This is a genomic window from Flavobacterium difficile (genome assembly GCF_011392115.1).
In the GTDB taxonomy this organism is placed as follows: domain Bacteria; phylum Bacteroidota; class Bacteroidia; order Flavobacteriales; family Flavobacteriaceae; genus Flavobacterium; species Flavobacterium difficile.
This window is the reverse complement of record NZ_JAAJBT010000002.1, coordinates 519042-576712: the sequence shown is the minus strand read 5'-3', so window position 1 is coordinate 576712 and position 57671 is coordinate 519042. Positions and strand designations below refer to the sequence as shown.

Sequence of the window (57671 nt, the reverse complement as noted above, 5' to 3'; positions counted from 1 at the left end):
CATATACTTTTGGACCAAGCAAGCAGATTCGCATTCTAATTATTCGCACAAGAAAGTAAATGAATTGAAATTAAAATACCCAGATATTCAATTTATTGCAATAAACATTAACAATACTCATGAAGATTGGTTGAAAGAAATCAAAGCAAATAATTTTAACAATTCCATTGAATTACGAGCCTCTAATTTTGAAGAACTTAAAAGCAAATGGGTAATTAACAAAGTGTACCGAACCATGATAATCAATAAAAACGGTACGATTAAAGATGCATTTGTGAGTTTATTCGATGCAAATTTTGAAACTTATTTGAATTAACTCTTTAAAAAGTGCTATTCTTTAGAAAATCAAGACAATAAAACAGTATAAAAAAAAGGCGTTCAAATGATTAGAACGCCTTTCTTTTTTTGGGTTTAGAATAAAGATTATTTATTTCCTTTTTCGTAATCTGCTACAAACTGAGCAATTCCAATATCTGTTAATGGATGTTTTAATAAACCTGTAATTGAAGACAACGGGCCTGTCATAACATCTGCTCCAATTTTAGCACAATTAACAACATGCATAGTATGACGAACTGAAGCAGCTAAAATTTGAGTTTCAAAACCATAGTTATCATAAATTTGACGAATTTCTTCAATCAAATTTAACCCATCTGTTGAAATATCATCTAAGCGACCTAAAAATGGTGAACAATAAGTTGCTCCTGCTTTTGCTGCTAATAAAGCTTGTCCTGCTGAAAAAATTAAAGTTACGTTTGTTTTAATTTCTCTATCAGAAAAATACTTACATGCTTTAATTCCTTCTTTAGTCATTGGTAATTTCACTACAATTTGCTCATGTAAATCGGCTAGCTCCTCACCTTCTTTTATCATGCCTTCAAAATCTAAGGCATTGACTTCTGCACTTACATCACCATCTACTAAATTACAAATGTCTACGTAATGTTTTAAGATGTTATTTTTTCCTGTAATTCCTTCTTTAGCCATTAAAGACGGATTAGTAGTAACACCATCTAATATTCCTAAAGCTTGAGCTTCAGCGATGTCTTTTAAATTTGCTGTATCAATAAAAAATTTCATGGTCTCTATATTTAATTAAGTTGTATTTAAATTCTGATGCAAAATTACGATTTAAAACTTCAATATCAAGTCTCAATTATAATTTATAATGATTCATTAACATTTTCTCATACGTTTTATCTGGAAGAATTCTTTTTAAAACGATTGAAAATTTCTGCATAAAAGCCCCAACTTTATAATGAATTTTAGGATTTTTAGTTGCAATAATCTTATGAATCGCAACAGCCATTTCTATGGGATTACTTCCACCAGAAACGTGTTCATTCATCATATCTAATTGGTTTTGATAAACTTTTTCGTAAGCCGAACCTTTAATCACTGGCGCATGAAACCTTCTAGAAGCAATATCTGTGGCAAAATCGCCTGGAGCAACATTCGTAATTTGAACGCCGAAAGCTTTAGTTTCCATTCGTAACGATTCAGTAATCAATTCTAACGCACCTTTTGAGGAAGAATAAACACTTCTAAACGGCAATCCCATATAACCTGCAATGGAAGTAATATTTATGATTAATCCACTTTTTTGAAGACGCATTTGAGGTAAAACTGCTTTCATGGTTTCTATCGGACCGAACACGTTGGTTTCAAAATTGTTTTTAATTTCTTCTAACGGAATTTCTTCTAATGGTCCGGTTATTCCTACTCCAGCATTATTGATTAAAACATCAATTTTACCTTCTAATTCAATAATTTTTGAAACACAAGCTTTGATGGAATCGGGATTTCTAACATCCAAATCGACTAAATTTATATTTGAGTTTGAGATAGCTGAGGCATTTCTACTCGTTCCATACACTACAAATCCTTTTTCTAATAAGAATTCGCCTATGGCTTTTCCAATTCCGGATGAACCACCAGTGATAAGTATGACTTTTTTCATATATTACAAGGTATAAACAGTATGTACAAATGCTAAAAACATGATAAAAATTAGCATTATTAAATTAAAGAAATAAAAGAAACAAAGTTTCAAAATAGTTTTGAAACGAGATTCTTGATAAAACTTTCTATATGATTTATAGAATATGATTTGTAAAAGTATAAAAATTACAACATCATACCATTCGGTAAATTCATAACCAAAAAAACCAACTAAAACAGAAAGTAATGTCGTAACAGAGAGTAATAACAGAAAGGTTGAGAAAAAATGAAACGTAAAAATACCATGATCAAAAAACCACCATTTCTTTTTATTATGTGTTAGCCATAATCCAAAAGCAAAAAAGGGCATAAAAAAGAAAATCCATTTTGGAATATTAGCAATAGCTTTATTAAACATCATCTTATTAAGTTGACGAATGGTATATTGCTGATTCAACTTAGTCATTTTATCATTGATATTGACATCAATCCATGATTTTTCAGTTGATTTACTTGCTGAGCTATCTCCAATAAATCTTGTTTTATCATTAAAGACATTTTTTTTATCAAAAAACTCATCATTCAATTCATTTGGTTTAATCATTTCTTTTTCAATATCATGAAAAACAAAGGCATTAAAAACAAAAAAGGCAAAAAAGTTAATAAAAATAAAAAGTTTAACTGGCGCCATAAATTGTTTTCTTTTTCCACTAAGATAAACAAGAGACAAGGTTGCTGGAGTATACAACAAATACTTTATAGCTTTCCAAAAACTATTATCATAATGCACTAAATCTTCTAAAAAGTGAGTAAATAAGTAATGAAATGATTTTTTAGTTTCTGTATTTTCTTGTCCGCATGACGGGCAAAAACGTACTTTTACTTCATCTCCACAGTTTTGGCAAGTGGTATCTTCTCTTAATTTTCCGTGACTCATACTTTTTTTTTAGCGATGTAAAACTAAATAAAAAAAACCGATTCAAGAAATTAGAATCGGTTGGTATAAAATTTATTTATTTTAAAAAGATTATAAAACTTTACTTTGACAAATAAAGTCCGTTTTGGGTAATTCTGTTTTGGCAATCGCATTGAAACCACCTTCAATTTCAGAAAAATTTCTGTAACCTCTAGCTTGTAAAATAGATGCTGCAATCATACTGCGATACCCACCAGCACAATGCATAAAGAAGTGTTCATTTGGATTGATATCCTTAACCCAATCATTTATATATGCAAGAGGTTTACTGTAAGCATCTTCAATATGTTCCGCTTGATATTCAGTTTCTTTTCTGATGTCTATGACTTTGCTTTCGCCAATTTTAACTTCTTTTTCAAACTGTGCTGCAGAAATTCTATTTACAGTATCAATTTCAAAACCAGCAGCTTTCCATGCTTCAAAACCACCTTTTAAATACCCTAAAATATGGTCAAAACCTACACGAGACAATCTGGTTACGGTTTCTTCTTCTTTACCTAAATCTGTCACTAAAACAATCGGTTGATTTACGTTTGCGATAAGTGCGCCAACCCAAGGTGCGAAATCTCCATTGATTCCAATATTTATAGATTGAGGAACAAATCCTTTGGCAAAATCAGCGTTATTTCTTGTATCTAAAATTAAAGCACCTGCATCTTCTGTAAGTACTTCGAATTCTTGAACACTAATTTCTCGCAAACCATTATTTAATATAGAAGAAAAACTTGGAATCCCTTTTTTATTCATCGCTACATTCATTCCAAAATAAGCAGGCGGTGGCAATAATCCGTCAGTAACTTCTGCAATAAACTCACTTTCTGTCATATCGGCACGCAAAGCGTAGTTTTTTTCTTTTTGCTCGCCAATGGTAGAAACTGTTTCTTTACTCATGTTTTTGCCACAAGCAGAACCTGCTCCGTGCGCCGGATATACTATTACATCATCTGCTAAAATCATGACTTTATTTCGTAACGAATGAAATAAAATTCCAGCCAATTCTTCTTGAGTCATTGATGCGGATTTCTGAGCTAAATCTGGTCGACCCACATCTCCAATGAATAAGGTATCACCAGAAAATAAAGCATGATCTTTCCCGTTTTCATCAATCAACAAGTAACACGTACTTTCCATAGTATGACCAGGCGTGTGCAGCACTTTTATTTTGATATTTCCGACTTCAAAAACTTGTTCATCTTTGGCTGAAATGATATCGAACTCGGGCTGTGCATTTGGACCATAAACAATTTTTGCTCCTGTTTGCTTACTTAAATCTAAGTGTCCGGAAACAAAATCGGCATGAAAATGCGTTTCAAAAATATATTTAAGTTGTACCTGATCTGAATTCAATCTTGCGATATATGGAGATGTTTCTCTTAAAGGATCGATAATAGCCGCTTCACCATTTGAAGTGATATAATACGCACCTTGAGCCAAACATCCTGTATAAATTTGTTCTATATTCATTTTGTTGTCAATTATAATAGTGTACAAATTTAGGGGTATTTTTCAAATAAAATTGTGATAAATAGCATAAGATTATTTTTTCTCAAAAAATTCATCATCACTATGGAAAAAAGCGGTCAACCAAATTACTCTAGATAAACGCATAATCCAAGGTTGAAGGATAATTAAGAAGAAAATATTAATCGGCAACCACCAAAATATTTCTTTGTTTTGTAGAGTATAGCCAGTTGCCAAAACCCATATAGCAAAAGTAATTAGAGAAAAACCTACTGTTAATCCATAACTTACATATCCAGTTCCTTGAAAAAATCCTGGCTCAATTTCTGTTCTTTGTCCGCAAACGCTACAACGTTCTACCATTTTATTTCCGTTCGGGAAGTTGAACCATCTATTTATAAATAAGTTGCCTTCGTGACAACGTGGACATTTGAATGAAAATAAATTTTTAAAGAATGTAAACATATTTAATTTTCTTTCAAAGATACTATTCATAGCAATAAAGGAAAGTTACATTTGTTACAATGGATGGATAACATACTAAAAAAAACTAATGTTCGGGTTTAATTTGCGGAGAATTGAAAAGTTAAACTAAGAACAATCAAACTACATATCTTACATTATTTTGTAAAAATTGGCTAGTGAAAGCGTGTTCGATGCTAATCCTTTTTACAGTAAATTAACAGCATCAATGGAACGATAGACGAAACGTGATCGGACTAAAACCACTTTTATTTTAAATGGTTTACTAAAAGATTGAGTGTGCTCAAATCCCACTCCATAAGCAATTTCACTTACTGTTAAATTTGTAGTAGTCAGCAACTCTTTGGCTTTTTACAATATTTTATTGTGAATAGGTTTTGAGTATTTTGTGCACCAGTTACGAAAAGGACTTTGATTGCTAATGCGCTATTCATTTGTAGTTCTGTATTTGTGAAATACAAAGATGCAATTGATGCCATTAGCAATCAGAATATATGGAGCAACTGCAAAGATTTTAATACCTTAAACTAAATGTTATTGGAATAGCTTTTAGGTTAATTATCTTTTTTTATTTTATCCAAAACTTACTTTACGTATTTTTTTATCATATATTTTGTAATGGGTTTTAAGGGTTTGCCTGTTTCAGGATCAAAGCCATAGGAATTATAAAACGTTACTTTATTTTTATGCTTGCAATACCAAACAACTGGTTTTCCATTTCTAAAAAATACGGTTTGATTGTTTACTTCAATTTTTTTTAAGTTGATTAAGCTTTCATCAACAGGAAGTATGGGATAAGTTCTTAACAGTGCTTTTTGATCACAATCCACATATTCATAATGATTTATTTGCCATTGCATACATTCTTTGTTCTTAAAAAGCGTATTTTTTGTGGTATACCCTATAGAAGTAATTCCAATTAATCCCATTAAACCAAATGCAACTTTCTTTTTGAAATTACTTTTTATAGGATTACCATTAAAATTAGTGGCATACTCAGCCAAAGCTGATATATTTTCTTGGAATCCCATTTCCTGAGGAGCATTTGAAATCTCATTTGTTACTACTTCTGTTTTTTGGAATGCATGGTAGGGTCTTGGTTTAAAATCAATTAAAACTGCTGCTAATTCTACTCTGAGACTAATTTCAGAATCTCTTTTTTCTTTAAGAAAAGAAATGATAGTTCTAAACTTATCAGTATTACAATTCTCTATTGATTTTTTTAAAGATTCACCATTTTTAGTTTCGAAAAAATTTCGAAATACTGCTTCATCTTTTGGTGTTAAACCATTATCCAACAGAAGAGAACAATAGTTTCTTAATTGTGCGGGTGATGGATGTAATAATATGCCAGTTATATCCTCATTTTTTTTTATCTCATAATGTGATTGAATGGCATTTTTATAATCATTAAAAGTAATTTTTTCCATAAATGTAAAATTAAATATAGGAAGGCTTCGGAAATATCGGAAATATCGGAAATATCGGAATTCCTTATAAACACTTACACAAAAACGCAATTCCTTTGCTTCAGAATCAGTTCTTGTTTTAACTAGCTATCAAAACAAATGTACAAAACTGATTTAAAAAAGTGCAGCTATACAAAACTGAATTTTTATTCGGGAAGTATAATTTGAAAGTTTTGTTTTAGCGCACTTACACTTCCCAAACAAAAGAGTACTCAAAATTATTGTTGCGTTTGCAACACAACTAATGCGTTCGGAAAAGTTCCGAACAGCCAAACTTATATCAATTTTTAAAGATTAATTATCATGAAAAGATATTTTTATATTGCAAGTATTGTTGGATTGGTTACATCATGTACAAATGACAATACAGAGGGATTTTTACCTAAAAACAAAGAAGACATCACATTGGAACAAGCTACAATGCAAAGAGATTCTACCGCATTAGAAACGGGTGGCCAAGGAGGATCAACTCCAATTAAACCACCTAAACCACAATGATTATTATTACAATTTTATTTTAATATCTAAAATAGATTACTTAATTTCGGGGAATGATACTAAAAAAAGTACTTTTCCCGATTTTATTTTTTATGCTGTTTTCTTCCTGTAATTCTGATATTTTATCCAAAAAAAAATATGAAGAATATACCAATAAAGGAAATGATTTTTTTCAAAAAAGTCAATATGATTCGGCTTATGTTTATTTTGACAAATCGAAATCTTATGCTTCTAAAGTTAATAAGGAAAATACTATTGTATATCCTATTTTAATGATTTCGGAAATACAAAGATTAAAAAATGATTATTACGGATGTGAAGAAAGTTTAACAGAAGTAGTAAAATACGTAGATAATAAAACTGATATCAGTTATTTAACATTTATGTACAATAATTTTGCTTTGTCATATTCTGAATTGGCCGACTATAAAGAAGCCTTGAAATATTATAACTTAAGTTTAAAAATTGCTGCAACACAAAGAGAAAAATTAATAATTCAAAATAACATTGCCTACAATTATTTAAAACAAAACCAATTTAAGGAAGCCAAAAATATATTAGAAGCAATTAAAAAAAATGATTCTCTGCAAAAAGAACCTATTGAATACGCAAGAGTGGTAGACAATCTAGGTTATGCTAAATTTAAGCTAAACGATAAAAACTGTATAGATGATTTAATTGAAGCGAAACAAATTAGAGAGAAATATCTTGATGAAATTGGCCTCACTGCTACTTCAATGCATTTAGCGGAATATTACAACACAACAAACCTCAATTTAGCTAAAACTTATGCAAATAAAGCATTAAAATACGCCTCAAAAGTCAAAAATCCAGATGATAAATTAGAGGCATTACAATATCTCACAAAAGTTACTTCTGGTAAGGAATCTAAAACATATGCTATAAAATCTTTCGTTTTAAACGACAGTATCAAAACTGTAAGACAAAAGGCAAAAAATCAATTTGCAAAAATAAAATACGACTCTAAAAAAGCTATTGAAGAAAGTCTTAAACAAAAACAGCTCAAAGAATATTTTATTTTGGGAATAATTATTTTGACAATCTTTGGGCTCTATTTTTATTTTCAAATAAAAAAGAAAAATAAAAGAAAGATAAAAGAAACGGCTTATTTAACAGAAACTCGTATTGCTAAAAAATTACATGATGAATTAGCTAACGATGTACATAACGCAATTGCCTTTGCTGAAACTCAGGATTTAGAGAATCCAATAAATAAAGAAACATTATTAGATAATTTAGATACCATTTATCGCAGAACAAGAAACATTTCTAGCGAAAATAAAGATATTGATACAGGTGAAAATTATCTAGAAAAATTAAAAGCTATGATGGCTTCATATGGTTCTAATGAGATCAATGTAATCTTAAATAGTGTTTCATTTGACGATAAAAAAGTAAGTAAAGAAATTAAAATTGCAATTTACAGAGTATTGCAAGAGTTAATGGTTAATATGAAAAAACATAGTTATTGTTCGATAGTAAGTATTGGTTTCAAATCGAATAAGAAATCAATAGAAATTAATTATTCCGACAATGGAGTGGGTTGTTCTAATTTGTTAAATTTAAAAAATGGTCTTCAAAATGTGGAAACCCGTATTTTTTCTATCAATGGAACCATTAATTTTGACACTGAACCTAAAAAAGGATTCAAAGTTAAAATTGAGATACCTAAATAAGATACTATATGTTTAAAAAAGTTTTAATTGCAGAAGATTTTGATAGTATTAACATTGCCGTAAAACAAACCCTAGAACAACTTGGCGTGAAAGAAATTCATTATGCTAAATATTGTGATGACGCACTTTTAAAGTATAAAAAAGCCTGTCAAGACAAGGAACCATTTGATTTACTAATTAGCGATTTATCTTTTGTGGCTGATTATCGAAAAGTGGAAATTCCTTCAGGAGAAAAACTTATTGAAGCCATTAAAAAATTAAGTTCTAATATTAAAGTAATTGTGTATTCAGTTGAAGACAAACCTTACACAATCAAATTGTTATTTAAAGAACAAAATATTGATGCTTTTGTGCACAAAGGTAGAAATAGTATCAGCCAACTCAAAACAGCGATTGAAAGTTTATTGTATGATAAAAAATTCATTTCTCCAGATTTAGCGCATCTTTTACAAAGTAAAGCATCAAATGAAATTGACAATTATGATGTTGAATTATTAACTCATTTAGCAAGCGGTGTTTCTTTGGAAGAAATGGAACCGCTTTTTAAAAAACTAAATATCACTCCAAATAGCAAAAGCACTATTGAAAAAAGAGTAGCTAGACTTAAAGATTACTTCAAAGCGAATAATAATATTCATTTAATTGCAATTACTAAAGATTTAGGCATCATCTAAAACATGCTTATAATTTAAAACCTATTTAATTAACTTCCCACACGGATAGTATCAATTCGTAAGATTTACAGTAATGGCAAGTTTGTTTATTTAGCGAAAAAAGGCATATTAAAATAATAGTACTAAACCTGTTTTATTAATAGTGTCATAGCCATACTTTTTCAATCCTTTATTAAAATTGCTTAGGGGAAAAACTATTTGGAATTGTTTTGGATATTTTCAAAATTGTCGTGATGCATATTAACGGAATCAAAATATTTAAAGTAACCGTTTATGAAACTAAAATTATAATTTAAAACTATGTGGTCAACTAGATTAAGCGTGCTATTATTTCTAATAACGGGTACTATTTTTTCCCAGGTCAAACTACTTTCTTGGAATATAGAAAACCTTGGAAAATCAAAATCTGATGCAAACATTACTTTTATGGCAAACACCATAAAAGAGTATGATATTATTGCCCTTCAAGAAGTTGTAGCGGGTGATGGTGGTGCACAAGCTGTGGCAAAATTAGCAGAGGAACTAAACAGAAAAGGATCTAAATGGGATTATACAATTAGTGACCCCACAAGTAGTAGTGCCTATAAAACAGAGCGCTATGCTTTTTTATGGAAAACTAGTAAAGTCAAAAAAATTGGTGAGGCCTGGTTAGAAAAAAAATACAATATAGAAATGGATCGAGAACCTTACTATTGCACATTTGACTATAAGGGTAAACAATTTACTCTTGCTAATTTCCATGCCATAACCAAAAGCAAACAGCCCGAAACAGAAATAAAATATTTTAAGTTTTTACCTGATCAATATCCCAAATTAAACTTACTTTTTGTAGGCGATTTCAATTGCCCGCAATCGCATACCGTTTTCAATCCATTGAAGAAAATGGGATATAAAAGTGTCTTTATCAATCAAAAAACATCCTTAAAAAAAGAATGTATTGAAAACGAGTGTTTGGCTTCTGAATTTGATAACATTTGGTATAATGCAGCAAAAATTAGTGTGACCAATTCTAAAGTGCTTCACTTCTACACTACTTTTAAAAGTTTAAAAGAAGCCAGAGAGATTTCGGATCATATACCAATTACAACTGAAATTTTTTGCCAATAAAAGTTTTGAAAACTTTACAACTAATAGGTTAATCTTAATTAATAAAACAAAAAAAGTTATGATTTCTCAAAGAATTAAACATTATAATTCCATTGCGAAATTAAACCTAATTGTAATGTTTTATAATTTGAGGATGTTTGGTATTAATTATAACTATTTAAAAAATTGAGAATCCATTGCTTTTATCTGAAGGTTTAAATTCTGCTAACGTATCAATTTTAGCTTAGAATTAACATGCTTGTTAGGTTTTGAATTAAAGCTCATGAATGTTTTTTAATATAAATTAGCTTAGCTTAATAATAGTTTGTGATCTGAGAAAAAGATTTTTCATTTAAAAAATAAAAATTTCTTGAGAAATAAACTTGAATTTACTACAAAATTCGCAATCTTGCCAAACGCCTGTTGTGCGACGGTTTTATTTTAATATTGAGTAAATTGCGAAAAAAAATATCAAAATTATAATTATTACACAGCCATTTTTTTTCTTTTTGTCTGAAGTTTTTATCTTCTCATGATATTCAATTGCATTAGGTTCTGTTAAGAAATATCCTCTCCATGCATTATCGGGAATTGACACTACAAACTTTTCTTTGCAAGTGTTACATTTATAATACATTCTGAAATCAATTAGCCCACTTTCAAACTCGTTTTTAGATTCCAATATTTTAATTTTTTCAGACTTGCATTTTAAGTCTAAAACTTCCTCAAACTTTTCAAATTCCGTTAGAGAAGCAAAACCATAATATTGTTTATCAAAACAATCTCTACACATTTTATTCTTTCGTTTAGTATTTTGTAAGTGATTTTCCGTCTCGTTTTTCAACTTGTGGCTAACGTTCCGGCGCTTGGCGAGGTTTCGAGCTTCGGAACCGATTATTTTCTATCAAAGATAAAATTTCTTGAGATATAAAGGTGTTTTTACTACAAAATTCACAGTCTTGCCAAACGCCTGTTAGCAGTAGTTTTTTATTTTAATACGGTTTAAATTTTCTGTTTTTCGGATATCCGTGATAATAATTTACTTCGATTATAAATGCTTTCGCTCCATTCCATTTTTTAAAATTCTGCAAATTTAAAGAGTTCAATATTTTGTTACTTTCAGTTAATACTATAGAATCCATTTTAGTCAAATTCTGATAATATTTGGTGTCATTCAAATTTTCAGGAATATTATCGAAGAATAATGTATAAATTAATTGTTTGTTTTTTTTTGTTTGTTTGACAATTTTGTCAGAATAGATACTATAATAAACAGAATTATCTATCGTTGCTAATAGTCTTTCTTTGTATTTGTTATTTTTCAAGTCTTTCTCAATATAATATTTAGTAATACCAAATTCCGTTTTCCTTTTTTCAATTAACCCTTTATTAGTTGAACAGGAAATTGATAATATAATTAAGAAAATAGTTGATATGTAGATTTGTTTACTCATTTTAAATTACTGCTAACTTGTGTATGTGCGAAATACACAAATTACACATACAAAATTCAAATATAATAATTTGGTATAAACAACTCAAATTAATGGCATGAAACCATAAATATTTGTAACTAAGTATTACATTTTTAAATTTTATATGCTAACCTAAAGTATTTATAGTTTTACAAATTTCTTGAATGGTTTATTTAGTACTATTATTAAAAACAAAAAATCAAAACTGTATTTATAAATAATGTTTAACAATTGAAAATTGAATTTAATATTGAAAAAATAGTAACTATAAAAAAACTGTTGTAGTTGGTGGTATTTTATTTCATTGTAATTAAAGTGGGTAAACTTTCTATTTTAATTGAAGTCAAACAATTATATATTTTTGCTTCACTCTCAGTTAAGCCTTCTTTGAAATAAGTTAATTTTTGATCAATTTCATAACTTATTTTAACTTCAAATTCAGATGCATCACAAGCTAATATATCGTGAATACTCCAATATCTTATTTTAACTATTTCTTTAGATTTAGATTTTAATTTTAGTAAATCATCATTCACATATTCGAAAATTTTAAATCTATTTGTAGAATAATCAAAATACACAGCCTCATCACATTTCAACAGATCAAAATAATAATGCATAAATTTTTGGCGATAATCATTTGCTGGTTTAAGCATAATAACATCATTTTCAGATTCATTAATGATTTCCAAATAAAGAGTTATAATGCCAGAATCATCTCTTTCTGTTTTTTCTTTTAGGATATTGAAATATACGTTCTGTCCAAAAGAAACTTGAGAAAATAGAAAAAATAAAATTAGTATTTTTTTCATATTTTATTGTTTGTTATATGATACTTGATTAAATGTCCATAAATAAACTGATTATTTCTTATCAAAGATAATAGTACTAGCGAAACATAAACGTGTTTTTACTACAAAATTCGCAATAGCGCAAAACGTGTGTTGGCCGAAGTTATTTTATTAGGTTTCCATTTTCGTCCCATTGAGTGAAAGTGTTTTTTATTTCATTTTCATAATTAATAGTTCCAGTCAAAACGACCACTTCTTATTTCTACAGTTTCTCCTGCTGTATTGACAGCATCAAACCAGAAAGTTCCTGAAATAATAGAATTTGATATATCTAATCGAGTGATTTTTAGTTCACCTGTTTTTATAGTATTTGTATAAAAATTATTTGATAAAATTGAAGAAATATAATATTGCCCCCCCCCCGAGAAATCACCATCTTCAATTATATTTTTATTTAATAGGTATATTTGACCTTCTTCTAAATTTATTCTACTTGTTTGTATTACAACTGCCTTGACCCCTGTTCCTCTTAAATCTGCAAAATTCATTGTGAAAAAATATTCACCATTATACAATTGATAAAAGCAGTTTACAGCAGGGTTTATACCTTCTTGATGTGGTAAAAATACTTTTCCGTTCACTAAACAACCTACGGTATTAGCTCCTGTTTGGGTTTCAGGTGGTAGTTGGTCGTTAGATGAAGATGGATTGTCGTCTTTGTTGCAACAAGATAAAGTAAGGGTTAATGCTAATAGTATAAGTATTTTTTTCATACTTTGTTGTTTTAAAATGATTTCAAATAAAGTAATCTATTGTTATGACAATGTTATTTCTGCGCAATTTTGGCAGTGTTGCCACTAACGTTCTGCGGCTTGGCGCAGTAGCGGATGCTTGAAACGTTTTTTTCTTGCTAGGATAAGATTTTCCAGCGGAAAATCGAACGTTGTTCCTAAGGACAAAAGTAGCTATTGAGTCAAACCGCTTTTAGCAGATGTCGGCTAAACAATAAATATCTCGATTATATTTCTGCTTTAATTTTATATTTAACATTATCAGTGGAAACATAATCTTTTTCGATATACCATGTAATCATTTCTTTAAAAGTAAGATCGTCTCGTTCAGGATAATTATTAAAATTTGGCTTTTCTATTTTAACTGAATTGAATGTAATAAGTTCAATTGTTTTTAATGGAATCCAAATGGACAATGTGAGCAAAGTAGATAATGACGAACTCATATTAAATAACTCTCCTTCAGACAAAAAATGTTTAATGTAATCAAAGTTTTTATTTTCTAACTCAAACTTTTTTACAAACTTTTCAAGCATTTCTGCATTATCATCACCAGCAAGTCCAAGGTCTTTTTCAATTTTTGTGTCAAGTGATTTTACTTTATCCCATGACTCAGTTTCTAAAAAAGTTTTAACAGTAATGTAAGCATGTCGTAATTTCGAGAATTCTATTTCTTTAACTTCCATATTTCTTGTTTGTAAACGTCTGAGCCTATTGCTGCAACGTTCGTTCCGCGGCTTGGCGCAGTAGCTACTGCGTAAAACGATTATTTCTTGCTAATATAAGATTTTCCAGCGGAAAATCGAACGTTCTATTAAGGATAAAATAGCTATTGTGCCAAACCGCTGTTAGCAGTAGGTTTTTTAATATTATATTCAAATCCAGCATTTGTTATTTTTGTCGAATCTGTAATTTCTTCTGAAGGATTTACAATTATATTGTCTTTGTGAATTGGGTCAAATTTTGCGTAATAGAAATGGTTAATTTTTAAACTGTCAATCATATTAGTTTCTTTGTTTGAATTAAACATTGAGTAACTTATTCCAGAGCCACAAGTTTCAAAGTATTTGCCTTGATAATAAAATCCAAAATAGAATGCTGTAGTTTTTACAGATTTATCCTTTCTAACAAATTTTGCGACTATTTCGGTTTTGCTTTTCTCAATATCTTTTTCAATTACATAACTACGAATGAATATAAAGCAAAGAAATGAAACAAAGATTATTCCGTAATAATGTCCGAATTTAAGTTTTCCAATTTTGGTCATTTATTCTAGTTTTGTCTGAAACTTACTGCCAACGTTCCGGCGCTTGGCGAGGTTGCGAACTTCGGAACCGATTATTTTCTATCAAAGATAAAATTTATTGCGAAAAATGAACGTGAATTTACTACAAAATTCGCAATCTTGACAAACGCCTGTTAGCTGCTGGCTTTTTAGTTTATTCATTCGGTTCATATGCATATTTTTTTAATCTCTCCAATTCAGCATTAACTTTTATTGACCATTTTTTTTGCTGAACTTCATTAAAATATACAGAATTATCATATTTGTCTTGATAGATTTCACATTCATCTCCAAGTCGATAATAAATTTCATCATATTTATTTGTATCAACACATTTTTTAAAGTTTAGGCTATCAAATGCTTTTCTAATTTTCCTCGCGTAAATTTCTGCAATGTCAAAATGTAATTGTTCATGATCTAATGTTTTTTTTTCATTTGTAATAGTCCAAGATTTACTTTTGATAAAATAGCAAGAAAGTTGATATTTTGGAATATCGTTTTCAAAATACGCATCAGTAACTTCAATTTTATAACTCGTTATCGCCTCAACATTTATCATACTTGTATCAGCAATTCCCTTAAAATCATCCCAAACTAATTTTCTTTCACTTTTCCACAATATTTGATCATCATCATTACATTTAACTTTTTCAAAACTAAAAATAGAGTAAATAAATATAATAAAGGTTGATAGTTTTAATAATTGCATTTATATAAAATTTATTGTGTTTTACGCAAAGTTTTTCAGCTTGCAGCTAACGTTCCGGCGCTTGGCGAGGTTGCGAACTTCGGAACCGGGTATTTTCTATCAAAGATAAAATTTCTTGCGAAACGTAAACGTGTTTTTACTACAAAATTCGCAATCTTGACAAACGCTGTTAGCAGTAGCTTTATTTTTTTTCAATTTTAACTAATCCTTGTCTTGTGGCTAAATATAAGTTTCCATTGTCATCCATAGTCATCGTAGAAATATAAGAAGTAGGAATTTCTGAATTTTCATTATGATAATTTTCCCAACCATCTTTAAGGTCATATCGTATTAAACCAGCTCTGTCAGTAGAAATCCAAAGAACTTTCTCCTTTTTATCATAAACAACACAATTGGTATGATTAAATGGCATTCCAGAATTTTCAGTTGTAAATTGTTTAAAAGTTCCGTCTGCATAGCCAATTGCAATTCCTTCATTATTATTTACTTTTCCTTTTTCTTTTCTATCAAATTCATAAAGAGAAAAATAAAGATTCCCATTTTCATCTTCATCCATAGAAGTAATACATTTGCCTTTTAAAACAGTTTGAGTATGTTCAAAATTTGTCGCCTTTCCATTTTCATCTATCATTACAGTTCCGCTGAAAGTTCCTATCCAAATTCTGTTCTTCGAATCTCTTTTAGCAAAAGTTACTCGGTTTGAAGGAAATTCTTTTACTTTATTTTTATTAATATTTGACCATTTTCCCTCTTTATAAATTGTTAATCCTTCATCGGAACAAAAAAATACTTCGCCTGTTTTTATATTATTTACTATTTCATACACGCCATCTATACCTATCTCATTTGCATCGTATTTGGTCCATTTGGAATTGTCAAAACTATAGATATTTTTTTTTCCATAAACCCATTTGACATTATTATTATCTGATGCAATCGCATAATACGAAAAGAAATTTCCTTTATCAGTAATATTTTGCTCCGCATTTTTAAAAATTTTACCGTCAAAAGTCACCAAACCTTCATCGATTGTTAACCAAATTAATCCATTTTTGTCAATTGCAATGTGATCATTCATATTATTTGGAAGATTTGAGTTTTTAGTATTCCAAACAGTTATTTTATATGTATTTAGATTTTCATTTTTATAAAGATAGGTTTTATTGAATATTTCAGGACTGTTAGGTTTATCAAATGATCTCTTAAAAGCAGTCATATCCACACGTTCAATATTTCCAATTATTTTGTTCTCATTTATTGAAAAAATCATATTGATTGATGATTTTTCCTCCTTTTTACCTCCAGTAATGGCTGGGGTCCATTTTCTAAAATTGTTCAGCGCTTCTATAATTTGTAACGAAATTGGATTTTTAGATTGGTCTGTATGACTCAATACACAAGCTCGTCCTTTTGAATCAACAAGTATCTGAAACTTAACTGAACCTTTAATACCTTGTAGGTTTAATTCTTGGTTTAGTTTTTCTTGTAGTTTCAAAAACTCCTTTTCGTCATATCCTGCTTTGACATCACCACAGTCAAGACAAAATTTATCAGTTTTACAGTTATCTAATTTAATTGGAAATAAATTTTGAGCATTGGCTTGAAATGTCAAACTAGTTAAAATTATAAAAATTATTTTTTTCATTCGGGTTTTATTGTTTTAGTGTTTTTTTTTGTTTTAGTGTTTTTTTTAATAGGGTTGGTACTTATTCATGTGTGTATTGTAAAAACAAACACAAGTTAAAATTAGTAATATATAATTGTATGCATCAAATTAATGTCATAGAATATTTAAAAAAAGGTATGAAAAAGTTTCATTTGATTGTTATTACTTCATTTATTCTAGTTCTATAAGAAAGTGAAAGTTAGTATTAACGTATTTTCCATTGGCGACTTATTGATTGATTAGCAAACTTAATTTCATTGGCATCATAACTTATATTCATTTTATGAACTACACTCGTTAATAGTTAGTTAAAGACCAAAAAAAGGCGATTGCACTTTAAAGTTTTTTATTAATAGCAATGTTTCCGATGAAATAGTTTTCCAAACAGAAAGATACCAAATTATTTTGTTGTGGATGATTTTGAAAAAAGTACTAATCAATTAGATCCTGATCGTATAAAAAGTCAAAAATTAATTTATCCACTTCTGAAATTTTATCTTTATCAGCATAGCGCAACCACTCAAAACATTCAATTTCTGAAGATGCTTTTAAAACGCCTGTATAAGCTCCGGTATAACAGGTCATGCGAACCACCGTACCTTCTTCATGACCATCGGCTTGCGCTTCAAAAATACCTACAAAATTTAGGGTACTTTGAATCAAATACACATCAAGTTCCTCAGCAATTTCTCGAAGCAAAGTATCGGCATCAGATTCCTCCTGTTCGCGTTTGCCACCAGGAATATAAAATACTTTTTTACCATAACTCTTTGTAGAAAGTAAGGTTTTATTTTTAATAGCAATCCAAGCAATTTTATCAATAATTTTCATATTCTTTTACTATGTTTGATAGTTGGAATGTTTTGAAATAGCCACGCTGTAAAGAAAACAAAGCGCTACAATTATTATAATTAAATAGCGACACACCTTTTCCAAAACACTTTTATTTTGAACTAAGTATTACTTTAACTTCACTAAAGGATGATTCAAACCGTTAACATCATTCTTAATTACTTGATACTTTTTTATATGTTCAAACAATTGCGACAAGTTTTTAAACCCAAACGTTCTAGAATCAAAACTTGGATCTATTTGTCTTAAAATAATACCGACTTTGGCAATGTGGGTGCCGTCTTCTTCATTGGAAGCTAAATTGAAAGCTTTGTCTATTTTGATTAAATCTTCTCGGTCGATTTTTAGTTTTGCATGACCAGCCTTACTTTTTTCAGTTTTTAAAGATGGAACACGTTTCTTATTTGTTTTGGATTGGGTTACCACTTCCTGTGCTTCTTCTACTTCTTGCTCTACTGCCATTAGGTTTTCAGTTTGTGTAAATATTTCACAAGAATTTTTAAAAGCTACAGGAGTAGTACTGCGTCCTATTCCCATCACAAACAAACCTTGTTCGCGAATTCGTTTGGCTAAACCAGTAAAATCACTATCACTAGAAACGATACAAAAACCATCAATAGCATCAGAATGAAGAATGTCCATAGCATCAATAATCATGGCGCCATCCGTGGCGTTTTTACCCGAAGTATAAGCGAAATTCTGCATGGCATTTATAGAATTTTCATTTAAAATAGGTTTCCAACTGTTCATGCCAGAACGCGTCCAATCTCCATAAATTCTTCGAATTGTGGCTTTGCCATACTTACTCACTTCTGCAATAATTTCCTGAATTAGAGAAGCTTGCGCATTGTCTCCGTCTATCAATAAGGCTATTTTCATTTCTTTTTTTTTAGGATTCGAATCTATTCTTTTAATTAACCTTTTCTCCTACCACCTGCTACAATTTATGAAGAAAACTTCTCGCTACACTTTTGCTTCCATGGTAGGATAGAAATTGAAAAAAAGTTTTATTGGTTGCATGAAAACCACGCTCTTTTTAGAAATAAGTGACTTTAATTTCAAATGCACCACTAATATAGGATTTATTAGGGATGTACCAGCTATTAAGTTATCTTTTTAATGGAAATGCAACCACATTTTTCAATTATAATATTCTGTTAGATACGGCAGTTGTTGTGAGATACTACAAACAATTACTATTATCGAAAACAGAATCCGAAATGCAATCTTAACTTGGTATTCAAATTAATAGTTTTTTTTGGGTGTTTTATGAGTGTTTATAACGATTTGACAATCTATACCATCTGAAATCTCAAAACACACGAAACACTTTTTACTATGACAATTTTTACAAAGTAACTAATACGGCTAATCAACCCGAGTGCAAATTTAAATCAAGAGTATCCTAAGACATTTCTGCTGGGCTAATCAACAACTACCTCAACATTAGCAAGTGCTTTTCGGTATTTATTTCAAATAAAATTTGCTCGTTTCCTGCAATGATAGTTGTCGGTTATAGTATTTTCCTAGTGCAAGGGATGTAAGAAATCTCTTAGGGGTTGAGTTTGAATGAAAGGATTGGCATTCCCTTTACACAAGTTGCTATATGTAGGGTGTTGGGTATACTTCACCACAAACACTTCTTCTCTATTGTGTACAAAACTCACCAAATCAATCTGATTGCCTTTTACTACACCAACATAATCAATAGTATGAAGGGTTTCATAGTACTTTATTGCTGTTGATATTGCGCTAGTAGCTGCCTTTTCTGCTTCATTATACCATTCATAAATGATAAGTGGAGCATTAGTAGCATCCAATACTAAAATATCAATTTTATTTTGTTGGTTTGGCAAGGGAACCTCCACTAACAACTGCTGTTCTGGTACCTTTTGTTCTTCAATCAAATAAGTTAAAAAAGCTTGTCGCCTTGTTTCCTCAGGTGTCACGTTTAGTAATATTTTTCTAACCTTACAAAGGTATTTTTGTGCGCCTTGGGCCTGCCAAACTATTTTTGGCAAATATTTGTCCAAATTGAATTCAATCATTTCTTATGCTATGCTTTTCAGTGGTTGGTAGCTTCTTAAATCGGATTTTTAAACCGGTTTTAGCTTGCTTCAAATCGATTTTTGACTATGAGTACTTCACTATTCTTATGTGAAACAAGCTGTTTTCAAAAATAAGAGTATAAAAAAAAATAATTTTACGGATTTCCCGTAACGTTGATTGAAAATTTATTCGTAAGGGTTACTGCTCTATCATTGCCCAAAAAGTGGAAGTCATTAAGTAGCTTGCTAATTTTCATGAGGAAGTGAACAACAATTCTTGCAGTTGTACTGAGAGGGTATAATTTAAAACAGCTTTAAATCTTGTAAGTGTAGTGAAAAATCACAAATAATAGTCTAATTCTTGTTGTAGTGCTTTAGATATAATCCAATACTGATTTTGTTAAATAAAGTGGTATTTTGTAATACAACACATCCATTTTATTCTATAGTATTTTTATTTATTTCTTAAAATAACTACAGGATTAAATGTGCATTTCCAATTTCGACTTTTAACTTTTCATCCACCTTAACTTGCGCAGCAAAAGTGAACCAATTGTTGACGGTTTCATTAATTTCGTCAATGATTCGATTTGCTTTTTTGATGTTCATGGATTTCGCCACTGCCATAAGATCATCTCTTGTGATATGGGTTCTTTTACCGTTAATGCTTAAATTGTGTTGGCTGACCCAATTGCTATCGGGACGATAAGCAAAACAAACATCGTAAGCCGGAGTCAATTCCCATTCTAAATCTTTTTTTAGTCGAAAAGCAAAGTTTTTGGTATGGTCATCACAATTTCTTGCGATTACATTGAATACCATTCTTCTAAACATTTGCACTGCTTGCGGATAGGGTAATCGCAACATACGCATGGTTTGAAATAATTGCTCGTAACTAAAACTTGTAATTTGATTAAAATCATAGTGCTGCATCGCACACAATGTTTGGACATGGTATTTTTGGTCCCCTCCTTCTCTATCAAAACGTTTCGTCATAAAATGAGCCCTTCCGTTTTCTTCCAACAAACTGGATTCCATCATATCGATTTGGCAGGCTTTAGCCATCAAATAATACGCCATTTCTACTCTACCGAAACCGCTGCTTTCTCCAAATTGTACATCGCTTATGGAATCTAATTTTAGTAACCAATGTTCAAAACCTTTAGGTGCTAACGTTTGACCTGATTTCACTTGCCCCGTTTTTTCATTATAAGCTATAATAGCTTTTGGCCTTGCCCCACCTGCAGAAGTTCCAATCTTAAGGATATCCAACATGGCTTGTTGCTCGTCTTTGGCTAAATTCGTTTCAAATGCTTCTCTTTTAGTTAGCATTTTTTGTGACATTTGAATTAATTCAGCGACTTCAATATCAAAGGCTCTTTTATTTACTTTTAACATTGAGGGTTCAAATTCAAGTGCTCCCATTCCTCGCGATCCAATGAAACATAACATTTCAACCGGATTCATACTGTTTTCAGGACGACCGTTTTGTGCCAACCAAGTATTGATCAATTGGTTACCATAATCGTCTGGTAAAACATCTGCTAACAATCCTGGTAAGCCTTTGAAAGTTTTTGTGTTTCGTAGTTCTGGAAAAGAGAAAATTCTATTTAACCCATTTAAAATTGGCATTTTTAAAGGTGCCAAATCTATTTTCTGAGCTATGAATTTAGGGTCATATTCGAAACTTGCTGTACCTGAGTTGACATCCCAAGCCACTGCCCCTACTGTTTCTCCCCAAATTTTCACAAATGCAGTTGTTATCATTACCAATCGGATTTTTTCGGACGGTTGTTATCTGTGTTTCGAGCTCTTTTTCGCTTTTGCTGCTCCAACTTAGCCAATTGTAACGGACTTACTTGTTCTTGTATGTTGAAGCTATCCATCACATGTAGCAAGTGTAACACTCTCAGTACTTGCAATAAAGATTGCAAGTTGATTTTCCCACCATTTTCTATTTGGGTCACTGTAGAACGATTGATACCAGCTGCTGTAGCTAGTTGCTGCTGAGTTTTATTTTGCGCTAAACGATGGTGTTTTACGAAAGCTCCAATCGTTTCTATCAGCGCGTTATCATTCATTTCTAACCAGTTTTTGCTTGAAATATCCATCATAAACCACATTAAAAGCACATAATGCTTGTTATTTACAACAAAAATATAAAAATAAAATGATATAATTTTGTTTTTAAGGTAGTAGTTTTTTTAACATAAAGATTTTTCAAACATAAACCTAAAGAATTTGAAATGGTACCTCATAAAAAAACGCATTGGATTGGAAGGATATTCTCTCTAAATCCAAAACATTACAGTGCTAAAGGCAGGTGTTTTTTTTTACAAGTTGAACAATAACTTCCTTCTTCATTATAATATAAATCAAAATTATTTATAGCACTATCATTCTTGTTTTCAACCCTTAAAAGCTTTTCTGACGCCTATGTAGCCTTTTCTTTAAACACCAATAAATTAATACCATCCTTAACATCCGGATAGATATCAATATAAACCGTTTGTAGATCAACCGGAACTGCTAATAGAAAAGAAGCGGCATGTTGACTTAGACATATTTTACAGATTTCCGTATACAACCCCGATTAAGTAAAATTTCTTTTATAATATACTACTTGAATTTATGGTTACAAATTGTTTTAAATTATCAAACAAATAGTAAATAATTAAAATAAAATTATAGGGGAGCTAATAGCTGTTGAAACTAGTTAAAACAAAAGAAATATGTAACACTCAATTTTTAAACTACTATACCAAATAGTTGACTCTTTAGTTAGTTTAATTTTTTCATAAGTTCCTCAAGCAAATCTTCATAATTATCTGTTTTTTTAATTCTTGAAAACAACCAGGAAAGTATTTGTATTTCTCCCTCCCATTTCTCACAAAAGCCACGTAAAATTAATTTGAATTTTTCAAATTCAAATAAACTTTTAAATGCATAACGACCACAATCCACTTCAATATCTTCATAGTTTGAATACTGTGAAAAATGTTCCGTTGCTTCGATACCACCATCATTAAAAATAGGAGAATCTCCACAAAAATCTTCAATAGATTTATTATCAACTACACCATTATGATACCCAAAAGCATAAAGCTTTTCTAAAATCCAGAATTGTTGCGTTAATTGGGCGTTGTTTATATTATACTCTTGAATGGGAATTATTCCTTTTAAATAATCTAAAAAAACATTTCTTATTTTAATACCCAAATTTTCCATCTTTTCAATAACCTCTTCATTTTGAATTGTGGCATTTTTTTCAATAAAACTACTCAGAATTAGATAATTCGATAATTCAATTTTACCATAATCGTCTTTGGTTATATCACAGTCAATTTTTGTATGATGATGTCTTTTAAAATAAGGTTCGGGTTCAATTATACCCTCACGCCATCTATTTCCAGAATCTGCAAAATAAATTATTCGACACTTTCCAATACGTTCATGTTTTTTAATAGCATTCAAGTCTTCAAAAAAAGAATCTCCCAAATAACTTTTATAAGAAATCTGTTTCCTATTATGTTTCAATTTATCGGCATAATTATACTCCTTATAATTTTTGTATTCCCATTTTGGTAGTTTATAAAGATTAAACGTGGTATCGTATTTAAAATCTAAAAGTTCATTTAATTCAAAATAGGATACAACATTACAAAGACTTACTTCTTCTACTAGATGATTATAATTTTTAAATACAAAATTAGAAACGTCATTTGGCAAACCTTTCCATTTTGGAAAAAGTACTGCTTCCTGTTGGTTTTCTACATCTAGAAAAAAGAAAAACAAGCTTTCCCTATCCATTTCAGTAAAAAACTGACCAAAATGTAAGTCTTCAGGTTGCTGATTGGGATTATTAACATGTTCCCATTTTCCGATTTCTTCATCAAAAACCTCCAAAAAGCAGTAATAAACTATCATATCAATTAACTTCTTTTATGCCAAGATCTTCCCTTATTATTTGAATAGTACAACCCTTTTGATGTCGTAACAAGTAATTCTTTTCCATTGTGAATTAAATCTTGCATGGTTCCCATCATGGAAGATGCACTGCTTCTATTATACCAGCTTCTAACATTATTGTTTGAATATTCAATACAGTTTTTTGAAGTGTTGATGCGAATTAACTCTTCTTCTAATTGGATCATTTGTCCCATAATTTTATGTTTTTAATTGTTATAAGACAAAATTACTTAGAGCATCAGACAAAGTACGGCAGTTGAAATTTAAGAGTTATTAATTTCAGTTAAATTTATTTTACTTTTGAAACCAGAAGCGATTAGGGTAATTCCAATAGCATTTTCTAAATTATTATCTTCTGTTACATTCAAAATTATATTTGGTTGATTGGTTGATTCTTGTTGGACATAATCACTGATTACACTTATTTCATCTAAAGTCATTTCTTCCAAACCAATACTGATTAACACTACTATATGTTCACTATTTGTAATTGTAGCACCTTTGTGTAAAGGGGAAAGCAAAGCCTTTTTTATAGCTTTTTCAGCTCTATTATTTCCTGATACAACAGATGAACCAATGAAAATGTTATCATTATTACTTATTATATTTTTAAAATCTATATTTAGAGTTTCTGAAAGAATAAGTCCCATAATTTTGTTTTTAAGTTTATATCACACAAAATTACTTGGAGCATCAGACAAAGGGCGGCGTTATAAATTTATTGCATAAAAAAACGACACTTAAAAAAGTGCCATTAAGATAATATTTAAAGCTCAAAAGTTATTGGCGAATTCGTTAAACCATACTTTTCATTAAGTACAGAAGCATTTATAAACTTTGTTTTCGATAAAGTGGTTTGTCCATAACCTTCGTGTATATGTCCACATATATGAACTTTTGGTTGTACACTTTCAATAGTATGTAATAAATCTTCACATCCAACATTTTCTCCACGTGTGGTTTTATCTAGTTGACCATATGCGGGACCATGAGTAATTAAAATATCTGTGTCTGAAGGTATCAGTTCTCAATGTTTAGAAATGGATTCACTTCTATCACTATTAAATGCTAAATCAAAAAAATTAGGTGTTATTGGAGAACCCCATATTTTAATATGTTCTACTTCTACTCCACTGTTATATAAATAAATAATGGTTTCTGGAATGATCTTTTGAATGTCTTTTTCTAAAGTTGCTTCAAAAAAGAAATCGTGGTTACCTGCAATGAAAAATTTGTACTTGAAATCTAAGTCTTTAAACCAATTCAGAAAATCTAAAATTTCACTTTCTTTACCACGTTGACTTATATCACCCGCATGAATGATGACATCACCTATTGGTAAAGTCAAGTTTTTATGTTGTTCGTGGGTGTCAGAAATGATTATGAATTTCATAGATTGTTGTAATGATCATTAAGGATTAAAATCATTTCTTCTTGATGGTGTTTAATTTCTTCAGAATTCCAAGAATCTTTGGAGTAAATTTTAGCTAGTTTTAAAGAATCAAAAGTTGATTTGTTATAAAAATCAATTCTCTTCTTGTTTACATCTTGATTACTATAAGAAGAATTTTGACTTACCGAAAGCAAAGCTAGATTTCCAAAAGAATCCAAATAATTCATATTCAATAGTTTACTTTTATTTTCTTCATTTTGGGGAAAAACATGTTCAATAGAATTTTTTGAAGTAATTCGATATTTTTTGAACATTGGATCATTTTTATCCCAATTTTTCCAAAGTAAATATTCTAATTTATAAAACCAGTAATGATCAAAACTAGTGCCTCTACTTATATTTAAATCTGAAGCTATTTTTTCAAAATTTGGCATCAAAAATTGATTATTTAAAATATTCCAAGTCATTTCTTTTTTGTTACCTGGAATCATAATATTGTCTATTTTTTCTAATTCTTTTAAAATAGAAACATCTGTTACTGTATGATTTTCAATTAAAAAACTTAAAAAAGGTGTTAACCAAAATTGAGTAGGCATATTATTAAAATACAAAACCGATTGTAACATTTGAATGCTTGAAAATTCTTTTTCGCTTCTTGAAAAATATGATTTATCGTTATTTTTAGAAGTATTGATATATGATAAAAGTAGTTTTTCATCTTCATCTGTACTTTCATCTTCGTCTTTTAACCATTTTACAATGTGTTTGTCAAAATTGTATCTGATTTGCCAGAGTAATTCAAAGAAATCTTTAACATTTTTACTGGTTACTTCTACATTTTCATTTTTAAAAACTTGCTTCTCGTGGTCAAAAATTTCTAATAATTTCTTACTATCCATAGAAATAATATCATTATTTGAATGAATTTGTTTTTTGAAAATTCGCAAAGCGTGTAACAAAAACAAATTAAATGTGATAATAGAACGACATTCGGTATTACTATTAGATTTGTTTTTTGTTTTTATTTCTACGCTTGTATCAAGTTCTATTATTTCTGAAATAGTAATAGCTTTTTCAATATTTAATTCTTCGAAATCCGAATTGTAATTGAATTTTTCTGCATTATATTTTTTAAAATCAATTTCAGTCACTTTGCTGGTGTCATATGGAAATGAAATTTTAACATTACTTTCAAAATAATTATTCATGTTTTCGCAAGCTTCCCAAATTTTTGCATAAATAATTCTTTTATCTTTTTCGATTATTTTATCTAATAGTCTAGCTTTAAGAATATCTGATTGTTGCAATTGTATACCGCTAGTTCCAAGTGCAACAAACAAGGCGTTTAAATCAGTATTTTCAGGTGCTTCATTAAAAACAAACATCACTTTTTCATAGATATAATCTCCAAAAGCTTCCAAGTTTATTTTATTTTGGCTTGCTGTACTTGAATTTAATATCCCTTTAATTGTCTCAATACCAGCAGCAATGTTTTTTAAAAATTCAAGTTTTTCAACATTTTCAAATCTTCTATGTGCTGAACCATCTAATTGCCCTTTTAGATATTCGTAAACTTCTTTTCTAATATCAAAATCAAAGCGAATGTCTTTGTTTTTTTCAATTCTTAAGTATTCGGTTAATTTCGTTTTAACATTTAATAATTCAAAACATAAAGAAATTAGCCAAAATGTTGTAAAACGTTGTTGTCCATCTATTACTTCATATTGATTGGGTTTGTTTTCATTATTTGATTTTATGGCATAAGTATTTCCAACAAAATATTCAGTTGTGTTAACTTCAAAATTATGTTTTAAATCTTCTAACAATTTTTTTATTTCTGTATCATCCCAAACATAAGGACGTTGATAAACAGGTATTAAAAATTCAAAGTTTTTTTCTACTATTGATTGTATATTGATTGTATTTGTTATAAAGTTCATCTAGTTATTTTTTTAGATAGTTTTTGATAGCGATTATTAAATCTTGGTCGTAATTTTCTTTAGAAATGGTTGTTTCAGCATTATTTTTAAAAAACAAATGGATTCTTTCATGAAAGCGTTGTTTTACTCCTGAAATTTCTTTAGTACTTATTTTCACTTCATAAGTTTTTAAGAAAATTAATATTTCTTCATAAGTATAAGCATTAAGTATCCGTTCAAAAATTAAGGTTTCTGTTATATAATTTCTAACGGTTGCTTCATAAACTCTTGAAAGGTCATTTAATCGTAAACTATAAATAAATCTAAAAAGATAAAGCGAAAATTCTAATACATTTTTCCTGCCAAATCTGTCCACAAAGCACAGTAAAGCTAGTTGATAAAAATATCTTAAATCTACTGTACCATCAATAACATCAATAATTTCATTATTAAAATATGAATATTTATTTTTAATTAATTCATCTGTTTCAAACAAAAAATTATAATCATCAGTAAAATTCAACAAGTAATTTATATAATTAACACCTTGATTTAATGGTTGTCTAATAGCATATTTATCTGCGGTTATTGTATGTGTATTTTCTTCAATCTCTACAAAAGAATAACCAATATCTCTATTGCTTTTTTTAGTTTTATCAGCAAAATCATCAGTTAAAACGTTTTTCCATTTGTTATCATCAGTAAATTTATCAGGAACAAATTTAGATTTATTTAAATAATCCATTCGTCTAATTTTACTCAACATTCTGTTTACCGTTTCGAGGTTTTTTTGTTTTTTTTCCCATTTTAAAGCATATGAATTTCTTTCATCATTTTCAGAAATACTTCTTAAATGATGAGCTTTTAAAATATCGGTCCCACCCAATCTTTTTCCACCTGTATTTAAGGTTTCAAAAAAATTGTATGCCATATCTTCACTTTTTGTTATAACAATTGTTACATTTATTTTATCAAAATCTATTAAATTTAATTCTTCTTTATTACTTTTAAAAAAGTTATAATTTTCCTTAATATGATTTAAAGTAATTGGGTGATTATATTTAATATTATATTTTGAATTTTCATTATTTAAAATACTCAAAATTTGCATTGTGGTTATGCGTTGTTGTCCGTCAATAATATTGTGTTTTTCACCATCGAAATGCAGTACAATACTTCCTAAATAAAAATTTGGCTTATAATCAATTCTTTTTTTATGTTCTAAAAATTGAAATAATAATTTATTTATTTCTCTTTCTGTCCATACATATGGTCTTTGATATTCCGGAATGGCTAATTGATAATTATTTAACAAATTTTCTAGTGTTATGCTATCTACTTTAACTGCATTCATAATTAATGTTTTATAATTATTTTTTATCTATTATTTAAAAATCTCAAATACAACTCCGCGCAAGCTCTTGCATCGCTCAAAGCATCATGATGATTTAGTGGAATGTTATGTTCTTGGCACAAATTAGCCAAATTTGATTTATATATTTTATACGTGCAAAATTTATTGTACTCAGGAGTTGGCATATTATAATATTCTAGTGTCTTACTCAAAACTGGAAAATCAAAACCAAAACCATTATGAGCAATTACATTTTGGTTTTTAATAAAGGGTTCTATCTGATGCCAAACTTGTTTAAAAGTTGGAGATTGACGTGTATCTTTTGCTGAAATACCGTGAATAGTTGTAAAATTGGACCAATAATAGTTATCAGGCGGTTGCACTAAAATATCTAGTTCTTTAGTAATTATACCATTTTCAACTCTAACAAGTCCAACTTGACAAATACTCCAACGGTAGCCTTGAGCAGTTTCGAAATCTATGGCTGTAAAAGTATTCATCTTATTTATATAGTTTTAACATATTTGTTACTCTGTCTTTGATGGTGTTGCGTAATACTTCTGGTTCGATAACTTTTACTTCGGCACCAAATCGCATTAACTCCATAGTAAAATCGTTGGTAGTATGAAGTAGCAATTGAATTACCAATTTTTCTTGGGTATCAGTAATTATTTTTTGTGAACTATGCAAAGGAAATGATTTGATATAGTTTCCTTGTTGCCAAGAAAATTCCAATATTACCTTTTGTTCGGGTGCATAGGTTTCAACCCCAAAAGCATGTTTGTAGGCTTTTTCAACTTCGAAAACAACCGGTTTAAATTTGGTGTCTGAAATTCTTAAATCTGAAATTCTATCGAAACCAAAATTCTTTATACTACCATCTTTGTTATCTTGACCAATTAAATACCAACGGTGTTGAGCTTCTTTTATAGCAATGGGTTTAACTATTCTCTGGGTAATTTCCATGTCCCAAAATTTGGTATGTGTAAATGTTATTTGGAAGTTGTTTTGAATCGCGTACAGCATTCCACTTATTAAGTTGGTTCCAGATGCTTTTCGACTTTCCAAATAAATACTAGTGCTAATTTTATTTCCTTCTTTTAGTGCTTCATGGATAGAAAAAGCTTCCACCATTCTTGAAACAGAAGGATCTTCTATTTCCTCATCGATGTAATATACTTTATCTTTACGATTGTATTGAATCAATATTCCGAACAAATCGAAAATGTCATTTTTATCTCTATCGAACGTACGAATAGAAAACTCGAACTTATCATCTAAATCGTCATTTTCTAATCTTTTTATTACATATTTATGCAACTCCTGAAAGTTACTTGGTACCGACTTTAATCGGTCAATGATGTATAAGTATCGCTTATAGAATCCAACTTTTGCCATAAATAAATTATTTATATTTTGCTAAAGTAGTGTTTTGCTCTGACAAAATGCGGCAGATAAAATCAAGACCATTAATAAAGTAATTATCTTAAATTAGTTTAATAATTTTGATGGTCCAACAACTGAATAAATATAACAAACTCTTCTTTCCGGATCGTTATTTGTTGATGCGGAAATACCTGGTGGCAATTTTTCACCATAACCTTTTGCATTTATTTTCTTGAAGACAATGTTTGGTCTTTTGTTTTCAACTAGTTCAAAAAATTTATTTTCTAATTGTTTTTTCACTTCCAAAGCTCTATCTTTTGATAGTGATAAATTCAATTTAGAACCTCCAACTGCATCAGCATAACCAACTATATCGATAACTACTACAAATACATCATTTTCAAGAACACGTTCGTTACAGGTATTCAAATAGTTTTTCCATCCATTAACTTCGGTCTCAATAGAACTTGCAATTTCGTCTAATTCTTCTTTACCTCGTTTTGTTAAATTTGACTTCCCAGAATTAAATGAAACATCACCAAAAATTTTATTAGTTTTAATTAACAATCTATTTGCGCCATCAATCAATTTACATTTCAAATCATTAAATTTAATAGGTATTTCTAACATTTTTTTATGTGCATCAGTATCTGTGTCACTAATGTTATTTAATCTGCTAATTCTTCTTCAATTTCTTCATCCTTTTTACCTGGAAATATTATTGACAAAATTACTGAAATTAAAAGTACTCCACCAATTATCATTAATGAAACAACGGATTCGATATGATAGAATGGTGCTATTATCATTTTAAATCCAATGAAGGATAAAATTACAGCTAATCCGTATGGTAGTTTATTGAACAAATGGATGAAATTATCTAATAAGAAAAATAAGGCTCTTAATCCTAAAATTGCAAAAATATTTGAAGTATATAAAATGAAAGGGTCATTTGAAATTGCAAAAATTGCAGGAATAGAGTCTACTGCAAAAAGTAAATCTGTAAATTCGATAACCGCAACCACAACCAATAATGGAGTCGCTAATTTTTTACCATTTTCATAAGTAAAAAATTTATCTCCATCATATTTGTCACTTACGCTAAAAATACTTCTGATTAATTTAGCTCCTCTTGTATCATTATAGTCTTCATCTTCATCTTCATCACCTGCTGACCATGATTTAATACCTGCATAAACAAGGAATAAACCAAATAATGTCATAATAATATTGATGTTATACTTAAACCCCTCCACTCCTATATAACTTAAAATTTTATTTAAGTAGGTTAATTCAATAAGGAAAGCTCCAGAGAAAATAAATATAGCTCTTAATACTAATGCTCCTATAATTCCCCAAAATAAAACCTTGTGTTTGTTTTTATTAGCAACATCGAAGAATTTGAAAACTAAGATAAAAACGAACAAATTATCTACCGATAACGCTTTTTCAATCCAATAAGCTGATTGAAACTCATAGAATTTAGATGCACCTGCATAGTTAAATACTAAACCACTAAACCCCATAGCTAAGGAAATCCAAACTAAAGACCATGTAATTGCTTCTTTATTTGAAACTTCATGACTCTTTTTGTTAAAGATTCCTAAATCTAATAAAAGCATGAATAAAACTGCAACTCCAAAGGTTACTATTAACCAAGGATGTTCTGCGAAAATAGGATGATTGTCCATTTTAAATATAATTAAGAGTTATTGAATTTTTTATTTATTTGCTAAAGTAATTAACATTACTCTACCGCCTTCTTCTTTAGAAAGCAATATTTGTTTTCCATCTGCTAATTCCAACATTCCACCAATTGGAATGTCAATGTTTTCTGTTTTGTCCACTAAAGACGTTAATTTTTGATTTACAAAAACCCATTTGTTATTGTGAAAAGTGAAATAGCCAACAGGTACTTTTTGAGCAGCTGTTAATCTTTCATTTCTAATGATATTTTTATTTACATGCCATTGGAACAAGTATTGGTTGTTATAGACCATTAAACGATGGTTTTCAGGTTTCCAAACGCCCTCTTTAAATTGCGAATAGAAGTCCAAAACAGGTAATGTTCCTTGATGCTTTGTACCACAAAATGGGCATTTAGGGGTATTCGTATTATCAAAAACATACCATTTTTGTTCACAAGAACTATTGCCACATGTTTGTACAAGGTCGGAAGTCTTAAGCAATGCTGTTTCCCATTCCTCTGCAGTTGGTCTAGCCATAGGGTTATGCAAACCATCTATAAATGCTTTATCAAAAAGTGGTTTCAAATAGGGTCCAGTAATTGTATATGGCAATTTATCTATATCTGACCAATACTGATCCCATTTAGAAACCTGATTCATTTTTGGTCGATTACTCTTGTCTCTAGGATGTTCAATAAACAAAGCCTTTTCTCCCATAGATAATAAGTCATCTTTTTCTGTGTCTAAATCGTGAACTTTACCTCCTTTTAATGGATGTCTATGAAGTAAAAACATGTAAATTAATACAGGTAGAGCATGTAAATCCGTTCTAATATTGGGTAATTTTCTATTAGGATCAGTAATACTCAAATGTTTAGTTGCCAAAACTTCAGGCGCAATAAAATCAGCTGTACCTATTACCTCAGCTGGATAAACACCAGGGACAACCATACCATCCAAATCAATAATAACAGCAGATTTATTTATTGGGTCAACAAGTACATTATTATAAGATAAATCAGAGTGAGCTAACCCCATTTGATGTAATTTTTTTACACCTCTACATATGTTCACACAAATTTGAAAGTAGTTCAACCAATTCCCTAATTCTGAATTGTCTAAACTTAATGGAAATTGTTTGTTTCTAAATTTTGCACCCGCAAACCATTTTCCGTTTTTTTCCTCCCCTTTTATCAAATCTTGAGAACTATAACCTTTTTTAAAAAAATAGTTTGATTTATAAATAGGAACAATAATTCCTGTTTTGCCATTGTATTCAATAACATCTGTTGGCCATCTAAAAATTTCATCTAAAAAGAAATCACCACCGTCCATTTTTTTTATTCTTTCTAATTGAACACTAGCAATTCTTTTTAATCGATCAAGTTGATTAAAATCTTGTTTTTCTTTAAAAATAGCCACTACGTATTTTTTGTCGGGACTAAAATATACGTTTTTTGCAGTACCACTTTTAGGTTCTCCTGTATCAACATATTGATAAGAAGCACCGTTAAGAATTGATTTAACTGTTATAGTCGACATTTATTAAAATTTTAATTAAAATACAATAGCTAAAGTTCTATCATCATGATTTCCTGGACTCCAAAAATCCATCCAAGTTGAAAGTTGGTTTGCAATTTCGGTATTGGATTCCTCAAAAACCACTTTTGCATTATCTTCATTATTACCTTGTAGGTCTTCAATGAATTCTTTCCATTTTTCTAATTTTTCAAGATTAGCCTCAACCACAAATTTTGCATCGTAAATTCCATCAGTCATTAACATCAAATATGAAAAATCATCAATAATTTTTAATGCAAAGCGAGTATAAAATTTATCGCTTGTAAAAATCTCAGGCATTGTAATAAATCTAGTTCCACCACCAAATTCACCCACGTCTAACCAATTTAATAATTTGAATTCCGTAAGATCTTTGTTTATTACTGCAATTGGGCAATCACCAACACCAAATGAAAGTACAACATAACCAAAGTCATATTTTTTAAATAACGAAAAGATTAATGTACTGTGTAATTCTTTTATTGGAAACTCATTTTTATTTGAGAATTCTTCTAATTTATTGTAAACGTGTTTAACACAACCTCCTAATTGATTGTAAATAAATTTACTTATTTGAACCTGGTTTGATTCTTTAACCTCAACATCTATAACTATTTCTGTATTATCGTTAGTTTCAATATCAGCATCAGTTAATGTTTCAGTAACATTATTTTCTTCAATTGATGGTTCTACAACTGCAGGATTACTATTGATATCGTTGTAATGATTTAAAATTAGTTGGTCAAAATCAGCAACAATTTCATTATTAAAATTAACTTCAAAAAAATTAACAACCTCATTACAAGCTACTTCAGAACCTTTACGAGAATTTTTTGCACTACCTGCTCCATCTGAAACTGCCACAACATTCCAACCTGTTTTTTCAAAATGTTGAAAGGCAAAATCATCATCACGAAATGAACCTACATTTGCATGAGAACGACCTCTTTTAGATGAAACTACTATATTCTTTGTTCCTAATTTATCAAATACATTAACATTATCTTCCTTCCAAAATCTATCTGTTTTATCACTCTCTTTATTTTGCCAAAGTGATTTAGGGTCAGCATTAATAATTAGATTTATTGTTTTTTCATTCAACGTACTATTTTCATTTTCCCCTTTTAATCTAAATTTCAATTTTATTTTGAAATCACCAATAGCTGTAGGAGTTCCAAAAATTCGCTCTTCATCTTTATCATAAGACAAACCCATTTCATCCAAACCTTCAAATTCAGAGAAAATAATGTTGCTCCAATTTAATTGGATAAAATCAAGTTTATAATCATAACTTTTTCCAACCGTTCCATTTGGAATTTGAAATTGATTATTTATAATATCATTAATACTTTCTCTAATTTTCCAATTTTCCATAATGCTTTTTTGTTGGTTAGAAATTAATTCAACCGATTGTATTATTTCTTCATCAATTATAAACTTTTCAAATATTTCTTTATTCTTTTGATTTAAAGCAATATTGTTTCCAGTAAAAAGTTTTTCTATATAGTCTTTTGTATATGACATTTTAACCTAAAGTTCTATTAACATCGAATCCTCCTTCTCCTGAAGTATATGTTCCTTGATTTCCACACCAAGGACAAATACTAACTTCCTCGTCACCAATACAATGAATTTTACCACATTGGCACATTGCAAAACCAAATTGATTTCCACAACAAGGACATGAAGGAGCTCCCATTAATTCATCACTATTTATTTTTGCATTGATTTGTGAGTAATCAGAGAGTTCGAAATATGAGTTATCTATTTGAAAACCACCAACCAATCTATAAGATCTTGTTTCAAGACCTGTAAAACCCGAGGGTTGTATGTGTTTTCTATATTTCATCAAATAAGGACGTTTTGAATTTTGGCACTTAGCCGACAAAACCACATAATTATTATCAACGTATAAATTTGGAGTAGGTTGTTTTGTTAGGTCAATTTTAGAAAGGGTATTCCCATCCATTTCTGCTAATTCAAAACCTGAAGCATTTCTTTCAACACTTACACTACTTGTTTTAATTGAGTCGGTAATCCATTTGAAGAATTTTTTATAATCTTCTTCAGTTGAGTTTTTGAAATGCAATACATTTTCGGTTAATTCGCTCAAAAGTTTTGTATCTGTTTCATCTCCAAAAGAAACCGCAACTAAATTAGCAGTTTTAGCCCAATTTTGTTTCCATTCATTAATAGCTTCTTTGGAATCATCAGTTGGAAAGCCATCTGTAAACAAAAATACGATTGGTCTCCAATCTCCTTTTTGCTCGAAAGTTGTTTTTACAGTATTTTTTCTTAATTCGTACATTAAATGACCTAGACCTTTGCCTAGAGAAGTTCCTCCGCCAATTGGAAATTTAGGTGGATAGAAACTTACAATTTCTTGTAATGGTACAAGCGTTTTTGCTTGACCTGCAAAAACAATTATTGACACCCATACGGTTTCAATTGCATGTGGGTCTTGTTTTATTGCTTTAATAATTGTTGCCATTCCATCTTCTACAAATTGGATTTGTTCTCCAACCATTGATTCGGAAACATCTATTAAAAAGTATATTGGTAGTTTTCTCATGTTAAATCAAATTTAAAAGTAGTAGAAAAATAATTAATAAAACAATTTGTGACATATCTACAAACAATCCAAAACCAACTTGAAATGGTTTTATAATATTTTTTAGAAAATTAAAAATTGGAGTAAATAAACTATTGAAAAAGTCAAAAATTTTTTTGTACTGAGGATTCAATTTATCTTTATAAGGCAATAATTTTGAATATAAAAACAACCCTATAATTAGAATATTTAATACAATTGGAATTATTTTCATCATATTACTAATGTTATTTCACTTGGTGGCGGTGGTAATGCAACACTTTCACCTGTTCCTTGACTCTTGTTTCCTTGTTCAATAGTTTCAGAAACCCATTTAAAGAATTGTTTTAATGTAGCACTATCCGCATTATCCAGATGTACAACATCATCAGTAAGTACTTTTAATTTTGAATCATCTGCTAAATTACCAGCAGCACATGCCACAATAGCACCAAAATTCAAGTTTCTCACTTTAGGTGCAATTTCATTATATAATTGAATGTCGGATGGTTTACCATCAGTGAACAAAAAAAGTAATGGTTTCCAGTCACCCTTTTGATTTTCTGTGCTCTTTTTTATGTCTGATTGCACTTTAGTGTAAAGTAGTTCCAAAGCCTTTCCTGTATGGGTAGGACCACTTTGCGGACAAGTTATCTCAGGTAATTGAAACATTGCTAATTCAGTTAGCGGACAAACTTCATTAACATCACGATCAAAAGTGATAATACTAATCCAAAGCGAATCTAATGCCTGTGGATCTTGTCTTAGTGTATTTATCATACCACTAAGCGCATTATTTAAAGCATGAATAGGTTCTCCATACATGGAACCTGAAGTATCTAATAAAAAGTAAACTGGTAATCTTCTCATTTTTATTTTCTTCTAAATATCGAACGAATTAACATATTTCCTAACTTTCTTTCCAAGCCACCTTTTGTTGTAGGCACACCAGTTTTTCTAGCAAAACTTTGTTTCATACCTGTTATGCCTAATAACCTTAAAAGTGAAAATGAAAAACCAAATTTTGACATAACTAACTTTTATACAACAATGTTTAATTCTGCAGGAGGTGGAGGTAATTCATTAAGACCAGTAACGTCTTTTCCACTATCTTCAACTTTTGTTGAGGAAACACCGATTGAAGCTGTTACCCATTGGAAAAATTTTCCAATACTAGCACTATCAGCTGTATCTAAACTAACCACATTTTCTGTAATTTGTTTTAAGATATTTGTATCTGCACCACTACCAGCCGCACATGCTACTGTAAAAGCGGTTTTACGTTGCTTAAACTCGTTTAAACCTGATTGCCAATCATCTGTAGGAATACCATCTGTCATTATGAAAACTAAAGGCTTCCAATCACCCTTTTGTTCCATAGTAGTTTTTGCCACCTCATTATCGATTTTATTTGAAACTAGTTTCAACGCATCACCTAAAGCGGTAACTCCTATTGCTTTAATATCTACCATTTGAAAGGAAGCTAAATCAGTCAAAGGAATAATTTGTTGTGCAACACTATCAAAAGTAATAACACTAATAAAAGCTGTTTCAATAGCTTGTGGGTTTTGTCTTAGTGAAGAAATCATTACTTGAACACCATTTTTAACGGCCTCAATAGGTTCTCCACTCATAGAACCTGATGTGTCTAACAATAAATAAACTGGTAATCTTCTCATTTTATAGATATTTAGATATTACTGAAAAAATTGTAGCTTTTAAATCTCTATCATTTGTAGGCTCACCAACAGCATTAAATTTCCACTCACCATTTCTCTTGTAAAATATTCCTAATACCATAGAAACTTTACCACTAAAAGTAGGGTCATTTGCAATATCATAAGTTGCAAAAACTTCATTTACCCTAGTTGGGGTTCCCTCATAGATGCGAATGGATGCGAATGGAATAATTTTAAAATCCTGCCCTTTAAAACTATTTAATACAAATGCTATTTTAGAAACGTTTGGATTTATTTTAGTCAAATCAACAGAGATAATCTCATTATCCAATCCATCATCGCCACCTGTATCCCCAACCAAATCATCACCACTATGCTTAATTGATCCATTTTCAGATTTTAAATTACCAAAATAAATAACCTCTAACGGATTCTTGTTATCATCAAAAGTAATACAGCTTGCATCTAAATCTACTGATTCAAACTTAGTATTGCCCCAAAATCCTTTTTTTTCAATTGCACCCCAATTAACACCAACACAAATATTTGTTAGTGAATCTCCTGAATTTTTTCTTAAATCAATTTTTTGACCTTTTGTTAAATTAATTGCCATTTTTATTGTTTTATATTAGTTATACTTGTTTAAATAATCTTGTAATCCACCTTTCATTCCCATACCAACTGCTTCAAATTTCCATTCATTGTTTCTCTTGTATATTCTTCCAAACTCAACAGCTGTTTCAATTGAGAAATCTTCATCTAATTCATACTTTAAAATTTCTTGATTAGTATTTGTATCAAATATTCTAATGAACGAATTTCTTACTTGACCAAAATTTTGCTTTCTAACCTCAGCATCATGAATAGTTACAACTAAACATATTTCAGATGCATTATTGTCAATTTTACCAAGGTCAACATTTACTTGTTCGTCATCTCCATCTCCATCTCCAGTTAAATTATCACCTGTATGAACCACAGCACCATCTGGTGAGCTCAAATTGTTGTAAAAAATGAAATGACCATCAGAAAGTAATTTTTTGTTTTCGCCTAACACAAATACCGATGCATCTAAGTCAAAACCTTGCCCTGTTGAAGATTCATTTGTATCCCATCCAAGTCCAATTGTAAATCTAGGAGAGTTAATATTTTCTCTTTGCCCTTTTTGTAAATTAATTGCCATTTTTAAATTGTTTTTATAGTTGTCAAATTTTTATTGTATTCTCTTATTTGATGATAATTGTTACTAATTGATAATAGGAATAACTCTTCTCTTCTGAGAGAATTTATACTATTCAACAAAAGCGTTAATTCATCCTCATTTAAATTTAAAATATACTTTACAATTCGAGTATTGAATTGAAAGTTGTCTCTGTTAACTACATCAATAATTTCTTCAATACCTTTTACTGAGAAATAATTAAAGTAATTTTCTATATTTGGATGTATGTCTTTGTTTACTAATTCAGCGAAATAAAGAAAGTAAAAGTCTCCTTTTACATTATATTGACTTAGGATTTTGTTCACTGTATGCTCATGACTACCAGTGATTTTAATATCATCTAAAAAAAGACAAAATTTCCCATTTATAAATTCTTTGTCTATATAATAGGTGTCATTTGAAATTAATTTAACTCTATCTTCAAAATCAAGATTCCCATAATCTGTAACATATGTTTGATTTCTGTAAATTTTTGATTCAATAGCTGCTTTTTTATTATTTTCAAATAGAAATTTGTTTAGAAATTCTTTAAAATAAAAACACAAAAAATTGGAAGCAGTTGGTATAGATAAATATGGACTTGGCAAAATAATAATTTCATTTTGTTCAAGTATTTTTTTACTGTTACTAATTATAAATCCATCGAAAAGTTCTTTAGCAAATTTTTTAGCAAAGTCTTTATCACCAAATTTAAACCAACTATAATCAGAAGGATTAAAGGTTAAATTACTTTTGGAAGTTATTTTATGTAAACTATATGATTTATTCAATTTGTCAATTTTTAAAATGTAAAGTTGAAAATCCGAAAGCTTTTGCTCCATCACAATCTGCTATCAAATTATCACCTATGTGGAGAACTTGGCTTTTAGAAAAACTATTTTTAATCGCTATTCTATCATAAACTAAGTTGAAAATTTCAATATTAGGTTTTGAATAATTACACTCATCAGAATAAATCTGAAAGTCAAAAAAACCACCTAAATTATTTTTATCTAATAACAACCTTAAGGTTTTTCCTTTAATGAAACCTGTATTACTCAAAACATTCATAGTTATACCATTATTTTTTAAATCGTTAAAAATTTGATGTGTATTACTATTAATAAACATTGGTTCATTTTCAAAAAAAATCTTTTCCGATTCTTTATAAAACTCCTCTAACATTTTTCGGTTCAATTTGTTTAAATCATAACCTAATGAACTCAATATTAAAAGATAAATCTCATCTGTATCTATATTTTTTCCAGTCTTTTCATTGATGGAATTACAAACAACATCATAGTATCTAACTTTTTGAGATACTATTTCAATGTTATACTCTATTTCAAAAAAATCTTTAAATAATTGATTTCTCTTCGATTTATAATTTGGATTTGATTTAATCAATGTCAACCATAAATCAAATGAAATATGTTTATAACCAAGTCCGACTAAAAAATCTATTGACTTTATTATTTCCAATTATTTAATTATTTGACCTGAATAATATTTTTCCAAAAAGTATCCTAAATCCGCTTTATATCCAATTCCAGAAGCTTCAAATTTCCACTGTCCATTTCGCTTGTAAAGTCTACCAAACTCTACACCTGTTTCAATTGAAAAATCTTCGTCTAATTCATATTTTGCAATTTCGGTATTAGAAGCATCGTCAACAATTCTTATGTATGAGTTTCTAACTTGACCGAAATTCTGTTTTCTTCTTTCAAAATCTTCAATTGTTACTACAAACAAAATTTCTTGAACTCTTTCATGAACCTTATTTAAGTCAACTTTAATTGCTTCATCATCATCACCATCGCTATTTCCTCCAGTTGGATCATCTCCTGTATGAGTCAGCGAACCATCGGGTGAATTCAAATTATTGTAAAAAATAAAATACTCTTCTCCAAGTAATTTTCTATTTTCATCTATCATAATTGCTGAAGCATCTAAGTCAAAATCATGACCCGTACCCTCATTAGGATCCCATCCTAAACCAATGGTAATTTTTGATAATCCAATATCAATTTTTTGCCCTTTTTGTAAATTAATTGCCATATTAAAAAAATAATGTAAAAATTTTAGTATCGTGAGAATTGTTTTTCATCTAATATCGTAATCCAATTATAATGTAATAACTGTGTGTTTTTATATATCCCCGTCAAATCTTAAACAAGTTCTACTTTTCAAAACTACCATATAAAAAAAAAATGATTTTACGGAAATCCGTAAAATCAATAAAAATTTTAATTTTAATTCGATGTAAAAGATTAGAATCTATTTGGAATGGAATAGAATTATCAATTAAATCAAGGTAATAAAGTAAAAATGTTTACGTTTAAAATAACTGTAGAAATGAGAAAATTATATTATTCTTAACCTATATTTTGATTAATTTAATCAATTAACTTTTTTTTCTTCTGGAAATATACTTATTGAGGTGAAAAAAGTGATGTTTATCGTTTACTGAGTAGTTTAGTAAATAAGTTCCATTGCATCAGAAGGATGCGAATCTAAAAGAAATTTTCCTACCGGAATTTTAGTTTGTTGACTCAGTATTCTTGTCGTCTCTTGACTAGATGTTACTTTTAAGGCGATGGCAGTAACCTTTTGCATCAACTGTTCTAGTAAAACTTCACGAACTTGAGCTTCTGCAATTAGTATAGCACTTTATTTGTCTTTTTCTGCTAAAGATAACCGATTTTGAAGTTCCTCTTCAAACTGATGGTCGCGAACTTGTTTCAGAATATCGGCATAACCGGCTTCATCTACTTTAAAGGCTTAATGACAATGGGGACATATAATTTCGTTCATAATTTTATAGTTTTTAGTGGTGCGTTTCTTGTTTTTTATATTTTATATCAACATTTATCAACATTTACTATGTTATTTCACGGCAAAATGTTGATATACATTTTCCTCTTCGCTCTACGAACACTTCTACGGAGTATTTTCCACCCCGCCTTTCAGGCACCCCTTCGAGGAGTGGAAGTATTGTGTAAAATTACCGTTCTTACTTCCCCTCTTTTTAAGAGGGGTGCCCGTAGGGTGGGGTGTTTTTTCCTCTTTATTAGTGAGCTTACCCCATTTTCAAGAGACGTACCTTAAAAACGGAATGTTTTTTCTTCTTTTATGAAAACCAAAGTGTCTTTTTTACTCTGATACGCCATAATTTGCTATAATATAATTTTCTAATTCTTTCATTACATTATCTAGATCTTGTTTTACTCTAAAATCAGAAATTCTATAAACATTCAATCCCTGATTAATTAGAAATTCTTCTCTCATTGCATCATAATCTTCATTATCATTATGACTAGAGCCATCAACTTCAATAATTAATCCTAAGGATTTTACATAAAAATCGACAATAAAATTTCCAATAATTCGTTGCCTGTCAAAATCGATATTCCAAAAACTTCTAGCACGAACTTGTCTCCAGAAAATAACCTCCGATAAAACGCCAGCTTTTCGTAGTGCCCGAGCCCTACTTCGCAATGCTTGATTGGCTGGCAGAATGGGTATATTTCTTCTGAAAATAGGATTGCCGTTTATATGTGTTACTATTTCTGTTTTCATTTTAGTTTTTTACTTATAATTTTCCCCTCTTTTTAAGAGGGGTGGTTGTAAGCCGGGGTGTTTTTTTTCACCGATTAAAAACCTTGGCACCCTTCCGGAACATTTTCCACACCGCCTTTCAGGCAACCCTCCGAGGAGTGGAAGTATTGTGTAAAATTACCGTTCCAACTTCCCCTCTTTTTAAGAGGGGTGCCCGTAGGGTGGGGTGTTTTTTCCTCTTTATTAGTGAGCTTACCCCATTTTCAAGAGACGTACCTTAAAAACGGAATGTTTTTTTCTTCTTTTATGAAAACCAAAGTGTCTTTTTTTATTTGACTTACTGGGATAAAACAAGTGCTAAAAATGGACAAAATACCAGTAATTCAGTGTAGAGCGTTGGACTGGGTGGGTGAAACTACTTCAGCGAAGCGTTCCTATTCTACTATCTGCAAAAATTATTATTTGTTTTAATGGGTTTAAAGATGTTGACTAAAAAACATAGCTTTTAATCAAAAATTTTCCATTAAAACGAATAAATGTAGCTATTAAGACAATTATTTTCCACTAAAACGATTAAAACGTACTTAATTTTCCATTATAACAAGCTATTATGATTTTGGCAATGGAAATTCTGTTTTCATTTTCCAATTTAAGTTGTTTATTTCTGTTTTTAATTGTGCTATTTCATCAATTAATTTTTGAAATGTTGGAGCTTCGTCATAAATCATCTCTGTCAACATGGTATTATAATCTGCTTCCCATTCTTTTATAACTTCTGTTGGTGGAATTGGATTTATAGTTTGAGGTTGATGCTTGTTGTAATCTACTTTGCTGATTCGGGTAAAATTGTGTCTGTGATTGACTATGGTCTCGTATAATTCGTTATCGTTTAAAGCTTTTTGTTTTATTTCGGTTTTTGATAATTGATAGATATCGTATAAGTGTCGGCTTAATCTTTCTATTCTTATGGCTTGTGTTGGTTTGCTAAATTCTTCGTGTAATAAAAATATTTTTTCCAAAAATGTTCTTTCAGGGACCACTGTAGGAACTTTTATACTTGGCATTGCAAAATTTGTATTAGGATAATATTCGTCTACTAAAGCATTAAATTCTGCTATTTTTTGTGGTTCTCTCAAGGAACGACAGCCTATTTCGATTTGGACTTTTGGTTGTATGTACCCAACGGATTCAATTACGTTAGGATAATACATTAGTATTATTTTTGGATCTTGGTCGGATTCTTGGGTGTTTATTATGTCCCAGTTTAGATTTGTGAATCCTTTTTCTATCATTTTTTGTATTAGCTCTGGATAGAATGTATTTGATATGTATTGATTTGCTGCTTTACGTAAGGCTGTAATGTCTTTCTTTTTTAGTTCGCCTTCAAAACCAAGAAATTTTGGGTCAATGGCTAAATCTACATCTTCTGAAAAACGACTTATCAGATTCCATGATTTGCTTAGTGATGTTCCGCCTTTGAATACTAAATGTTTACCTATTGGCATTTCAAAAATAGTAGCCAATATTTGGACTACCCACCAATCTTTTTCTACGGCAAAAGGTGGAATTTTTGATTCATCGCTTAGTTGTTGGTAAATGACTTTTTTGTCGGGATTTGGTATCGATAAGAAATTTATTTTTGTCATTTATAGTGCTTTTTGCATTATTTTTTGAATCCAAACTGGTGCGATTTTAATGTCGTGTATTAGATTTTTTGGATCTTCTTTTTTTAATAATTCTATTATTCTTTCTTCTTCTGTAGGCGTTTGGTTGTTTAGTCCAATTTCTTTGAGTGCTTGAATGACTAATTTACTAATAGCTCCTTTTGCCGAAAGGTTTTTGGGTGTGGTTTTTTTAAACTTAATGGTACGTTTACCTACCTTTATTTCTCTTGGAGAACCGTCTGTAAGTAATACAATTTTCATAGGCACTTGTGTACTCAACCCCAATGCATTTAGTGCGTATGAACCTGTTGGAAGTGTTCTTATTCTATCTCTTTTTGCGATGGCTTCTGCGACTTCTTCAGCGGAGGGTGTTAGTTTACCAATGTATTTACTGGTTTTTGGTCGAACATATATTCCTTGTGCTACTCTTGTAATGGTAGTTTCTTTTTCTAATCGATGTAATGCTAACCGTACTGCCTCAGAAGTTCCTAACTCCTGAAAATCCTCTGGAAATATTAGTTTTCCTTTTGGAATTTTTTTTATTTTTTCTGCTATCTTAGCCTCAACACTTTTCATTACTTTAGCTTTAAAAGTTGTAACAAATATATGCTAAATTTGTTACAAAATATACTATCAATTGCATTTCTTTCATTTGCGAACCCCTGTTGGCTTTTTAATGCTTTGTAATTTATTAACCATAAAGGGTTTATGTGTCTTTTTTACTTGTTTTTTGTCGCAAATAAAGGAGATAATTGCGACAAAAATTGTGTTGCGTAGACAATGATATTTTTATTTTATCATCTTGTCAAGTACTTTATTACTGGAAGAAAATCAATATTCCTACTATAACTAGGACAGATAAAGCTTTATAAAAATATAAAATCTTATTTTTTGTAATAGTATATTGATTTATAATAAAAAATACTTTTTCGATTATAAAATTTTTGTAATTGTTAATTTAAAAATTATTTAATGATAGAAACATACTCACCAATAATTTTCATTTGAACACCATTATCTTCATTGATATTTATAGGCAAATAAGTTTTGTCAAATGAGTGAGGTAAAAGTTGAATTCTCGTGTGACTCCATCCCTCTTCAGTGACAATTTTTTCGCTAGTGTAGGTCTTAACAGTAAATGCTGAATTAAAATCTAAATCTTGTATGTCAAAATTTTCTACCAATACAATTTTGCCATTTCTACTACCACCTGAGTAAAACTTAAATAAAGCTATTGAACCATTTGGAATAACCCTATTCATCGATTCACCAATAATTTTGCATGCAAAATAATCTTTTGTGTCTTTTATAAAACTTGGTGCACTAATTAAAGAATATTCATTGTCAGATTGTAAATCACTAAAACTACCTGCTGCTGCATAAAAATTATACAATGGAATTGTTTGTTCATTTTGTGGTTCTAAATCCAAAGCTAACCGTTCTGGAGTTTCGACATTTTTATCATCTTTCATTAGAGTTGTTTCAGAACTATTATCATTTATATAATCATATAATGAATCCAAAACTGGTGGAAAGACATTGAATCTTATTTTTACAACAGATACTTTTGCTCCCCTGTCATTATTCATTGAAGCTTGTATAACCATGTCCAAATTTGGTTGCATTTCACCCATGTAATAAAAATCTGTACCTTCGTCATTACTCTTTTTAATGAATAGTGGTAACCGAATTTTTCCATTTTTACCTAAGATAGATTGTACATCTTTACTTTCTATTTTACGGTTAGATTTAGACATCCAATCAAATTCTCTGGTATTTACAAATTCATCTTCATATTTAGTAGATTCTGAAATATGGTCTTCTTTATGATAATTGACAAATATTGGACAATTAGAATTATCTTGACTAACTAAATATCCACCAACGTTTTGTGCAACTGGATTTTCACTTGAATTCAAAATTCTGAAAACATCTTTTCTAGAATATTTATTGTATAAAATAAAACCATTTTGCCAATTTTCAGTAGTGAATAGATCATCATATCGTGAAATTGAATACTCTGTAGAATCTATAAGGAAATTTTTAAAAACAACATTTTGAAGGGAATTTTTAAAAGAATCTGAAAGGCAAAAAGTATCGTTATGAATGAATACTAAATCTAAATCGTAAATTTCTTTAACTGTTAGAAGTTTATTATTTTTTTTATCTCTAATAAATTCAAAATTCAAATTGACAAGGCAAGAAGCAATTGTTTCATCAGATACTGTATACATATACCTATTCTCAATAATTTTTTTAAATTTTGAAATTCTTAAGTTACCCTCATCGATTAAATGTTTCAAAATTATACTTTCTTCTACTCTTTTTGAATTATTTATTTCTTTTGAAAAAAGTTCAAGTAATTTAATTTCATCTTTTGTTAAATTAGAAGTTATATTACTATCAACTTTAATTACAAAATTATAATATGACTTAGAATATTCAATAAAAACATATGGGTCTCTTGCATTTTGTTGAACAAAATCCATCATCATAGGCGTCCTTCCCAACCTGTATTTTAATAAATAATAATCTTTTTTTAAATCAGTCAATAATTGCATATTAGCTGAATCGATTGATTGAAAAATACGTTCTTTGGTAATTTGATCAAAATTAATAGTAGAAGCCCCCGGAATCATTTTGCTTCCCTCTGTAATTAATTTTCGAATTGTATCCTTGTTGTAAGATGTATCGCCATATAAAGCTATGGGAATCAAATAATTATTTTGATAATTCCCTATAAAATCTATTACAGTCAAATAACCCTTTCCTTCAATTTTTCTGAGACCTCTCCCTAATTGCTGTATAAAAATTATCGCAGATTCTGTTGGTCTTAACATTATAATTTGATTTATCTTAGGTATATCTATTCCTTCATTGAAAATATCAACCGTAATAATATAATCCAATTTTTGTGTTAAATTATCACTTTCTAAAAGTTCAATTGCTTTTGCTCTAATTTCCTCTGAATCATCACCAGTCAATGATTGTGTTTTTAACCCTTTTTTGTTTAATAACCTAGCTAATTCTTTAGCCTCGTCTTTTCGTGAACAAAATATCAAACCTCTTAATATACCATTATCGCTTCCATAAAATTTCGATTTTTCAATAATATGATTAATTCGTTCATCAGAAACCAATTGATTAAAATTAGTTGCATCATCGATTAACTTTTCATCCACTATTAGATCTGTTACTCCGTAGTAATGAAATGAACTTAACATATTTTCAGACATAGCACGATTTAATCTTATTTCATATGCAATGTTATGGTCAAATTGTTTAAAAATATCATTTCCATCCATACGATCTGGTGTTGCTGTCATACCGAGGAGAAATTTTGGCTTGAAATAATTAATTAATCTCGTGTATGATTTAGAAGCAGAACGATGTGTCTCATCTATGATAATATAATCGAAAAAATCTTCTCTAAATTGTTCAAAATGATTAGCCTTTGAAATAGTTTGAACTGTTGAAAATATGAAATCACAATCCAATTCCTGTATATTTCCAGAGTACAATCCCATTTTTCGCGAATTACCAAAAACTTTTTTAAAAGTTTTCATTGCTTCTCTGGCTATAGTCAATCGATGTACAACAAAAAGTAATTTCCTAGGGTTAAAAGCTTTTGCATCAAAAGCCGATAAATATGTTTTCCCAGTGCCTGTAGCCGAAATAATTAAGGCTTTATTTTTAGATTTTAGTCGAAGTTTTACTAAATTTGCAAGTGCCTCTTCTTGCATAATATTTGGTAAAACAATTTTATTTTCTTCTTTTTCGTTTTTTAGAATCTCATTACTTAGCAGATACTGTTTTTGGTAAACTTCATTATATTCCTCAATAAATTTGGGAGTAACTACTTTAGCTTTATAGAAATCATCTTTAAATTCTTGAAGAACTTTATGAACAATACCGCTATTTTCTAGGGCAGACAACTTAATGTTCCATTCTTTATTTGTAGATAAAGCGCTTGCAGTTAAATTACTACTTCCTACGATTAAGTTGTAATGTGTTTGATTTTTGAATATATAACCTTTTGCGTGGGCATTTTCGGATGTAAGTATTCTTAATTCTATATTAGAAAAATGCATTAATCTTCTTAATGCTTCTGGTTGGGTAAAATTAAGATATTGTGAAACTAACACAAATCCTTTTACACCTCGAGCTTCTAAAATTTTTAGTTGATTTATTAAAGTTGCAACTCCACTAGTTGTGACAAATGCAACCGAAATATAAAATTCAGTACACAAATCAAATTCCCTAAGTATTGTAGTGAGTATTTTCTTGGGTGGTTCTTTTTGATTAACTAACAATTCAGGTTGATATGCTATATTAGAAAGTACTTCCTTATCTACAAACCCGGTAAATAAACTTTCCTTAAATCTATCGAGCATATTTTTTATTTTTTAATTTTTTTACTATCGGAATATCTGCAGCTGCCCAATCCAAACTTTCAAGTTCATCTACTTTTAACCAATTAAAAGCAATATGTTCATTTAAAGTTATTTCTTTTGAATTTACTTTGCATGTGAAACTATGCATTGTTAGTTCAAAATCGGGATATTGATGTACAATTGTTAAAAATAAAGATTGTATGTCGACTATTACATTTAATTCCTCAACTAACTCTCGTCTTAGAGCTTCTTCTTGAGATTCGCTGTCTTCAATTTTACCACCTGGAAATTCGTATTTTTCAGATATATATGACAATTTATTTTTTGCTCTTTGGACACAAAGAATTTCATCTTCAAAATGGATAATTGCTGCGACTACTTCTACTTTTTTCAAAATCAAAAAAATTAATTGTGTTTACTGTTCTTTAAAATATATTTTAAAATTTCAAATCTACAAAAAAGCTATCGATTTAAAAATGAGGAAATCCGTATTTACTATAAAAATAATAAAAAATACCAAAAACTATGCTAAGTTTAAGGTGTAAGGAATACTGAAAAGATTTTATTTATTTAGAATTAAAAATAGTTAAGGCATCGCTCGAAAAACAAAAATTTCTCATAAATATTAATTTAAGTTTGCAAACATTGTAGTTCTTTTGTTCATTTTGTTTCAATTTCGGGTTATGACTTTAACAACTCTTAAAAGAGGAAGACTCCTTAGAAAAAGATTTCTAATTTCATTCTGAATATCTCAATTATTATCATGATTGAAGAAAAAGTATCATTTATCTCTTGACTCATTACTAAATGCAATAACATTAAACATTTCTAGTATTTTAGAACTAAACATACTGCCATAGAGTGTTTCAATTTCCAACATTGATAAATGAGTAGTCAGATGGGTAACGGTTGAGTGGGCAACAAATGGCGCGTAGCGACTCATAATTATTTTTGCGATTACATTGGAATCGTGTCCAAATTGTTTGATGTGTTGTTCAGAGCCAAAATCGTCAAAACAATAGCCTGTCAATCGGTTCTGATGGTTTGTGTTTGGGGTATAAATTTCCAAAGCTGCAGAACCTTTTTTCGCAAAGGCAAAGGATACTTCTCGGCAGGTTGTAATTTTGTAAGCAAATTTTGGAGGAAAGAAAGGTTTTAACAAATGCATGAAAGCCGTTTTCCCGCATCCAATTTTGCCAGACAATAAAATACCTTTGTTTAAGTTAATATTTAATTTAGTAGCAGATTTTTCATCTCTAATGGCATACACAAGCAGCTGTTGAACAATTGAATAATCAGATTCACAAATCTTGAAGGCCTGACCAAATTTTTTTTTCCCTTGGTAAGTTAAAAAAGAAACACATCTGTTAAAATGGTAAATGCGACCAGTAGCTGTATCCTCGAAAGTTTCCTCAAAAGTTGTACAACTGCCCGGCAGCGTGTTCTGGGTATCGAGTTGGCCAATCATAGGATGGTGCGCTTCAACACTTCTGCTAGGCGCAACACTAGCTGGCTCAGGATTACGAAAATGGGCGGAACAGTTTTCCTGATGAAGCATCCAGTTTTGGGCTGCAGCTTTCCAATTTTCCATTTTGATAGGTTCACCCACTAACCATCCGTTTTTTTCGAAAGAATTGAAAAAGGTGGTAGCTTCAATTCGACTGTAGTTGTTTTCCTGAAAAAATGAGATGACATTTTCTAAAATTGGAAGGTTAAATTCGGACTCCAACTTCTTTTTTTCGCGCAACTTTTTTTCTTCTTTTTCTGAATTTTTTAAAAAAGAATTTTCATTTTTTCCATTTATGTTTTTTTGTGGACCATAAATAGTTTTATTATGTTTATAATGTTTATTAATGTTTATATATGATACCAGAGCTTGTTCAGTACTTGCACAGTGCTTTATTAGTGCTTGTTCAGCAACGGGTTCAGTAACAGGTTTAACAACTTGTTTAGCAACTTGTTCAATTTTTAAACTGGTTTTTACTCTAATTTTTTTAACCTGATATCCCTCAGTCAATTCTAAAACATGAACCAAACTTGGCTTAAATGGACTACCAGAAGGTTGGTACTTAATGTAGCCTTGTTCATCTAATTTTTTTAAACCATTTTCATATAGAGTTGGTGATCCAATTTTGCTAATTCGTATCATGTCATTCCTAGAAATAGCAATTGGATTTTGAAAGCGGTTTTTGTTCCAAGATTGAAACATAGCCAAATACAGGCTAATATGCATGGGTTTGAAATCTGGTTCTTGTAAAACTTTTTCGAAAAAGGTGGTAAGGTGTGTAATGTAATTCATGGCTGAAAATGTTAATGGGTTTGGCGGTTAGTTAATTTGAAATGTTCTAAAAGACAAAAATAATAATAAATACGTTTTAAAATTATAGCAGCAAAATAAAATAGAATAATTAACTTTTATACACAAGTTGTGTACAACCTTGTGAACGATTTTTATGAAGAACGAAGAGCACAACACTACTCCTACTCCTTTTTTGATGTAATATTTTTTTTGTAATCAAGTAGTTACAATGAAATGAGAAAGATTTCGCTTAAGCATAAAATTTGGTGTTTTTTTTTGCCTTTACACATTTTTTTTATACACAAACCTTGTGAGTAGAACTAAAATTCGTTTAAAAACGAACTGAAATCATATAAAATAGTTACGTTTAATTTAGAAATCAGTAAAAAGCTAAAACACAAAAAACAAAAACTCCCCGACATCGGAGGGACCTCACTAGCTAATCACACAATCCATCACCACAATCCACCCCCACAAACTTGTCATCCCCTCTTTTTTTGTCATCCCGACGCAGGAGGGACCTCACTAGCTAATCACACAATCCATCACCACAATCCACCCCCTCTTTTTTTGTCATCCCGACGCAGGAGGGACCTCACCAGTAAATCACATAATCCACAACCCACTATCTTGTCATCCCTTCTTTTTTTGTCATCCCGACATCGGAGGGACCTCACCAGCTAATCACACAATCCATCACCACAATCCACCCCCTCTTTTTTTTGTCATCCCCTCTTTTTTTGTCATCCCGACATCGGAGGGACCTCACTAGCTAATCACACAATCCACCCCCACTATCTTGTCATCCCGACATCGGAGGGACCTCACTAGCTAATCACACAATCCACCACAAAAAAAACTCCCCACCATAGCAGGGAGTCCAACATTACTTTTTAGAATATAAAAAAATTGCAGCAGATCTATAGCCAATTAAAGTACCTCTACAATATTTAGTACATTAAAAGCTCCGTTATTCAAAGAATACTGTTCACCATTCACCTCTTGAAAAAACTCAAGAAGCAAAACAACAAATTCAATACCAGTTCCGGTCGGCACCCCACTTGGAGTCAATGTAATTGTGGAAACAGCACCATTTATTGGTAAATTTGTAACAGCACTATAAGTAATAGCTGAAGCGCCTGTGGCAAAATCCAAATTCACAAAGCCACTTTGCAAACTAAAATGAGTAGCACCCTCTAGAAAACGAATTGCTTCAATAGGATTCAAATCTGTAAAAGTTAGCATTCCAGTTGTCGCATCAACTACAAACGGATTAAAAAACACACTTTTAAGGGTTGCTCGAATATTAAAATCGAAACCCTTTAAATAGGCTTTACCAGTGGCAGTAGCCAAACCGTTCACCACATTACGTTCACCCCGCACCGATACCAAATCCTGATTCTTAATGTCAAACATCACTTTCATCAAGCGACTCGATAGCTTACTATCTTTCGCTTTAAACACAAAACTCCCCACAGCATCACGCAACAGCTTTCCAGAGCTTGCACTTCTTCCAAACTCTCTGCCGTTTTCCCGGGTTCTAACAAACGCCGGATCATTCATAATTCTCTTTTTACTTACACCACCTTTGGTGCGCACTAAGTACCCGTCAGCACTTTTGTAGAAAGTCACATTATCTAATGTACCTTCAATCCTAAACAAACTTGTGTTTTTGGCCATTTTAAGTCGTTTTTAAATTAAACATACACAAAGATAACAGCCTCGTAAACTCAGTAAAAGCGATACTTCCGAATGCAAACAAAAAGGTATAAAATTGCCGATTTGTCACGTAATAGCGAGCCAAAAAATGCGTATTTTAGTACTGTTCTTAATAAGAATAAAACAAAAACCAAATGAAACCGAAACGAAGTTACAAATCCAAAAAAAGTAGTAACAATTGTAATTTTTAAGCCAAACAAATGAAGAGAATCTGCATTTACACATCCGACGTGATGCTAATCACAGGAAAAAGCGAAAGACAAGCGCGAAACATTATTAACGACATCAAAGCGTATTTTAGAAAAGAAAAACACCAATTCATTACCATTAAAGAATATTGCGAATATTCAGGTCTAAAAGTTGAAGATGTATTAGGTTATATAAAATAAGTCAGTCCCCAAACTATCCCGAACCAACTAAGTAGATAAAGCCTACATAGTAGGAAGAAACAGCTATCAAAAAAAGGGTTAGTAAACACCTAACAAAATTTTCACATCTAAAATAGAACCCATAAAAAAAACCGATTCATTTCTGAATCGGTTTCTACTGGCGGAGAAAGAGGGATTCGAACCCCCGGACCTGTTACAGTCAACAGTTTTCAAGACTGCCGCATTCGACCGCTCTGCCATTTCTCCAGTAAGACTCGCAGTACTTCCGTATTGCGAGTGCAAATATAAAAGCTTTTTTTAATTAAAAAAACAAAAACTACACTTTTTTTAGAAGTTTTTTTTAACCTTCTGATTGTCAATAATCAGTAGTCAAACTTTTTTTTTAATAATTTAAATATTCTGTAATTTCTAGTCCATAACCAATCATTCCGACACGTTTATTTTGCCATGAGTTGGTTAATAATTTAATCTTTGTAATGTCTATGTCGTGTAAAATTTGTGCACCAATACCAAAATCTTTAGTATCAATCTTAATTTTTGGTGTAGAAAAATCACCTGTTTCTTGCATGCGTTTTAAATCTGCCAAACGATCCAACAATTCTACAGATTGTAATTCTTGATTGATAAATAAAATGGCACATTTGTCATGTTCTTCAAACTTTTTGAAAATGTCTTCTAACTTTTTATTTAAAGTATCGGTTAAGCTTCCTAAAATATCATTGGTAACTTGTGTAGAATTAATTCTAGTTAAAATTTCTTCACCTTTACTCCAACTTCCTTTAGTTAACGCAATATGAACTTGCTTGTTAGTCACTTGTAAATACGCTCTTAATCTAAAGTTTCCGAAACGTGTTGTAATTTCAAAATCTTCTTTTTTCTTAATTAAGCTATCGTGTTGCATTCTGTATGCCACCAAATCTTCAATAGAAACTAATTTTAAATCGAATTTCTTAGCCACTTCAACCAATTCTGGTAATCGCGCCATAGTTCCATCTTCATTCATAATTTCGCAAATTACCCCAGCTGATGACAAGCCAGCTAAACGGGCAAAATCAATTGCGGCTTCGGTATGCCCGGTTCTTCTTAATACACCACCTTGACGGGCGATTAATGGAAAAATATGACCTGGTCGGCCTAATTCATAAGGTTTGGTTTCTGGATTTACTAATGCTTCAATTGTTTTAGATCGGTCTGCCGCAGAAATTCCGGTAGTGACACCATTACCTTTTAAATCAACAGAAACTGTAAAAGCCGTTTCCATGTTGTCGGTATTGTTGGTCACCATTGAATGTAATTCTAATTCTTTACATCTCGATTCAGTTAAAGGCACACAAATTAAACCTTTACCATGTGTAGCCATAAAGTTAATCATTTCAGGCGTAACTTTATCAGCAGCTGCTAAGAAATCACCCTCATTCTCTCTGTCTTCATCATCAACTACAATGATCATTTTACCTTGACGAATGTCTTCTATCGCTTCTTCAATTGTGTTGAGTTGTATTGTATTGCTCATTAGTTTGTTGTATTGTTGTTAGTTGTTAAATTCAGATATAACTTCTTTAAGTCGATATCTATTGTAAGAAAAAACAAATATAAAAAGTACCAAACCAAAAAAATAAGCGATGAATGGAGGCACAAAGCTATCTTCTCTTTTAGTAATTCGTTTAATTTCGTTTAATGTTTCAGATGATTTATGAAGTAAATAATACATTAAAATAACACTTATAAATCCGAATATCAAAACCAATAAATTTGAAAGATTAATAATCACAGTATAGCTAAGAAGATTAAATAGCAATGCTAATAAAGTCTGTTTCTTATATAAATCAGAATAACTTACTAGTTTTAAATACTCTAAATTATACAAATTATTACTTTCTAATAATTGTTCTTGAGAAATACCTTTTTGTTCTAGAATCTTTAATGCTTTAATTCTAAATTCATTTGAATAAGAAAATTGCTTATAATTTTTCACAACACTAATAAGACTTTCTTCATTAAATGAATTCAATTTAATCACATCCTCATCGTTAGAATCCAGAGAAATATTTTTTAATGAAATGATACTTTGATTAAATTTAAAATCGTTAGAATTCTTAATCTTAAATAACTTATTAATTGGATTTATCAACCAATCTAAATCGATAGTTAAACCCATATCATTTGTGGCTCTATAAGTAAATAATATTGCAAAAGGCGTAAGAAGTAATGCACCCGCTGCTACCCCAAGAAAAGGGTGAATAGCATCTTGACCTGCTAATTTTTTTCCAAAAGTATTGGCAAAATTAAAGATGATGAAAATTAATACCGCAAAAACGATTGGCAAACCTAAACCACCTTTTCGAATAATAGCTCCTAAAGGTGCGCCAATAAAAAACATCAACAAACAAGAATAAGCGACTAAAATTTTATCATAGTAAGCAATCCAGAAATCATTAATATATTTCTTTTTCATTTCTAAATCTTTCTCGTAACTGTCCAAAGAAAAAACAGTATTGGAAATATTACTTTTCGCAACCTCTAACAAAATAAGCTGTTTGTCGTTAGGAAAAAGTTCTAAAAGGTTCTCCTTAATTTTAGTAGTCGGTTGTATAGCTACTGGCGATTGACTTGTGGTACCTTGCAAAACATTGGTTAAATTTTGAGAGGCTTTATCAATATTTTCACTGTAAGAAATAACATCTTTTTTATAGTTTACATCAAGAGAGTCAATAGTATATTTCAATTCGCTCATGGAAAGCATATTGAAAGCATTGATTATTTCACCACCTTCTTCAGAACTACCATTAAGTCGCGCTAAATCGATATTAATCGTGTATTTTTTAAAACTACTTTTTGCAAAGGGCAACTTGTCTCTTTCTTCTATTTTTTGAGGTTGAATATCTTCATAATAATTACCATCCAATAAATCTAATTGCAATAAATTGGTTGACTCATCACTCTTTAAAACACCGTTTTTAGCTTTAATTACAGTTGTAACAGGTCCAAACTCGCCCTTTTTCATATGCATCGTGATGCCTTCTAAAAACTCGCCATTTTCTCCTGATTTTTTTTCTACTTTTATAGTCGTAGTAGGACCTATTTTATTAAACTGTCCTTCACCAATAGCCATTGCTGGTTTAGTTTGAAGAATGTTTTTTCTCAAGTTTACGAATCTGTATTGTGCCTCTGGAATTATGTTATTAGCAAATAAAAATGCAATTAAACTAAAAACACTCGTACAAACAATTAGAAATTTCATCGCCCGTCTTAACGAAATTCCACCTGATTTCATGGCAGCAAATTCATAATTTTCTGCAAAACTCCCGAATGTCATAATTGAAGCCAATAAAATCGACAAGGGTAAAACCAAAGGAACCATTATAGGCGAATAATAAAAAATAAACTTAAAAATGGTTACAAAATCTAAATCTTTTCCTGCTAATTCAGCGATAAACAGCCAAATACTTTGCAAAACGAATATAAAAAAAAGGATTACAAATACCGTAGTAAATGTAATCAGGAAAGATTTTAATAAATATTTATCTATAATTTTCATTTATTTTTATGCTAAATTTATAGCAAAAAACATCTGCTATGTAAAATGTAATCTGACAATTAATCCGCTTTATTGATGTAATAATTTGGATATTTCGCTTTTACAAAGGTAAACTGATTTTTCGGTAAAGTTTGGTTAAATTTAAACGAAGAAACTGTTAAAGTTGTTTTGGTACCGTTTTTACCAACTTCAATCAAATTATAAATGTGATTGGTTTTTGTGTCGATTCCAATTAAAACTTCTTTACGCTTATCTACCACACTAGATGGTGTTAATTTTACATATTGAATGGTTTTTCCAGCTACAGGTTGCTTGATATCCATAGCATACTTAAATCCTTTTTTGAAGAACGTAAAAATTTTATTTGGAGACATCGCATTGGCATCATTTTCATCATGATTAGATACTGTCACCTCTTCATCTTCTGGAACAATGGTGTATATTTTTTTCCCATCGAAAATTTTAGTAATTCCCATGAAACTCAAATGATATTTATTTCCTTGTAAAATTACAGTTCCTTTACTTTCCTGATTGATGTTTTCCTTAGCATTGTTAATAGCGTATTTGAAGTCGATATCCATATTCTTATAGGATTTGGCTTTAGCTACAACTTTATCTAATAAATTTTTGGCAACATTAGCATCTTTTTTTTGTTCCACTTCTTTAGTACTAAAAGCAACTAAAAATATTGCAACTGCAGTAATTGTAACTAATTTTTTCATCTATGTATAAAATCTATTGTTCGTTTTTAAAAAATATTTCTAAAGAGGTTAAATCGCTAATTAAAACTTGTCTGGCTTTACTTCCTTCAAAAGGACCAACAATTCCAGCAGCTTCTAATTGATCAATAATTCTTCCTGCTCTGTTATATCCTAATTTTAATTTTCTTTGAATTAATGAGGCAGAGCCTTGTTGCGCCGAAACTACAACTTCTGCGGCATCTCTAAATAAAGAATCTCTTTCCGAAATATCCATATCAAGTTTTATGCCACTTTCTTCTCCTACATAATCTGGTAATAAGTAGGCATCTGGATAGGCTTTTTGAGCACCAATGAAATCACATATTTTTTCAACTTCTGGTGTATCGACAAAAGCACATTGTACACGAATTAAATCGTTTCCGTTTGAAAACAATAAATCTCCACGACCAATTAACTGATCGGCGCCACCAGAATCTAAGATAGTTCTAGAATCAATCTTAGAAGTTACTCTAAAAGCAATTCTTGCTGGGAAATTCGCTTTAATCATACCTGTAATTACATTTACAGATGGACGTTGTGTCGCAATAATTAAATGAATTCCGATAGCACGAGCCAGTTGAGCCAAACGTGCAATTGGCAGTTCTACTTCTTTTCCTGCCGTCATAATTAAATCGGCAAACTCGTCAACAACTAAAACAATATAAGGTAAAAAGCGATGACCGTTTTCTGGATTTAGTTTGCGTTGTTTAAATTTTTCATTATACTCTT

At 30.1% G+C, this 57671-nt stretch carries 58 protein-coding genes, 1 tRNA gene and 1 pseudogene (2 of these 60 cut by a window edge); 6 read left to right on the top strand and 54 right to left on the bottom strand.

What is annotated here, in order from left to right:
- Positions 1–316, top strand: partial view of a TlpA family protein disulfide reductase gene (locus G4D72_RS05605; protein WP_166076642.1) — the 3' end only. 1088 nt of this gene lie to the left of the window's left edge; only the last 316 of its 1404 coding nucleotides appear in the window; its start codon lies beyond the left edge, outside the window; its stop codon occupies positions 314–316.
- A gap of 107 nt (positions 317–423) precedes the next feature.
- Here the strand turns inward: G4D72_RS05605 and fsa are convergent, their stop codons facing one another.
- The 7 genes and pseudogenes from fsa to G4D72_RS05575 form a co-directional block, all read right to left on the bottom strand.
- Complete coding sequence (fsa, locus tag G4D72_RS05600) at positions 424–1080, bottom strand: fructose-6-phosphate aldolase (RefSeq protein ID WP_166076640.1); 657 nt, start codon at positions 1078–1080, stop codon at positions 424–426.
- 76 nt (positions 1081–1156) lie between these two features.
- Positions 1157–1960: an SDR family oxidoreductase gene (locus G4D72_RS05595; RefSeq protein WP_166076639.1), complete on the bottom strand. Its 804-nt coding sequence runs from the start codon at positions 1958–1960 to the stop codon at positions 1157–1159.
- Between the two features lie 3 nt (positions 1961–1963).
- Positions 1964–2878 carry a DUF3667 domain-containing protein gene (locus G4D72_RS05590; protein ID WP_166076638.1) on the bottom strand — a complete coding sequence of 305 codons (915 nt, stop codon included), beginning with the start codon at positions 2876–2878 and terminating at the stop codon, positions 1964–1966.
- A gap of 90 nt (positions 2879–2968) precedes the next feature.
- Positions 2969–4381 (bottom strand): MBL fold metallo-hydrolase, encoded by a 1413-nt coding sequence (locus tag G4D72_RS05585; protein ID WP_166076637.1) that lies wholly within the window; start codon positions 4379–4381, stop codon positions 2969–2971.
- 72 nt (positions 4382–4453) lie between these two features.
- Positions 4454–4873 (bottom strand): DUF983 domain-containing protein, encoded by a 420-nt coding sequence (locus tag G4D72_RS05580; RefSeq protein WP_166076635.1) that lies wholly within the window; start codon positions 4871–4873, stop codon positions 4454–4456.
- A 193-nt stretch (positions 4874–5066) separates the two neighbouring features.
- A pseudogene (locus G4D72_RS13575) lies at positions 5067–5212 on the bottom strand (helix-turn-helix domain-containing protein); the annotation flags it as partial.
- Between the two features lie 233 nt (positions 5213–5445).
- A complete protein-coding gene (locus G4D72_RS05575; RefSeq protein WP_166076634.1) occupies positions 5446–6291 on the bottom strand; it encodes a hypothetical protein in 846 nt (281 codons plus the stop codon).
- Positions 6292–6633: 342 nt separating this feature from the next.
- On the opposite strand from G4D72_RS05575, the gene G4D72_RS05570 reads away from it, so the two are divergent.
- From G4D72_RS05570 to G4D72_RS05555, 4 genes are all read left to right on the top strand, one after another.
- Positions 6634–6828 carry a hypothetical protein gene (locus G4D72_RS05570; RefSeq protein WP_166076633.1) on the top strand — a complete coding sequence of 65 codons (195 nt, stop codon included), beginning with the start codon at positions 6634–6636 and terminating at the stop codon, positions 6826–6828.
- A 53-nt stretch (positions 6829–6881) separates the two neighbouring features.
- Complete coding sequence (locus G4D72_RS05565) at positions 6882–8525, top strand: tetratricopeptide repeat-containing sensor histidine kinase (RefSeq protein WP_166076632.1); 1644 nt, start codon at positions 6882–6884, stop codon at positions 8523–8525.
- 8 nt (positions 8526–8533) lie between these two features.
- The gene (locus G4D72_RS05560) at positions 8534–9199 is read left to right on the top strand and encodes a helix-turn-helix domain-containing protein (protein WP_166076631.1); all 666 of its coding nucleotides are present in this window, start codon (positions 8534–8536) and stop codon (positions 9197–9199) included.
- Positions 9200–9499: 300 nt separating this feature from the next.
- Positions 9500–10306: an endonuclease/exonuclease/phosphatase family protein gene (locus tag G4D72_RS05555; RefSeq protein WP_166076630.1), complete on the top strand. Its 807-nt coding sequence runs from the start codon at positions 9500–9502 to the stop codon at positions 10304–10306.
- 415 nt (positions 10307–10721) lie between these two features.
- Here the strand turns inward: G4D72_RS05555 and G4D72_RS05550 are convergent, their stop codons facing one another.
- From G4D72_RS05550 to G4D72_RS05340, 42 genes are all read right to left on the bottom strand, one after another.
- On the bottom strand, positions 10722–11078 hold the full coding sequence (locus G4D72_RS05550) for a hypothetical protein (RefSeq protein WP_166076629.1): 357 nt from the start codon (positions 11076–11078) through the stop codon (positions 10722–10724).
- Positions 11079–11277: 199 nt separating this feature from the next.
- Entirely contained in the window at positions 11278–11739 is a 462-nt protein-coding gene (locus G4D72_RS05545) for a hypothetical protein (protein WP_166076628.1), read from the bottom strand.
- 317 nt (positions 11740–12056) lie between these two features.
- Complete coding sequence (locus tag G4D72_RS05540; protein WP_166076627.1) at positions 12057–12572, bottom strand: hypothetical protein; 516 nt, start codon at positions 12570–12572, stop codon at positions 12057–12059.
- A 206-nt stretch (positions 12573–12778) separates the two neighbouring features.
- On the bottom strand, positions 12779–13324 hold the full coding sequence (locus G4D72_RS05535) for a DUF6252 family protein (protein WP_166076626.1): 546 nt from the start codon (positions 13322–13324) through the stop codon (positions 12779–12781).
- Positions 13325–13569: 245 nt separating this feature from the next.
- Complete coding sequence (locus G4D72_RS05530; RefSeq protein ID WP_166076625.1) at positions 13570–14028, bottom strand: DUF1493 family protein; 459 nt, start codon at positions 14026–14028, stop codon at positions 13570–13572.
- Positions 14029–14171: 143 nt separating this feature from the next.
- Positions 14172–14609, bottom strand: coding sequence for a hypothetical protein (locus G4D72_RS05525; RefSeq protein ID WP_166076624.1), 438 nt, complete (start codon positions 14607–14609; stop codon positions 14172–14174).
- Between the two features lie 172 nt (positions 14610–14781).
- Positions 14782–15336 carry a hypothetical protein gene (locus G4D72_RS05520; protein WP_166076623.1) on the bottom strand — a complete coding sequence of 185 codons (555 nt, stop codon included), beginning with the start codon at positions 15334–15336 and terminating at the stop codon, positions 14782–14784.
- Between the two features lie 181 nt (positions 15337–15517).
- Complete coding sequence (locus G4D72_RS13345; protein ID WP_207784865.1) at positions 15518–16981, bottom strand: ligand-binding sensor domain-containing protein; 1464 nt, start codon at positions 16979–16981, stop codon at positions 15518–15520.
- Positions 16982–17434: 453 nt separating this feature from the next.
- Entirely contained in the window at positions 17435–17833 is a 399-nt protein-coding gene (locus G4D72_RS05510; protein WP_166076622.1) for an NUDIX hydrolase, read from the bottom strand.
- Between the two features lie 129 nt (positions 17834–17962).
- Positions 17963–18733 (bottom strand): NYN domain-containing protein, encoded by a 771-nt coding sequence (locus tag G4D72_RS05505; RefSeq protein WP_166076621.1) that lies wholly within the window; start codon positions 18731–18733, stop codon positions 17963–17965.
- Positions 18734–19380: 647 nt separating this feature from the next.
- Positions 19381–19902 (bottom strand): type I restriction enzyme HsdR N-terminal domain-containing protein, encoded by a 522-nt coding sequence (locus G4D72_RS05500; protein WP_166076620.1) that lies wholly within the window; start codon positions 19900–19902, stop codon positions 19381–19383.
- 474 nt (positions 19903–20376) lie between these two features.
- A complete protein-coding gene (locus G4D72_RS05495) occupies positions 20377–21669 on the bottom strand; it encodes a type II toxin-antitoxin system HipA family toxin (protein ID WP_166076619.1) in 1293 nt (430 codons plus the stop codon).
- Positions 21669–22013, bottom strand: coding sequence for a helix-turn-helix domain-containing protein (locus G4D72_RS05490; RefSeq protein WP_317165227.1), 345 nt, complete (start codon positions 22011–22013; stop codon positions 21669–21671). The genes G4D72_RS05495 and G4D72_RS05490 overlap by 1 nt, the downstream gene beginning before the upstream one ends.
- Before the next feature lie 670 nt (positions 22014–22683).
- The gene (locus G4D72_RS05485) at positions 22684–23829 is read right to left on the bottom strand and encodes a hypothetical protein (RefSeq protein ID WP_166076615.1); all 1146 of its coding nucleotides are present in this window, start codon (positions 23827–23829) and stop codon (positions 22684–22686) included.
- A 5-nt stretch (positions 23830–23834) separates the two neighbouring features.
- Complete coding sequence (locus G4D72_RS05480) at positions 23835–24065, bottom strand: hypothetical protein (protein ID WP_166076614.1); 231 nt, start codon at positions 24063–24065, stop codon at positions 23835–23837.
- Positions 24066–24134: 69 nt separating this feature from the next.
- The gene (locus tag G4D72_RS05475; RefSeq protein ID WP_166076613.1) at positions 24135–24521 is read right to left on the bottom strand and encodes an FtsZ/tubulin family protein; all 387 of its coding nucleotides are present in this window, start codon (positions 24519–24521) and stop codon (positions 24135–24137) included.
- A 377-nt stretch (positions 24522–24898) separates the two neighbouring features.
- The gene (locus G4D72_RS13340; protein WP_207784864.1) at positions 24899–25264 is read right to left on the bottom strand and encodes a metallophosphoesterase; all 366 of its coding nucleotides are present in this window, start codon (positions 25262–25264) and stop codon (positions 24899–24901) included.
- Positions 25261–27204 carry a DUF262 domain-containing protein gene (locus G4D72_RS05465; protein WP_166076612.1) on the bottom strand — a complete coding sequence of 648 codons (1944 nt, stop codon included), beginning with the start codon at positions 27202–27204 and terminating at the stop codon, positions 25261–25263. The genes G4D72_RS13340 and G4D72_RS05465 overlap by 4 nt, the downstream gene beginning before the upstream one ends.
- Positions 27205–27208: 4 nt before the next feature.
- The gene (locus tag G4D72_RS05460) at positions 27209–28537 is read right to left on the bottom strand and encodes a DUF262 domain-containing protein (RefSeq protein WP_166076611.1); all 1329 of its coding nucleotides are present in this window, start codon (positions 28535–28537) and stop codon (positions 27209–27211) included.
- Positions 28538–28560: 23 nt separating this feature from the next.
- The gene (locus G4D72_RS05455; protein ID WP_166076610.1) at positions 28561–29037 is read right to left on the bottom strand and encodes a 3'-5' exonuclease; all 477 of its coding nucleotides are present in this window, start codon (positions 29035–29037) and stop codon (positions 28561–28563) included.
- A gap of 1 nt (position 29038) precedes the next feature.
- Entirely contained in the window at positions 29039–29935 is an 897-nt protein-coding gene (locus tag G4D72_RS05450) for a helix-turn-helix transcriptional regulator (RefSeq protein ID WP_166076609.1), read from the bottom strand.
- A 93-nt stretch (positions 29936–30028) separates the two neighbouring features.
- Positions 30029–30553 (bottom strand): OmpA family protein, encoded by a 525-nt coding sequence (locus tag G4D72_RS05445; RefSeq protein ID WP_166076608.1) that lies wholly within the window; start codon positions 30551–30553, stop codon positions 30029–30031.
- 38 nt (positions 30554–30591) lie between these two features.
- Entirely contained in the window at positions 30592–31614 is a 1023-nt protein-coding gene (locus tag G4D72_RS05440; protein WP_166076607.1) for a TerC/Alx family metal homeostasis membrane protein, read from the bottom strand.
- 30 nt (positions 31615–31644) lie between these two features.
- On the bottom strand, positions 31645–33153 hold the full coding sequence (locus tag G4D72_RS05435; RefSeq protein WP_166076606.1) for a helix-hairpin-helix domain-containing protein: 1509 nt from the start codon (positions 33151–33153) through the stop codon (positions 31645–31647).
- Between the two features lie 15 nt (positions 33154–33168).
- Positions 33169–34695: a protein phosphatase 2C domain-containing protein gene (locus tag G4D72_RS05430; protein WP_235922452.1), complete on the bottom strand. Its 1527-nt coding sequence runs from the start codon at positions 34693–34695 to the stop codon at positions 33169–33171.
- Between the two features lies 1 nt (position 34696).
- Positions 34697–35743 (bottom strand): TerY-C metal binding domain-containing protein, encoded by a 1047-nt coding sequence (locus G4D72_RS05425; protein WP_166076605.1) that lies wholly within the window; start codon positions 35741–35743, stop codon positions 34697–34699.
- Positions 35744–35995: 252 nt separating this feature from the next.
- Positions 35996–36631, bottom strand: a complete 636-nt coding sequence (locus G4D72_RS05415; RefSeq protein ID WP_166076603.1) for a vWA domain-containing protein — start codon at positions 36629–36631, stop codon at positions 35996–35998.
- Between the two features lie 2 nt (positions 36632–36633).
- Positions 36634–36792, bottom strand: coding sequence for a hypothetical protein (locus tag G4D72_RS05410; RefSeq protein WP_166076602.1), 159 nt, complete (start codon positions 36790–36792; stop codon positions 36634–36636).
- A gap of 9 nt (positions 36793–36801) precedes the next feature.
- Entirely contained in the window at positions 36802–37440 is a 639-nt protein-coding gene (locus G4D72_RS05405; RefSeq protein WP_166076601.1) for a vWA domain-containing protein, read from the bottom strand.
- A 1-nt stretch (position 37441) separates the two neighbouring features.
- On the bottom strand, positions 37442–38053 hold the full coding sequence (locus tag G4D72_RS05400) for a TerD family protein (RefSeq protein WP_166076600.1): 612 nt from the start codon (positions 38051–38053) through the stop codon (positions 37442–37444).
- A 15-nt stretch (positions 38054–38068) separates the two neighbouring features.
- Entirely contained in the window at positions 38069–38623 is a 555-nt protein-coding gene (locus tag G4D72_RS05395) for a TerD family protein (RefSeq protein ID WP_166076599.1), read from the bottom strand.
- A gap of 2 nt (positions 38624–38625) precedes the next feature.
- Positions 38626–39432 (bottom strand): phosphoribosyltransferase family protein, encoded by an 807-nt coding sequence (locus G4D72_RS05390; RefSeq protein WP_166076598.1) that lies wholly within the window; start codon positions 39430–39432, stop codon positions 38626–38628.
- Positions 39433–39436: 4 nt separating this feature from the next.
- Complete coding sequence (locus G4D72_RS05385; protein ID WP_207784863.1) at positions 39437–40123, bottom strand: HAD family hydrolase; 687 nt, start codon at positions 40121–40123, stop codon at positions 39437–39439.
- Entirely contained in the window at positions 40124–40699 is a 576-nt protein-coding gene (locus G4D72_RS05380) for a TerD family protein (RefSeq protein ID WP_166076597.1), read from the bottom strand.
- Between the two features lie 417 nt (positions 40700–41116).
- Positions 41117–41257 (bottom strand): hypothetical protein, encoded by a 141-nt coding sequence (locus tag G4D72_RS05375; protein WP_166076596.1) that lies wholly within the window; start codon positions 41255–41257, stop codon positions 41117–41119.
- Between the two features lie 537 nt (positions 41258–41794).
- Positions 41795–42220, bottom strand: coding sequence for an endonuclease domain-containing protein (locus tag G4D72_RS05370; protein WP_166076595.1), 426 nt, complete (start codon positions 42218–42220; stop codon positions 41795–41797).
- Between the two features lie 587 nt (positions 42221–42807).
- Positions 42808–43845 (bottom strand): nucleotidyl transferase AbiEii/AbiGii toxin family protein, encoded by a 1038-nt coding sequence (locus tag G4D72_RS05365; RefSeq protein WP_166076594.1) that lies wholly within the window; start codon positions 43843–43845, stop codon positions 42808–42810.
- A complete protein-coding gene (locus G4D72_RS05360) occupies positions 43846–44439 on the bottom strand; it encodes a DUF6088 family protein (RefSeq protein WP_166076592.1) in 594 nt (197 codons plus the stop codon).
- Positions 44440–44828: 389 nt separating this feature from the next.
- Positions 44829–48257: a DUF3427 domain-containing protein gene (locus tag G4D72_RS05355; protein WP_166076591.1), complete on the bottom strand. Its 3429-nt coding sequence runs from the start codon at positions 48255–48257 to the stop codon at positions 44829–44831.
- Entirely contained in the window at positions 48247–48651 is a 405-nt protein-coding gene (locus tag G4D72_RS05350) for a (deoxy)nucleoside triphosphate pyrophosphohydrolase (protein ID WP_166076590.1), read from the bottom strand. Before G4D72_RS05350 ends, G4D72_RS05355 begins: the two co-directional genes overlap by 11 nt.
- 387 nt (positions 48652–49038) lie before the next feature.
- A complete protein-coding gene (locus G4D72_RS13400) occupies positions 49039–50556 on the bottom strand; it encodes a hypothetical protein (RefSeq protein WP_235922451.1) in 1518 nt (505 codons plus the stop codon).
- A gap of 930 nt (positions 50557–51486) precedes the next feature.
- Positions 51487–52236, bottom strand: coding sequence for a hypothetical protein (locus tag G4D72_RS05340; RefSeq protein ID WP_166076589.1), 750 nt, complete (start codon positions 52234–52236; stop codon positions 51487–51489).
- 239 nt (positions 52237–52475) lie between these two features.
- Between G4D72_RS05340 and G4D72_RS05335 the strand changes: the two genes are divergently transcribed.
- A complete protein-coding gene (locus tag G4D72_RS05335; RefSeq protein ID WP_166076588.1) occupies positions 52476–52664 on the top strand; it encodes a hypothetical protein in 189 nt (62 codons plus the stop codon).
- 158 nt (positions 52665–52822) lie between these two features.
- Here G4D72_RS05335 and G4D72_RS05330 read toward each other — a convergent pair.
- The 5 genes from G4D72_RS05330 to G4D72_RS05310 form a co-directional block, all read right to left on the bottom strand.
- Positions 52823–52910: transfer RNA gene (locus tag G4D72_RS05330), tRNA-Ser, on the bottom strand.
- 136 nt (positions 52911–53046) lie between these two features.
- Complete coding sequence (gene ribB, locus G4D72_RS05325; RefSeq protein WP_166076587.1) at positions 53047–54177, bottom strand: 3,4-dihydroxy-2-butanone-4-phosphate synthase; 1131 nt, start codon at positions 54175–54177, stop codon at positions 53047–53049.
- A gap of 18 nt (positions 54178–54195) precedes the next feature.
- Positions 54196–56202: an LptF/LptG family permease gene (locus G4D72_RS05320; protein ID WP_166076586.1), complete on the bottom strand. Its 2007-nt coding sequence runs from the start codon at positions 56200–56202 to the stop codon at positions 54196–54198.
- 59 nt (positions 56203–56261) lie between these two features.
- Positions 56262–56924, bottom strand: a complete 663-nt coding sequence (locus G4D72_RS05315; RefSeq protein WP_166076585.1) for a LolA family protein — start codon at positions 56922–56924, stop codon at positions 56262–56264.
- 13 nt (positions 56925–56937) lie between these two features.
- A protein-coding gene (locus tag G4D72_RS05310) for a DNA translocase FtsK (RefSeq protein WP_166076584.1) crosses the window boundary here: on the bottom strand, positions 56938–57671 show its 3' portion. 1750 nt of this gene lie beyond the right edge of the window; 734 of the gene's 2484 nt are visible here — the last part of the coding sequence; its start codon lies off the right edge, out of view; its stop codon occupies positions 56938–56940.

Excerpts from the sequence above, each read along its gene's own strand:
- G4D72_RS05370 (WP_166076595.1), bottom strand. The coding sequence starts at position 42,220 with ATGAAAACAGAAATAGTAACACATATAAACGGCAATCCTATTTTCAGA.
- G4D72_RS05565 (WP_166076632.1), top strand. The coding sequence starts at position 6,882 with ATGATACTAAAAAAAGTACTTTTCCCGATTTTATTTTTTATGCTGTTT.
- G4D72_RS05475 (WP_166076613.1), bottom strand. The coding sequence starts at position 24,521 with ATGGGACTTATTCTTTCAGAAACTCTAAATATAGATTTTAAAAATATA.
- G4D72_RS05505 (WP_166076621.1), bottom strand. The coding sequence starts at position 18,733 with ATGAAAATAGCCTTATTGATAGACGGAGACAATGCGCAAGCTTCTCTA.
- G4D72_RS05555 (WP_166076630.1), top strand. The coding sequence starts at position 9,500 with ATGTGGTCAACTAGATTAAGCGTGCTATTATTTCTAATAACGGGTACT.
- G4D72_RS05545 (WP_166076628.1), bottom strand. The coding sequence starts at position 11,739 with ATGAGTAAACAAATCTACATATCAACTATTTTCTTAATTATATTATCA.
- G4D72_RS05570 (WP_166076633.1), top strand. The coding sequence starts at position 6,634 with ATGAAAAGATATTTTTATATTGCAAGTATTGTTGGATTGGTTACATCA.
- G4D72_RS05495 (WP_166076619.1), bottom strand. The coding sequence starts at position 21,669 with ATGATAACAACTGCATTTGTGAAAATTTGGGGAGAAACAGTAGGGGCA.
- G4D72_RS05405 (WP_166076601.1), bottom strand. The coding sequence starts at position 37,440 with ATGAGAAGATTACCAGTTTATTTATTGTTAGACACATCAGGTTCTATG.
- G4D72_RS05430 (WP_235922452.1), bottom strand. The coding sequence starts at position 34,695 with ATGTCATATACAAAAGACTATATAGAAAAACTTTTTACTGGAAACAAT.
- G4D72_RS05510 (WP_166076622.1), bottom strand. The coding sequence starts at position 17,833 with ATGAAAATTATTGATAAAATTGCTTGGATTGCTATTAAAAATAAAACC.
- G4D72_RS05360 (WP_166076592.1), bottom strand. The coding sequence starts at position 44,439 with ATGAAAAGTGTTGAGGCTAAGATAGCAGAAAAAATAAAAAAAATTCCA.
- fsa (WP_166076640.1), bottom strand. The coding sequence starts at position 1,080 with ATGAAATTTTTTATTGATACAGCAAATTTAAAAGACATCGCTGAAGCT.
- G4D72_RS05485 (WP_166076615.1), bottom strand. The coding sequence starts at position 23,829 with ATGATAGTTTATTACTGCTTTTTGGAGGTTTTTGATGAAGAAATCGGA.
- G4D72_RS05460 (WP_166076611.1), bottom strand. The coding sequence starts at position 28,537 with ATGAATGCAGTTAAAGTAGATAGCATAACACTAGAAAATTTGTTAAAT.
- G4D72_RS05560 (WP_166076631.1), top strand. The coding sequence starts at position 8,534 with ATGTTTAAAAAAGTTTTAATTGCAGAAGATTTTGATAGTATTAACATT.
- G4D72_RS05320 (WP_166076586.1), bottom strand. The coding sequence starts at position 56,202 with ATGAAAATTATAGATAAATATTTATTAAAATCTTTCCTGATTACATTT.
- G4D72_RS05365 (WP_166076594.1), bottom strand. The coding sequence starts at position 43,845 with ATGACAAAAATAAATTTCTTATCGATACCAAATCCCGACAAAAAAGTC.
- G4D72_RS05425 (WP_166076605.1), bottom strand. The coding sequence starts at position 35,743 with ATGAGAAAACTACCAATATACTTTTTAATAGATGTTTCCGAATCAATG.
- G4D72_RS05450 (WP_166076609.1), bottom strand. The coding sequence starts at position 29,935 with ATGGCAAAAGTTGGATTCTATAAGCGATACTTATACATCATTGACCGA.
- G4D72_RS13345 (WP_207784865.1), bottom strand. The coding sequence starts at position 16,981 with ATGAAAAAAATAATTTTTATAATTTTAACTAGTTTGACATTTCAAGCC.
- G4D72_RS05355 (WP_166076591.1), bottom strand. The coding sequence starts at position 48,257 with ATGCTCGATAGATTTAAGGAAAGTTTATTTACCGGGTTTGTAGATAAG.
- G4D72_RS05395 (WP_166076599.1), bottom strand. The coding sequence starts at position 38,623 with ATGGCAATTAATTTACAAAAAGGGCAAAGAGAAAATATTAACTCTCCT.
- ribB (WP_166076587.1), bottom strand. The coding sequence starts at position 54,177 with ATGAGCAATACAATACAACTCAACACAATTGAAGAAGCGATAGAAGAC.
- G4D72_RS05525 (WP_166076624.1), bottom strand. The coding sequence starts at position 14,609 with ATGACCAAAATTGGAAAACTTAAATTCGGACATTATTACGGAATAATC.
- G4D72_RS05520 (WP_166076623.1), bottom strand. The coding sequence starts at position 15,336 with ATGCAATTATTAAAACTATCAACCTTTATTATATTTATTTACTCTATT.
- G4D72_RS05585 (WP_166076637.1), bottom strand. The coding sequence starts at position 4,381 with ATGAATATAGAACAAATTTATACAGGATGTTTGGCTCAAGGTGCGTAT.
- G4D72_RS05375 (WP_166076596.1), bottom strand. The coding sequence starts at position 41,257 with ATGCAAAAGGTTACTGCCATCGCCTTAAAAGTAACATCTAGTCAAGAG.
- G4D72_RS05580 (WP_166076635.1), bottom strand. The coding sequence starts at position 4,873 with ATGAATAGTATCTTTGAAAGAAAATTAAATATGTTTACATTCTTTAAA.
- G4D72_RS05575 (WP_166076634.1), bottom strand. The coding sequence starts at position 6,291 with ATGGAAAAAATTACTTTTAATGATTATAAAAATGCCATTCAATCACAT.
- G4D72_RS05410 (WP_166076602.1), bottom strand. The coding sequence starts at position 36,792 with ATGTCAAAATTTGGTTTTTCATTTTCACTTTTAAGGTTATTAGGCATA.
- G4D72_RS05440 (WP_166076607.1), bottom strand. The coding sequence starts at position 31,614 with ATGGACAATCATCCTATTTTCGCAGAACATCCTTGGTTAATAGTAACC.
- G4D72_RS13340 (WP_207784864.1), bottom strand. The coding sequence starts at position 25,264 with ATGAAATTCATAATCATTTCTGACACCCACGAACAACATAAAAACTTG.
- G4D72_RS05400 (WP_166076600.1), bottom strand. The coding sequence starts at position 38,053 with ATGGCAATTAATTTAACAAAAGGTCAAAAAATTGATTTAAGAAAAAAT.
- G4D72_RS05415 (WP_166076603.1), bottom strand. The coding sequence starts at position 36,631 with ATGAGAAGATTACCAGTTTACTTTTTATTAGATACTTCAGGTTCCATG.
- G4D72_RS05480 (WP_166076614.1), bottom strand. The coding sequence starts at position 24,065 with ATGGGACAAATGATCCAATTAGAAGAAGAGTTAATTCGCATCAACACT.
- G4D72_RS05315 (WP_166076585.1), bottom strand. The coding sequence starts at position 56,924 with ATGAAAAAATTAGTTACAATTACTGCAGTTGCAATATTTTTAGTTGCT.
- G4D72_RS05540 (WP_166076627.1), bottom strand. The coding sequence starts at position 12,572 with ATGAAAAAAATACTAATTTTATTTTTTCTATTTTCTCAAGTTTCTTTT.
- G4D72_RS05465 (WP_166076612.1), bottom strand. The coding sequence starts at position 27,204 with ATGAACTTTATAACAAATACAATCAATATACAATCAATAGTAGAAAAA.
- G4D72_RS05340 (WP_166076589.1), bottom strand. The coding sequence starts at position 52,236 with ATGGCCAAAAACACAAGTTTGTTTAGGATTGAAGGTACATTAGATAAT.
- G4D72_RS05550 (WP_166076629.1), bottom strand. The coding sequence starts at position 11,078 with ATGTGTAGAGATTGTTTTGATAAACAATATTATGGTTTTGCTTCTCTA.
- G4D72_RS05445 (WP_166076608.1), bottom strand. The coding sequence starts at position 30,553 with ATGTTAGAAATACCTATTAAATTTAATGATTTGAAATGTAAATTGATT.
- G4D72_RS05455 (WP_166076610.1), bottom strand. The coding sequence starts at position 29,037 with ATGAATACTTTTACAGCCATAGATTTCGAAACTGCTCAAGGCTACCGT.
- G4D72_RS05380 (WP_166076597.1), bottom strand. The coding sequence starts at position 40,699 with ATGGCAATTAATTTACAAAAAGGGCAAAAAATTGATATTGGATTATCA.
- G4D72_RS05335 (WP_166076588.1), top strand. The coding sequence starts at position 52,476 with ATGAAGAGAATCTGCATTTACACATCCGACGTGATGCTAATCACAGGA.
- G4D72_RS05490 (WP_317165227.1), bottom strand. The coding sequence starts at position 22,013 with ATGGATATTTCAAGCAAAAACTGGTTAGAAATGAATGATAACGCGCTG.
- G4D72_RS05500 (WP_166076620.1), bottom strand. The coding sequence starts at position 19,902 with ATGATTGAATTCAATTTGGACAAATATTTGCCAAAAATAGTTTGGCAG.
- G4D72_RS05535 (WP_166076626.1), bottom strand. The coding sequence starts at position 13,324 with ATGAAAAAAATACTTATACTATTAGCATTAACCCTTACTTTATCTTGT.
- G4D72_RS05530 (WP_166076625.1), bottom strand. The coding sequence starts at position 14,028 with ATGGAAGTTAAAGAAATAGAATTCTCGAAATTACGACATGCTTACATT.
- G4D72_RS13400 (WP_235922451.1), bottom strand. The coding sequence starts at position 50,556 with ATGAATTACATTACACACCTTACCACCTTTTTCGAAAAAGTTTTACAA.
- G4D72_RS05595 (WP_166076639.1), bottom strand. The coding sequence starts at position 1,960 with ATGAAAAAAGTCATACTTATCACTGGTGGTTCATCCGGAATTGGAAAA.
- G4D72_RS05435 (WP_166076606.1), bottom strand. The coding sequence starts at position 33,153 with ATGTCGACTATAACAGTTAAATCAATTCTTAACGGTGCTTCTTATCAA.
- G4D72_RS05590 (WP_166076638.1), bottom strand. The coding sequence starts at position 2,878 with ATGAGTCACGGAAAATTAAGAGAAGATACCACTTGCCAAAACTGTGGA.